Raw genomic sequence first — 57,671 nt, forward strand, 5'->3', positions numbered from 1 at the left:
ACTTTTTTTAAGCTTGCTTGAAGTTTTTCACTGCCACTCTACGATGTTTAGCGGGCAGATTTATAATATAGCATGTTTTCTAGTGGAGATCAAGAGGTTTTTAGTATTACTTAAAATTTTCATGGTGCGGTCGGCGAGACTCGAACTCGCACGGGTCGCCCCGCCACCCCCTCAAGATGGTGTGTCTGCCAATTCCACCACGACCGCAAAATTAAATGGCGGAGAGTGAGGGATTCGAACCCTCGCTACGCTTGCGCATACTAACGGTTTAGCAAACCGTCCCCTTCGGCCTCTTGGGTAACTCTCCACAATATATGGAGCGGGTGATGGGAATCGAACCCACGCGACCAGCTTGGAAGGCTGGAGTTCTACCATTGAACTACACCCGCAAATTTTGGTGCCGGTGAAGGGACTTGAACCCCCACGGTTTCCCTCACGATTTTGAGTCGCGCGCGTCTGCCATTCCGCCACACCGGCATATCTAATCATAAAAAATGGTCGGGAAGACAGGATTCGAACCTGCGACCCCTTGGTCCCAAGCCAAGTACTCTACCAAGCTGAGCTACTTCCCGATTGTATCCTTTTCACTTTGGATGAAAAATGGCGTGCCCTGAGAGATTCGAACTCCCGACCTTTTGATTCGTAGTCAAACGCTCTATCCAGCTGAGCTAAGGGCACATATGGAGCGGACGAAGGGTCTCGAACCCTCGACCTTCGCCTTGGCAAGGCGACGCTCTACCAATTGAGCTACGTCCGCATACTGCTTTGTAGTTGTGTGGTCCCCGAAAGGTGCTCGGAATGTGTTCCAGTAGCACGCTTCCCATCATGGGGATAAAAAAACTGGTGAGCCATGAAGGACTCGAACCTTCGACCCTCTGATTAAAAGTCAGATGCTCTACCAACTGAGCTAATGGCTCTCAACAAGAAAATTGGTGGGGAGAGACGGATTCGAACCGCCGAACCCAGAGGGAGCAGATTTACAGTCTGCCGCGTTTAGCCACTTCGCTATCTCCCCAGCTTCTTCACTTTTTGAGGTATTTCATGGTGCCGGCAATAGGACTTGAACCCACAACCCCCTGATTACAAGTCAGGTGCTCTACCAATTGAGCTATACCGGCATTCTACTTTAGGAATGGCGGAGCTGACGGGACTCGAACCCGCGACCTCCGGTGTGACAGACCGGCGTGAACTCCAACTTCACCACAGCTCCATATTTGGCTGCATCCTACGGATACTCCCATCCTCCTTGAACTCGACGCTTATCCGAGGATGTACAAGGAAGAAAATTGGTTGCACCCTACGGGTACTCCCATCTCACTTGAGCAAGATGTACATTCGACGTAGTTCAAGTGAATAATTTGGTTGCGGGAGCAGGATTTGAACCTGCGACCTTCGGGTTATGAGCCCGACGAGCTACCGAGCTGCTCCATCCCGCGACAGGGACCTTTTCGGTCAGTATTTATGGTGGAGGCTGACGGGATCGAACCGCCGACCCTCTGCTTGTAAGGCAGATGCTCTCCCAGCTGAGCTAAGCCTCCATGATGGTGACCCGTAGGGGATTCGAACCCCTGTATGACAGCGTGAAAGGCTGCTGTGTTAAACCGCTTCACCAACGGGCCATTCATGTTAAATACGTTATGGCGGATGGAGTGGGATTTGAACCCACGAGACGGGTCAACCCCGCCTACACGATTTCCAATCGTGCTCCTTCGGCCACTCGGACATCCATCCATAATGGCTCCTCGGGACGGACTCGAACCGCCGACCGATCGGTTAACAGCCGATTGCTCTACCAACTGAGCTACCGAGGAACAATGTAATCATCAACCGAAGCAATGAAAGGTAATGGTGGAGCTGAACGGGATCGAACCGATGACCTCCTGCTTGCAAGGCAGGCGCTCTCCCAACTGAGCTACAGCCCCATGAGAACAACTTATCACATGAAGGGAAGGGGTGTCTGAGCACCAGCTTGTTTCACCCTCACGGAATTAGAATGTTAGCAGGTTTTTTATTGAATTACAAGACTTAATTTGAATTTGCTTGACTCCATGACATGCCAAATGATAGAAGTGCCTGTTTTATGTCCTGCTCGGACGCAGCTCCCCCTTCATAATTTTCCACCTGTTGTGGAATAGTGATAGAGAAGTCGATACACCAAGGAGGACTGCATGAGCACGTTTTATGAAAAGTATGGCGGGGAAGAAACCATTTCCAAAGTCGTGGACTACTTTTATGACTTAGTTTTAGCCGATGAAACGGTGAACCATTTTTTTCAAAACACGGATATGGAGAAACAACGAAGGCATCAAACAAAGTTCATCAGCTACGCCCTCGGCGGCCCTAACCAATATACCGGACAGGCCATGTCAAAGGTTCACACAGGGATGAATCTGCAGCCCGAGCATTTTGATGCCATCGTCAGGCACTTGCACGCTGCCCTTTCCCACTTTGGTGTCAGCGAAGAAGATATTGACTTCGCGCTAACCAGAGTCGGGTCATTGAAGGACGATATTTTGTACAAATAGATTCGATTCCTCCGGCATTTCGTACCTTCGTCCCTTTTTCCCACGAGTAGTGCTGCGTGTCCTTCGCAGCTAGAATGACGTTTCCCCACCTGAAGAAAGCTGCCTGGATAGCGTCTCCCTCTACCAAAGGCGGCTTCCCCCTGCCATCACAGACATTTCCATATATAGCAAAAATTTTCGGACTTCAAATTCCATTCTGTATTGTCGATATATTCTTTATACTCCCATTCCTCTTATAATGCAGCAAGGTAGGTGTCATTCATGAAAAAGAAAGCAAGCAAACGGGGCTCTGCCCACTCTTTACGCTCCAAGCTCGTCCTGATGTGTTTATTATTGTTAGCCATACCAAGCTTAATCATTGGCATTCAGGGTTATTTATCAGCAAATAACAACCTGAATGAACTCGGTGCGCGCTCCCTCAAAAACAACGTGAATTTTACCATCGAACTGATTGATTCTCTCCAAACCTATGTCGACCAGGGTAAAATCAGCGTGGAAGAAGCCCAAGAGCAAGTGAAGTCGCACATTCTAGGGCCCAAGCAATCCGATGGCACTCGCACGATCAACAAAAGCATCGATGTTGGTGAGAATGGCTACATCTTTGTTTTGAGCGACAAGGGCTCCATGCTGGCCTCCCCCAAGATGGAGGGCAAGGAATCCTGGGATGCCAAAGGACCGGATGGAACACTTTTCACACAAGAAATCATCGGAAAAGCAATCAACGGCGGCGGCTTTACCCAATACCAATGGGCCTCCGCGCATGATCCGAATGTGCTGGCTCCGAAAATCACGTACGCCAAGCAGGATCCACACTGGGGCTGGATCATCTTGTGCCGGGACGTATATGGAGGACTTCAATAAGCCCGCCAAAATGGTTCTGTACAACCTGCTCCTCTTTTTGGGCGTATTCCTCCTCATCGGCATAGCTGTCTCTTGGATGTTCGCCAACCGGATTTCCAAGCCGGTCACGGCCATGGCCGTATCCGTACAGCGCGTGGCAGCAGGAGATCTGACGGCGGAAAAAATTGCGGTGAAAAGCCGCGATGAGATCGGACAGCTCGCCAATGACTTCAATGCGATGACCGACAACCTCCGCGATTTGATCCAGCGAGTAGGTGCGAGTGCAGAGCATGTTGCCGCTACCTCGGAGCAATTGACCGCAAGCGCCGAGCAGACGAGCAAAGCGACGGAACAGATCGCCGTCACGATGCAAGAAGTGGCGAGCGGCTCAGATGAACAGGCTCGTACCGTAGACGATGCCTCCAAAACCGTAACAAGCATGTCGGCTCGCCTGCAACAGATCGCCGCGAATACGGAGCAGGTATCCGCTACTGTCGAAGAAGCATCTCGCATCGTCGCAGGCGGCAATCAAGCGATCGGAACAGCCATCACACAAATGAGCTCCATCAATCATACCGTGACGGGTCTGGCTGCCTCCATCAAGCTGCTCGGTCAGCGCTCCGCCGAGATCAGCAACATCGTAGGGGTCATTACCACCATCGCGGAACAAACCAACCTGCTAGCCTTGAACGCGGCGATCGAGGCGGCGCGCGCAGGTGAGCATGGCCGTGGATTTGCCGTCGTCGCTGATGAGGTTCGCAAGCTCGCCGAACAGTCTGCCCAATCCACGAAACAAATTACCGAACTGATCGCAGCGATCCAGGTCGATACGAATCAAGCAGTCGGCGCCATGGAATCCACAACTACGGAAGTCGCCGCCGGGATCGAAGTGGTCAACGTCGCAGGTCAGTCCTTCCATGAAATTTTGCGCGGAATCCAGGAGGTTGTGCAGCAGATCCAAGAAGTGACAGCTGCCACCTCGCTCATGAACCAAGGAGCCGAGCAGGTCGTCCACTCCATCGACGTCATTGCGCAAACAGCCGCATCGACTGCCTTTGGTACCCAAAACGTCTCTGCAGCAGCCGAAGAACAGCTCGCTTCGATGGAGGAGATCTCTTCTTCTGCAGCCTCCCTGTCCAACATGGCGGAGGACCTGCAAGCACTGGTACAGCAATTTAAAGTGTAATTCTTGAAGGTAAAAAGCAAAAACGCTGCTTTCCAGTCGATGTGACACGGGAAGCAGCGTTTTTTTTATTCCCTCTCCCTTGCACGACATCCATGATTCGCTTATGATCGAACCATGAATGAAAAGAGGAGGTCGAACGTCAATGAGTTCCAGTTCCAGCCCCAATGTAAGCGAAGTCGCATCCCTGATCGGAGAACCGTCCCGCGTAGCCATGCTGCTGAGCCTGTTAGGCGGCAAAGCGCTGCCTGCCAGTGAGCTTGCTCGAGCTGCCCGCATTACTCCCCAAACGGCCAGCGCTCATCTGTCCAAGCTGGTCGAAGGTGGCCTTTTGGTGAACGAGTCTTACGGACGGCACAGATACTACCGGCTCGCGAATGCAGAAGTGGCACATGCTATCGAAGCGCTGCTCGCTATCGCGACTCCCAAGCCCATCCGTTCATTGCGTGAATCGGATCAGGTACGGGCGATGCGTTACGCTCGCACCTGCTATGACCATTTAGCCGGTGAAGTTGGCGTGGCGCTGACGGATCGGCTGCTCGCCTTGCAATTGATCGAAGAGATCGATCAGGACTTTGTGCTGACCGAAGCCGGCAAAGATAAGCTCGGGAAGCTCGGCGTCGATCTCCATTTCAGCCCCAAAAGCCGGCGTCGCTTTGCCCGGCCTTGCCTGGACTGGAGTGAACGCCGGCACCACCTCGCTGGCGTCCTCGGGGCCTCATTGACCAAGCGGCTGTTTGAGCTCGGCTGGATTGAGCGTATGCCTGATTGCCGAGCTGTACGCCTCACACCTGCAGGTGAAACGGGACTGACCGAACAGTTCGGGGTACCGATTCCCCCGCCGAAAGAAGCCGTTCGCTGAGCAGCTCCTCGTCGCAATTGTCAGGTGCTTGTCGCTGGCAATTGCGACTGCTTTTTGGCGGCGAACGTCCAGTTTACGAGAAAAATCCCGATAAAAATGAGCAGCCCTCCTGCATACACATGCCATTTCACGACCTCATCCAGCAGGAGCCAGCCGGAGAGCACCCCAAAAAACGGGGCCAAGAACAAAAATGCGCTGGTCCGCCCGGGATCACCCTGACTCAACAGGTAAAACCACGTGGCAAATTGAACAATGGACGCCATGATGGCCAGCCATAGCACGATGAAAACCGCTGCCGGGGTGATGATCATTTTGGGCGTTTCCAGAGTGATCCCCATCACGAGCAAAACCAATCCTCCAAAGAGCATCTGGTAAGCCGTCATCACCCATACATTGAAATGGACGCCCCACTTTTTCACCAGGATCGTCGCAATCGACCAGGATACGGCTGAGCCTATTCCGAATAGGGTACCCGTCTCCCATTGCAGGTGAAACCCGAGTGTGATAAACACTCCGGCAATTCCGATCAACACTCCCGCCCACTGCGCAAGCCGGTATTTCATTCCGAGGAAGATCGTTCCCCAGACGACCACGAGGAGCGGATTCATGAACGTCAATATCGAAGACTCCCCTGCAGTAATCGTGCGCAAGCTGAGAAAGATGCAGCCCATGACAGCAGCTGTTTGCAAAAAGCCGATCAAACCTACTTTTCCCCATTCACTCACTGTCGCCGGCATCGGCTTTTTCCGCACCCAGAGTGCCATGAGCAGCCCTGCTATGGTAAAGCGAAAGCCAACGAGAAGCAGCGGAGAATAATAGGCTAGCCCCATCTTCCCGACTGCAAAAGACGACCCCATCAGTGACGTTGTGACCACGACCAGAATGGCAAACCCGATTCGATTCATGTTTTCCTCTCCCATCTTCCCTATCCGGTGTTACCCTCATCATACCTGATGGTTATTTCGATGGGAGACGAAGCATGAAAGAAACCTTAACTGGGTAATCGTTTGCCCCACGGCTTAAAGACGGAGAGCAGAAAAATAGCTGCCAATGCCAGAACTTGCAGGATGATCCCGCCCCACAGCATCCCTTGATTTTGTCCCGCCAATGCTCCCGCGGTCCACACGTACATGCCGACCGGACCGAGAACAATGGTGACGACAGAAAGCACTTCCTTCGCGATAATCCAGTGATAGCGCAGGAAGCCCCAATGCGTCAAAGCCGAAAGCAGGATCCCCGTCACCAGCGTGCCGATGGTCGATGCGCGAACCGAGGTTTTGGAAAGAGCATGCATGACGGTATAGCAGGCCTGGAATACATGTGGGTCATCGGTGGTCGCCGCGACAATGCTCAGGACCAGAAAAATGACCGCTCCCCCAGCATGATGGCGGAAAAGATCAGGTGAAGCAGCAGCAGCCACTTCTTTTGCGTCATACTGATATTCCTCATCGATCAAGTTCACCTCCTGTAAATGCTGCCTAAAATCGGCATGCCTAAAGAGGCACGCAGCGAAGCCTACGTGCCGTATTTGCCCGAGTCATTAAAGCTGAAAACGATAGCCGACTCCCCAGATCGTCTCGATATATTGGGGATGAGATGGATCCGTTTCGATTTTTTCCCGCAGCTTGCTCACATGGACGGTCACTGTAGCGTTGTCCCCGTAAGCATCCAAGCCCCATATTTTTTCGAACAGCTCATTCTTGCTAAATACCCAGTTGGGATGGGTCGCCAGGAACAGCAGCAAATCGTACTCCTTGCTTGTCAGCGCTGTTTCTTTTCCGTTTACAAACACTTTCCTCGCCAGCTTATCGATGCGAAGTCCCCGGATTTTGATTTCGTCTGTCGGCAGCTTCCGCGAGTTGTCTGCAAGCAGACGGTCATAGCGGGATAGATGTGCCCTCACCCGGGCGACCAGCTCCCCCAAGCTGAACGGCTTGCTGATGTGATCGTCCGCGCCAAGCCCGAGACCACGGATTTTATCGATATCCTCTTTTTTGGCGGAGACGAGAAGGATGGGAATGTTTTTGGCTTCGCGCACCCTTTTGCAGATTTCGAAGCCATCGACTCCCGGCAGCATCAAATCCAGAATGATGAGGTCCAACTCGTCAGACAACGCCTTTTGCAGCCCGATATCCCCGGTCATCGCCACTTCCACGGCGTATCCGCTCGCTTCCAAATAATCCTTCTCCACTTCTGCAATGACTGGATCATCTTCAATGATCAGGATGCGCCTCATGTTCGTTCCCCTCCTTGCTCGATAGTCGCGGCAATGCAATCTGTAAGACCGTGCCCACTCCCAGCTGGCTTGTCGCCGCGACTGTGCCTCCGTGCCCCTCCACAATCTGCTTCACAATGGCCAGCCCCAATCCACTCCCGCCTGTCGCTGCATTGCGCGAGGGATCTACCCGATAAAAGCGATCAAAAATGTACGGAAGCGCCTGCGGATCAATGCCCGATCCGTTATCCTCGATGCTGATCGTCACCATCTCGCTGTCAAAGGAGAGCCAGGTCCGGATATTCTTTTCGGGTTTGTCCAGGTGCTTCAGACTATTGTCAATCACATTCATGAACACCCTCGCCAGCTTTTCCCGGTCGGCCATGACCAGCAAAGAGGGCATGTGTCCCTCAGAGGAGCAGCTCACCCGGATGTATTCCATCCTCGGATCGAGCCGCAGCTCCTCCACAAACTCTTTGAGGAAAGCTGCCACATCTAGCTCTTCCCAATGAAAAGGGAGCTTCTTTTCATCCAGCCGGGAATACAGGAAGAGCTCGTCGATCAATCGATCCATTTGCTCCGACTTGATCCCGATCATTTTCACGTATTTTTCCCGCTTGGCCTCCGTGTCCGCGATTCCATCCCTCATGGCCTGCACACACGCCTGAATTCCGGTGATCGGCGTCTTCAGATCATGGGAGATGCTGGCGATCAGCTCCTTGCGACTCTCCTCGTACTGAAGCTGCCGGTGGATCGAATCGTGAAGTCGTCCCCGCATTTCTTCGAAGGCGTCCCCCAGCTCTCCCAGCTCATCCTTTCGATTCAACCGGAAGGAACGCTCCAGATTTCCTTCCTTGATGTCTTCTGCCACCCGCTTGAGAGCATGCAAAGGCTTGATGATGCTGCGCGAGACCAGATACGTCAGCACGCCGTTGGTAAGGCCGATGATCACCAGGAGCGACAGAACCATCGACAGGACAAAATATCTCCCGGTGGCAAACCATGGCTTGGGGTCGAACAGAAAATAGGCGGTTCCTGCACTCGAGTCGCTGAATGTCAGATCGACCGACTCGATCGCGTACCCATCCTGCCCGATCCAGCGTTTCTTTTCGCTGCCCAAGGATCCTTGTAAAAGCCGCTCCACTTCGGTCTTTTGAATGGATTCAGACGCGAATGCCACCCGACCGTCTTTCACCAGAACGAGAGCCGATTTCAAAGGCACGAGCTGGCGATCCACGCTTGTCAGGAGGCTTTGATCCAGCAAACGGTCCGGATCGTGCTGCGCCATGAACTTCACCCCAGCAAACACTTCGCTGCGTTCATTAAACATATTCCAGATAGGAGATCTGCCACCCTCATTGCCGAACCGCGCCTGTTCACCAAAAAAGACAGATGCCAGCGTCGATGCCGTCAGGCCAAACAGGACGACTGGCACGATGATCATGGCGATATAGGAAAGCAAGAGTCTCGTCTTGATGGACATAGGCATTCTCCTTATCGTCGAAGAGTCTTCCACATTTTTCCGCATGGTGCTGTACAAAGCATTATACTATACCCCTGCCATCCGCTCACTTCATCTGGCAAGAGGTTACTTCCATGCAGGACGATGCCAGCCTTCGACGTGCTCCACTTTCTTGCCTGTCAGGTCGACGTGTTCCACCTGCGTTTGGGAAAGATCACTCAGGGTAACATCCAGCTTCAAGGTCAGCTGGTGCTCTTTCCCTGCCGCATCGCTCCCTGCCACGTGAATTTCGGCGGATTGTCGCTCAATCCGGTTGTTCCTGTCAATCGTGGCGTTCAGCTTCAGCCGCTCTACACGGATATCCTGCTGCAACTGTGGCAGGCTTGCCGGGAGGTGCTTGCCGGATGCGGCATCCTGCGCATGCTCCGCCATTTTGGTGAAAAACATCGTCGCTGCTTTGTTTGCGAATGCAGGCAGTTCCTGTTCGGCTACCTGCAGGCTGACCTGCTTGCTTCCGTCAGGCATCGTTTCCACGGCCGTGTGCTCCCGAATATTTCCCAGCATGATGTTGCGCACCTGCTCGACGATCACAGGAGGCTCTCCGGAAACGCCTTCAAAACGCTTTTTCCCCCACCCCTTTTGCTCGAAAACGCTGAATGTGTCGCTCTCCGCTTTCTTGAAGATGACTTTACCGTCCTCGCGAAAAACCTGGAAGTCCTCTGTTTGATCGCCAACCAGATCCTCCCACGATCCGGACACGCTAGCCTCCTGCTTCTCACGATCTACCTTTGCCACGCTGGACATGGTGAACAATGGCTTCCCGTTGTCGATCAGATCCAGTTTGACATGTGCGGTCAGGCTGGATTCCGCCTTCATCTGTTTCATCGCCGACTGATAGACAGCCACTCCCGAGTCGTCAGCCTGCACGGGCAAGCCTGCTCCCCACAGCAATACGGCACCTAGTCCCAAACTCGTTCCCAATACCCACCATTTTTTCTTCACTGTCATTCACCGCCTTTTTGAATTGGCGCCTCGTTCTCGCGCTCACAAGATCAAGGATAGCTGCGAGCTCTAAAAGGGCTCTAAAACCATTCTAAAAAAAGTCTAAAGTTTAAAGGGATGCTGCAGGAAATAAGAAAGAGCCAGCCCTCCCTGATCATGGCGACCAAGTCCTGCTGACTCTCTTCGTTTCTTTTGGGAAAGTCTTACAATCCGATATACTTCTCGTACGCTTCGTACACAGCCCGTGTAATGACGGCTGCAGAACGCCCGCCATAGCCGCCTTCCGGAACGACCACGGCGACAGCCAATTTGGGGCGATTTACCGGCGCAAACGAGATGCTGACGCCGTTTGTAATTCGGGCGTGCCTCTTCCAATGCGTCTTTTTCTTACCTGTCTTGGCGTCCGTTGTCGTCACAGGTACGTAAATGTCTTGCTCGGACGTACCCGTTTTGGCAGCCACGGAATAGGGAAGTCCCTCAAATGCCCGAATAGCCGTACCCCCAGGCTGCGTGACCATGACCATTCCGCGCGTCAGGATGTCCCAGTAAGCATCCGGGTGAGGGAATGTGCCGAGGACACGTGGGGTGAACGGCCGGATGACCTTGCCGTCGGGACTCGTGATCTTTTCTACCAATTGCGGCTGCAGGCGGACCCCCTTGTTTGCGAGGGTCGCTGTATACTGGGCCAGCTGCATGGCAGTCGCCCGAATCTGCTGCCCGAACGAGGCTTGGACCATCGCTGCGAGTGGGCCATAATTTTCATTCATCACCAGATAGTCTTCTTTTCCAGTGCTTTCATTCGGCAGATCCACACCTGTTTGAATCCCCAGGCCGAACGCATGATAGTAAGATTGCAGCAAGGATGCAGATGCTCTTCCCTTTCGCTTGGACAGCTCTTCACCGATCCTGGCCATATACGTATTGGAGGATTTCTGGATCGCCTTTTCCGGAGTGAGCATGCCGTACACGTGACCATTGTCATTTTTGATCCGGTCAGATCCCCTGCCGTATTGATACACCCCCGGGTCTTGCCATTGATCGTTCGGCCCGATGATCCCTTCCTGCAAGCCGAGCAAGACTGTGATAGGCTTGATGACGGAACCTGAGGGCACGATAGAGCGAGGGTGCTTGTCATTTTCTGCAATCGCTGCCTCTCCCGTCAATGGACGAGCGTCGTATGGGGCTTCCCTGATGGTTCCGTTTGTCACGGCAAATTGAATCTGCTCGTACAATTTCTGGTCGGGCCCCTCTATCCAAACGTTCGGATCGTATTCAGGGTAGCTGACCATCGCCACGATCCTTCCTGACTTGATTTCCATGGCAACGACATAGGCGCCTTTGGCGTATTTGGCCTCTGGGATCGTAGCACGAAGATTGGGGAGAAACTGCCGCACCGAGTCTCGGATCGCCGATTGGACACGACGGTCGATCGTGAGGGTGAGGTCATTTCCTCTGACCGGCAGGACCTTTTCCATCTGCTTCACCACCGTCTGGTCCGCAGCCACCTCGTACAGCCGGTAGCCATTGATCCCTCTCAGTTCATCCTCATAGGACAGCTCGATCCCATCCAGACCCACAAGCTGAGTGGGCAAATACCGCTCCTTCTCAGCCCGATAGGTACGGATATCCAAGTTTTCCGCGATGTGATACGGCCGGACATACCCCACAGTCTGAACCGCGATCTGACTCGGATCGTATTGCCTGATCGGCTTCGTCACCACCTCGATTCCTTGCAGCTCCCCCCGATTTTCGCCCAATTCTGCAATTTCCCGCTGCGTCAGATCGCTCTTTAGTTCCTTTTCCAGGTATTTCGGCATTTGCCGGGGAATTCTGATGTAGGTCCCATTTTCGTAGGCATACCCCACATCCATCTTCTTCAGGAGTGTGGATCGATCCGTTTGGGTCAATATGGTTACCAGCTTTTCAAGCAAGCGGATGTAATCTTCTTTGTCCATGGATTCCTGCTCGCGAAAAACGACCAGAAACGAGGGCCGGCTCTGTGCGATGACATGTCCGGTGCGATCGTAAATGTTCCCGCGCATCGCTGGAATCGAATCCCTTTTAAACGAACGGACCATCAGCTCACTGGCGTATTGGCCCCCTTGCTGGATTTGCAGCTGTGCCAAGCGCAAAACAATAGCTGCAAACAGGACAAAGACCATGATGTAGATTACTTGCAGCCGATTGATTCGTTTCTTTCTCTCTGGGGGTAATGTCGGTTCGTTCATCTTTTTACTCCTCTAGCACAAGTACTCTATTTTTTCTACTTTGCCCTCGGTATCAAGAAGCATACGATCCTGCAGAAATATGCGTGCGTAGTGGAATGCTCCAATATCAGCAGGCTGGGATGCAGCCGGAATTGTGGAAGGAGGGGCCATTGAAAAATGGAACGGCTGCCTCATGGGACACGCGAGGCAGCCTGTTTATTTACGGAAGCGCCTGGGTAAAAATGCGTTTCACTTTCGAATCGAGCACATGACTCCCGCCTCTCCCGCGAACGTCCTCGACCATCATCACCAGCAAAAGCTTGGGATCGTCTACGGAAAAGGCAGCGTACCAGCCGTTTTCCTGTCCAAGCTCGCCTTTCTTTTGCTTGAGCTCGGCGGTCCCCGTCTTGCCTGCGATTCGGTGACCCGCGACGCGTGCACCACGCCCTGTTCCCTTCGAATCTTCCATGACTTGCAGCAGGTCGTTTTGCACCAGCTTCGCGCTTTCCTTTGACATGACGCCCGTTTTCCAATACGGATCGTGCTTCTCCTCCTGAAACAAGAAGGGGTAGATCATGTTGCCGTCATTCACGAAGGCACTGTAGGCGAGTGCCAGATGCAGCGGTGTCATCGTGACTTCCCCCTGGCCGTAGCCCGAATCCGCGAGTTGAATTTCATTTTTCATTTGTTCGCCATTTGTGAGCGTTGATTTTTCTATGGGAAAAGGGATGGGAATCGATTCATGGAAGCCGAATTCCTTTGCCTTTTGCATGAAGTTGTCCTCCCCGATGGAGAGAGCCGCCTGCGCGAAATAAATATTGTCCGAATAAACAAGTGCTTTCTGCAGATTGACTGGTGCGCGGTGGTCGCTGACGCGAGTGACTTCGTAGTTCCCCCAGGACGAGTCCTTTTGCCAATGCAAGCCGTCGATGTCTTTCTCTTCATCCGGCGTGATGGCCCCCATGTCCAGCCCAATCGCTGCCGTTATCGGCTTAAAGGTGGATCCCGGCGCAAAGCTGTGGGCAAAGCGATTGAGCATCGGTTTTTGGGGATTTCCGTTTAGCTCGTTCCACTTGTCGGTCGACATCCCGAGAACAAAGTCATTGGGATCATAGGCAGGCGAGCTGACCAGAGCGAGAACCTCTCCTGTCTTTGGCTGGATGGCCGCCGCTGCCCCCGCCTCCTTTTTCAGCTCTCCGTAAATTTGTTTTTGCAGCTCTGCGTCGATGGTAAGCTTCAAGGTATCGCCATTTTTTGCAGCGCGTTCCCCGACAATCTTTTTGTCCATGCCATCTGCATTCACGATGGTGATGCGTCCTCCCGCTGATCCCTTCAGACGCTTTTCATACATTTGCTCCAGGCCCGTTTTTCCGATCTTGTCGGAGGAGCGATAGCCCTCCGCCTTTTTCTTCTCGTATTCCTCCGCGCTGATGGAGCCAGTATAGCCAATCAAATGTGCCAAGGCCTCCTTATACGGGTAGTACCTCACTTGCTTCTTTTGCAGCACGATTCCCTTCGTACCTGTAAGCTGAAAAATCCGTTCATCGTCATCAGACAATGTTGCTATACGGATGAATGACGTTTTTTTCGATGACTGTGCCTGCACGGTGGCTGCCACTTCATTAGATGCCAAACGCAGGATGTCACTCACCTGTTTTCGTCCTGCGGGGGTCAGCTGACTCCACTCGGCTGGATTCACCCCGACATCGACAACGACTCGGTCGGTAGCCAAACGTCGTCCTGCACGGTCCAGGATCTCTCCTCGCTTGGGGGGGATGGTAGATGCTCTGACTTTGTCTCCGTCCTGCATATCAGGGAGGAGGAATGACGGATTCCAGGAGATGTACCAGCCCTCCCCTTCGCCCTGCTTCTCTTTGACCAGCGTGGCCTTCCCCGTAAACGAGATCGGGTCGACAAAGGTATCCATGCTGAGTCGATAATGCAGCTTGATCGTACCATCCTCACCTGGCTGGACGGGCCCATTGTACAAAGGTTCGACTGAAATATTGTGTGCTTCAATGCCTTCATAAATATTTTGATAGCGCTGGGTAAACTGCTCTTTTGTAATTTGCTGTTTGGTCTTAGTAGAAAGCTGCTCGTACATATTGGAGAATTGACCGTATTGCCAGCGGGTCGTGAATGTAGAAAATGCAGTCTTTGCTTTTTCTCCTTCTCGCTGGGGGCTGTCTTGCCACATGTTCCAATACACGAAGCCAAACCCTCCCAGGACGACAATGAAGACTGACCAAAACCAAACCCATGTTTTCTTCACAAGGATCGTCTCCCTTCCATTCCCCAAGATAATATAGGCCCAATGGAAAATATATGGAGCAATCCTCACGCGATCGTGAAAGCATCATCAGAAAGAGATGTTAAGATGTTGAAAATTCTGGAAATTTATGAAGGAAGGAGGGAAAACTGCAGTTCCTGGGAGAGGAAGCGAGATACTTCTCGGGACGTAGTCAAAAAACAGCCCGCGGATGGGCGGTAGCTTTCTTCTCCGTCAGTAAAATATGAAGCATTCTGATCTGTACAAAAAAGGAGGCTTCATTGGCTAGCCTCCTTCTTCCATTTCCCACATATAGCCGTAACGAGGTATCGTCGTCACTTTCTCTCCGTATCGACCCAATCGCTTGCGGAGTCGGTAAACCAGCGCATTGATTTCAGCCCTGCCGACATCGGGGATCATTTTGTCTGTGCCGAAAAGCCGCTCCGGCCAGATGAGCACCATGATTTCTTCGTAGCTGACGGCCTGATTCGCCCGCTGGTATAAAAGCATCAAGAGATCCATATCTTTTCCGGTCAAATGCAGCCGTTTTCCATCCAGACGAATTTCCCGCCGCTCCAGATTAATGAGCAGTCCCGGCAGCTCTGCCGAAGGGTTGGGAATGGGGATGGACAATTCACGAGTCGCGTCCAGCTCATTCGCTTCTGCGAAAAAGACCAGCTCGACTGCCCCTTTCGCTAAAACGATATGGTCACCATGCCGCAGAACGTGCGGTGTGTCATGAATCGCAGTCCCGTTCACTTCGGTTCCATGCTTGCTCTGCAAGTCAGCGATCGCAAACTGCTTGCCCATTTTTTGCAGCACCGCATGCTTTCGTGATACGTATAGGCTGGAAAACGGAATATCCGGTTCAAATTGCGTACCTCTGCGTCCGATCGTATACACGTCCTTGGTCAGAAACTTCCGCTTTTGCAGCTGATCCGGATCGCCTTTTTTAATCAATATATAGACACTGTCGTCCAACATGCATCACCTCAAACCAAGTGAGAGCTTCTCACATGTAAAAATACCATCATGCTCATGCAAAATGCTAGATTCCTCGTGAAAATCAGGAGGATCAAACGCAAAACAAAGAACAGTCCCATGGTACACTACTCGTTTGAACCTGTCCATTCTACCACAAACAGGAAGAGGGTAGCGCTGCCCTCTAGTAATGCTTCAGATCCGCTGCCAGCACATACCCATCCACCGGAGAAATATAATACGTCTCCCCGTCGCAATCGAATTGGTAAAAAAGAGCAAACTCCCCGTGAAAATACGCCAGCGTTTTGTTTCCTACATATTTGACGGACTGGAAGGGCTTTTCTGCATACGGATCGTTTTGCAAATAGGCAGCTGCTTCTTGCGTGGTGAGCTGGAATCCTCCCTCGGGCATATCCTCGCGACGCTTTTCATCGAGCAGCCAGTCCCCTCCGCTGTAAACCAATGTGCTGACCTCATAGTAGCCGCTGTTCAAATCGTTTGCGAGCCGCATCGTCTTCACCACAATCCGGTTATCCGTTTGCTCGAGAATGATCGTACGCGCCTTCAGCGTTCCCGGCTGATAGTGGATGAGAAACAATCTCGTCAGTCCCTCTCCACCTTTGTAGTACTGCTCCAGCTGTTCCTGTTCGATGAAGCGGTCTGTCATGTACCGCTGCAGGTTTTCCCGAAACGCTTCAAAAGGCAGCCCCTTATTTTGGGCCTCTTCCAGCTGGCTGAAATAGCGGCGGGAAATCTCCACCAAGCGATTCGCGATCCATTCTGTGGGCTTTTTGTCTTCACCGGGAGAGTACCGTTCGGTTGGTTCAGCAGAGCCGCTTTCCACCGCCTTCGCTTCCGTTCTGTCAGACGAGCGGAACGCTGGCTTCGGGGCAGCTGTCTGTTCCGAACAGCCCGCGATCAGTACGGGTAACACGAAAATAAATAGTGCAGCCAGCTTTCTCATTCGGCATCCCTTCCCTCTGTCAGATTTTGTACAGGAACCGTTGTAAGAATCAAACAACTCTTGCAATGATTTGTGAAAAACTGATATAAGTGGTATGTAAAATCACTCCTAAAAAAACGAGGAATTCGAATGAAGACACGATTTTGGAAGATCTGCCTTTCCGTTTCCATATGCGCAAGCAGCATGATCGGTATGTCGGCGACTTCTGCAGCCGCTGCTCCTTCCACTGCGATTCTTTTGGATGGATATCCACTCGCCTTTCCTACCCCTCCTGTCATCGTAAAAGGTACGACCATGGTGCCTTTCCGCGCCATTTCCGAAGCGATGGGTGTCGATGTGCAATGGGACGGAGCGACTGAAACGATCACAGCCGTTCAAACAAACGGGCAGGACCGCAAAACCGTCAAAATGACCTTGAAAAACCCGCAGATCACCGTAAACGGACAGCCGACTACGCTCGCCGTGGCTCCTTATGAAACCAATGGAAGCACCCTCATTCCCCTGCGCTTTTTCAGCGAGCAATTCGGAGCGCAGGTAAGCTGGAACGATTCGACCAAGACCGTCTCGATTACGTCGCCAGCTCGCGACCTGTACAGTCTCGCCTTTTACGCGATCTCTTCCTTTGCCCAAAAGGATCTGATCTCCCATTTTGACTCGGTCGCGTTTGGCTGGAGCCGAATCGACAAGGATGGCAGCCTGACGCTTACGGGCAACGATTTCTACTGGCCAAAAGCGGCCGGCTCTACCACACCGGAAATGATTATCGACGAAGCCAAATCAGGTGGGACGACTCCCTACCTCATGGTTTTCGCCGGTGATGCCAATCATGAATTGACAACCCTGCTAACTGACAAAAGCTTGCGTGAAAAGGCCATTGCCAATATCCTCGCACTAGCCGAGGAAAAAGGGATGGAAGGAATCGTGCTCGACTTTGAAGGGCTGGGCATGAACGGCCAAGCAGCCGAGATCAAGTACGATTACAACGAGTTTGTCCAGCTCCTCGCCAGCCAATCGCAAAAGCTGGGCATCAAGCTGACTCTGGTGCTCCACCCCCTGAACGGAGCCTATCAGGGCTATGATTATGCCACGCTGGGAGGCTTGGCGGATGATCTCGTCATCATGGCATACGCCTATGAAAACGAGAAGGGGCCCGAGCCGATGAACCGGGTCGACCAAGCCATCAAGCTGGCGCTGGCGCAGGTTCCCAAGGAAAAGCTGATTCTGGGCATCTCCATGGGCAGCGAAAACGAGCAGACCGTGAATCAAAAGATCGGTCTTGCGAAGCGTCACAACCTCAAAGGCTTTGCTTTGTGGAGACTCGGCTTGATCAGCGAGCCAGCGATGACGAACATGCAGGAGGCTGTCCAGCTCCAGTAAAGAAATTGGCCTGATACCAAAAAACTCCCGTCGATCCTCAAGGGTCACGGGAGTTTTCATTCTTGCATGAAAAAGCTGCCTAGTATCCAGCCGATCGTCGGTCCGGACACTGACAGCTTCGCGCATCTATGAACAGCATGATAATCCCGCTTGTTGTACATTTGGATCGATCGCCATGACTTGACATTCGCCATTGGGAACATACAGCTTATATGCGACACCTTTTGGGATGACGATAAACTCGCCGGCTTCGACCCATATATTGCGTTCATGGTACATCATGAGCAGTCTGCCATTGACCACAAACAAAAATTCATCTTTGTCGTCGTGCTGCTGCCAAGCAAATTCTCCTCGCAGCTTTTCCAGTACGATGGCAGATCCATTGATCTCTCCAACGATTTTGGGACCCCAAGATCCTTGTACCTGAGAAAGATGTTGCGTGATGTTTACTTTTTCCATGATGACCCTCTCCTCTTTTGTATACCGTAATGATACGCAAACGAAGAGAGAAGATACATAAAACAGGCCTCACACCTATATGATAGATCTTCTCACAAAGCCATCATAAGATGCAGAAAAGTGGGACAATACGCCCTATCATCAGCGGATTCTTCTCCTGACGAAATCGATCACCACGGACAGATAATGGTCATGCTCATCCTTAATCACACTGTGACTGCTCTTTTCAAAAATGATCAGCTCGCTCTGTGGGATGAGTCGGGCGATCTCCACGGAATCTTCTGCCGGCGTGATCCAGTCGTGCATCGCTCCCATGACCAGAGTCGGTGCCGTAATGGACGGCAGCCGATCTCGCAGATCAAAGGTCTTCAAAAAGCCCCCAAATCCCTCATTCAAGGCTTCGTAGCAGCGATTGGAACGCTCCCTGGCATCGAGTGCTGCTCGCCGTTCCTCTTCATTGGGATTGGCATTGTGAGTGACGGAATACATCGGCGCCATTAGCTCGTAAAACCTTGAGAGCTGCTCCTTGGAAGAAAACGCTCCATCCCATAAAACTTGCGCGATCTCCTTCATCTCCGGCGTCCCTTTTTCTTCTACGATTCTTTTCGCCTTATCCAAAAATTCATAGCTGGGCGAAGTGGTGAGCAGCAGCAGCCCCGCCACATTTTCCGGGTAGCGCAGAGCATACGTCTGCGCTACCATGCCCCCGTAGGAATGGCCATGCAGAACGATTTTTTCCAGTCCCAGATGCTGGCGAAGCGCCTCAATATCCTCTACGTTGTTTTCCAGGGAGTACGACTCCTGAGGTCCCTTTGCGGAGTGTCCACTGCCTCGATTGTCAATGTAGACAAGCTGCATTTCTTCTGCCAGAGGAGTCAGACCGGGCTTGTAGCCTGTATGATCGCCTCCGGGTCCGCCATGCAGGACAAAGCAGACTGGCTTTTGCCGCAGGATCGGGCCATCGGGCACCCATCCCATTCCTTCCACATCAAAGAAAATGCGCGTTCCATTTATGTGTGCGTACATACGCGGTCACTCCTTTTTCTCATGAGTACAGATGGCACCTGACCATTTGTCCGTTCACCGTCGTTTCCTTTGGCACCTCGGTACGGCAAATGTCCATGCACGATTGGCAGCGCGGATGAAAGCGGCACCCGGCAGGAGGATTCGCAGGTGAAGGCAGATCACCTTGCAGAATGATGCGCTCCTTTTTCTCATCCGGGTCGGAAACGGGTATGGCTGATATCAACGCTCGGGTATACGGATGCAGCGGATTTTGAAAGAGGGCTGCCTTGTCGGACAGCTCGACGATCTCGCCCAGATACATCACGGCCACCCGATCGGAGATGTGTTCGACCACGCCCAGATCGTGGGAAATAAAGATGTACGTCATGCCGAATTGCTCCTGAAGGTCCTGGAGAAGATTCAAGATTTGTGATTGAATGGACACGTCCAGTGCAGAGACCGGTTCATCCGCGACGATCAGCTGGGGCCGAAGCATGAGCGCCCTGGCGATCCCGATCCGCTGACGCTGCCCGCCGGAAAATTGATGGGGATAGCGGTCCAGATGAGACACATTCAGACCGACGATGCGGACCGTCTCCTCGATCAAGGACGACCGCTGTTCCTTGGGCACCTGCTGGGCGACCAGCGGCTCCTCCAATATTTTGCGGATCGTCAGCTTTGGATTCAGCGTAGCAAACGGGTCCTGAAACACCATTTGCAGCTGGCTGCGCATGGCACGCATTTCTTTGGCCGTCAGCTTCGTCAGGTCTTTGCCGCGGAACCAGATTTCTCCGGATGTCGGCTTCAAGAGTCGCAAAAGGCAGCGCCCTGTCGTCGATTTCCCGCAGCCGGACTCGCCGACGATGCTCAAGGTCTCTCCTTCGTGAACCGTCAGACTGATGCCGTTGACAGCCTGCACGTACTCCGCTGACCCAAACCAGCCTTTCTTGGAAGCGAAGTGCTTCTTGAGCCCTTTTACTTCCAGGAGTGTCTTGTTCAATGGAGGTCCCTCCCCTCTGCTGCCCCACTCGCGTCGTGCAGCCAGCATCGGCATGCAGAGCCATCCGGCATGTTCAAAAGCTCTGGACGCCGCTGATGACAGATCGGCATCGCCTCACTGCACCGTGGAGCAAAGCGGCACCCTGCCGGCCATTCTCCTGGCGAAGGGACATTTCCCGCAATGGCATACAGCCGCTTGCCGCCGCGCGAATGCTGGGGAACAGAGCGGATCAGCCCCTGCGTGTAAGGGTGTTTGGGATGACGCAGCAAGGTACGGACATCTGCCGATTCGATGACTTGCCCGGCGTACATCACCAGCACGCGGTCGCACATCTCCGCCACTACCCCCAAGTCATGGGTGATGAGCATCACGGACATGCCTGTTTCTTCCCGCATCTCGCGAATCAGTCCGAGCATCTGCGCCTGAATCGTCACATCCAGCGCTGTCGTCGGTTCATCCGCTATGAGCAGCTGTGGGCGACAAGCCATCGCCATGGCGATCATCACGCGCTGCCTCATTCCACCGGAAAGACGATGCGGGTATTCCCCGTAAATCTCTTGAGCCCGCGGAATTCCGACCTGCTCGATCAGCCGGGTGGCACGACGCTTGCGTTCCTCTTGCCCCAGAGAGGTATGGAGCTGCAGGACTTCTCCGATTTGTCTGCCGATGGTGAGGACCGGGTTCAGAGAGGTCATCGGCTCTTGAAAGATCATCGCCAAACGATTGCCGCGAATCGTTCGCATTTCTTTTTCTTCCAGCTGGAGGATATCCTTCCCTTCGAACAGGACACGGCCCGCGACCACTTTCCCGTTCTTTCCGAGCAGCCGCATAATCGACAAGGACGTCACGCTCTTCCCACAGCCCGATTCTCCCACAATGCCCAGTGTTTCCCCTTTTTGCACCGTAAAGTCGATGCCATCCACGACCGTCACCGCCTTTTTGCGGCCCAGAAACTCTGTAGTCAATCCTTTTACCTCCAGCACGGGCGGTTGGCGATTCATCAGGTACCTCCGATCCGCAAGTTCGCTTGCATATTTATGGTATACTTCTGCTCATATCCAGAAGAGCAAATATTCTGAAAGGGTAGGGTGAGCTTACGATGAACATGGACAATATTGAGGCATTCCTGTACGCGTTTCAGCTTGGCAGCTTCAACAAGGCGGCAGAAGCGCTCTATTTGACTCAGCCTTCCATCACGGCCAGAATTCAGACTCTGGAGCGGGAGCTGGAAGGCCCTCTGTTTCACCGGGACGGCAAGCAAATCGCTCTGACCGAACGAGGCAAGCAATTCCTCCCCTATGCCCAAAAAATCCTGCACGCCTACCAGGAAATATCCTCCACCCTGCGCGAGCAGCCCCAGGCGGAAAAAAGCCTGACGATCGGGTGTACTTTGTTGATGTCGACTCATATTCTACCGGAAATTCTCCCGATCTATCGCAAGAAATACCCGGGAGTCAACATCCGTATTCTTGTAGGGTCCTCTGCTTATATCATGGACAAGGTGTTGAAAAAGGAAGCCGATTTCGGACTGGTTCGCACCGTTTCCCATCCGTTGATCGAATCCTTCCACCTGCACACCGATACGCTCCATCTGGTCGTTCCCCCGCATCACCCGTTTCGCGAGATCCCCCGCTCGAAATTGACGTGGGAGATGGTAGGCCAGGAGCCGCACATCGTTCTCGCTCACGGTACGATCGAATGGCTTATGGTCCAGCGCCATTACCATCGGAATCAGATCAACCCGCACATCATGATGGAGGTGGACAATTTTGAAGCGGCCAAGAAGATGGTCATGCGCGGAGTCGGCATCAGCTTCCTTCCCGAGCTGTGCATCGCCGAAGAGCTGGCCAACAGACTCCTGTATCAGATTTCGCCGCAGCCATCCGCTCAGCTAACGCGCAAGATCGACATCATCTGCCTGCGCGATGGCAACCGTGATCTGGTAGAATTTTTCATCCATGCAGTCAGGGCATTGGATCGAAAAACGCCTCTGGTCAAAACGGTTTAGGTGGACTTTGGATCGAAAATGTCGCGCAGAGCATCTCCCAAAATATTGACGGTAAACACGACAATCGTGATGGATATCCCAGGGAAGGTCGCCAGCCACCAGGCGTCGTGAATGTATTCCTTTCCTTCGCTGAGCATCGTTCCCCACTCGGGAGTAGGCGGTTGTGCTCCTAATCCGATAAAGCTGAGGGCTGCTGTATCGAGGATCGCGATCCCGATCTGCAGCGTGGTATAGACGAGCAAAGGGCTCATGATGTTCGGCATGATTTGATAGAGCAAGATTCTTGCGTGGGAGGTTCCGACAGCCCGGCTCGCTTCCACGTATCCGGATGATTTGACGGACAAGGTGGCACCGCGAGTCAGCCTGGCGTACTTGGGAATGCCCGCGATTCCTACTGCGATCATCGCGTTGGTCAGGCTAGGCCCGAGAATGGCTACGATCGCCATCGCCATGATGATATTCGGAATGGCCAGCAAAATATCCATGACTCTCATCAGGACCTGATCGACGACACCTCCGACGAAGCCGCTGGTCACTCCGATGAACGTTCCTGTAAAAAACGTGATCGAGACGGCCATGACAGCGACCATCAGCGTGACTCTCGCTCCATGCAGCAGTCTGGACAAGACGTCTCTCCCGATCGAATCGGTACCCAGGACATGCTCGGCGGTTGGCTCAGACAGCAGGGACTCATAGAACGGTTGGGTCGGATCGTGAGGAGCCAGCCATGGACCGACGATCCCCACCGCGATGACGACCAGCAAAATCCCCAGACTGTACCTCGCCTTTGGATTTCGCCACAGCTTTTCCAAAAAGCTGTCTTCTCGGATCCACGTCATCTTGCTCGCTTCCTTTTGCGAAGGAACCGGCGGAGGGGCAGGCAGAACGGGACTTGCTTGATTCATGGCTACGTTCCCTCCTTCATCTTTCCGACTTCAATGCGCGGATCGATCACACTGTACAAGACGTCGACCAAGATGTTGATCAGGACAAAGATGACCCCGATGAACAAGATGATCCCTTGGACCAGCGGGAAATCACGGGAAGCAATCGCACTGATCGCAAGCGACCCGAGACCCGGCCAGTCAAAGACTCGCTCGATGATGACGGTGCCCCCCAAAAGCGAGGCAATCTGAAGACCGACGATCGTCACGACGGGAATCATCGCATTGCGAAACGCATGGATGAACAGGACGGCGCCTTCTCCCAGCCCTTTGGCCCTCGCTGTGCGGATGTAATCAAACGAAAGCACCTCGACCATTCCTGCTCTCGTCAATCGGCTGATGACGGTAGAGGCCAGCACCCCGAGGGTAACGGCCGGCAAGAAGAGGTCCATCAGGCCTGTACCTCCCGCGATGGGGAACCATCCGAGCTTGACGGTGAACAGCATGATCAAAAGGATTCCCAGCCAAAAGCTCGGGATCGATACTCCTAGCGTAGCCAGACTCATCGCGGAAAAGTCCAGCAGCGTGTCTTTGAACCTGGCCGCGAGAATCCCCATCGTAATTCCGATCAATATCGCGAGCAGCATTCCGCTGGCAGCCAGTTTTACGGTAGCGGGAAAGCGCTCCATGATTTCCGTGAGGACGGGGCGCCCGGTCTTGAAGGACGTCCCCAAATCCCCTTGGAGCACATTGGATACGTAATGAACGTACTGCGTCAAGAGCGGTTGATTCAGCCCCAGCTGTTCTCGCAGCGCCGTGACTTGTTCGGCTGTCGCATTTTCCCCCAGCATGATGCGAATCGGATCGCCCGGAATCAGATGAATCAGCGCGAAGGAAAAGATGGAGATTCCCAATAGCACAATCAATCCGGAGCCCAGTCGCTGCAGGATAAACTGTCTCATTATTGATTCACCCAGCTGTCTTGATACATCAGGCCGCGCAGTGGATGCATGCGCACTCCTTCCACCGGCTTGCGCACGATGTTGAATTGCTTCTCCGTATAGAGCGGCACCCACCACGCTTGCTCCACGACGTATTTTTGAATTTCCTTGTAAACCTCTTTGCGAGCTGCGCTGTCCACCGTTGTTCTTCCTTTTACGAGGAGACCGTCCAGCTTGTCGTCGTGGACGGCGCTGAAGTTCAGACCGTTAGCGATTTGGCTGGAGTGCAGGAACAGGTAAAGGACGTCCGGATCATTCAGCGTGTATCCCATCAAGGTCATATCGAAATTGCCTTTCGTTGCCGTGTCAACCAGCGCGCCCCACTCGAGCGTGACGATTTTCACTTCTACTCCGATGTCCTTCAGCATCGCCTGGATCAGCTGAGCCGCTTGCGCCCACGTGCCTGTTTGTGCCAGGATTTCCAGTGTCAGCGGCTTGCCGTCCTTTTCATAGATGCCCTGCCCATTCTTTTGGTAGCCGGCCTTTTCGAGCAAGGCTTTCGCTTCGTCCACCTTGTAGGCATAGCCGTAGTCCTTTACCGCTTCATCGTAGCCAAACAGGGAAGGCGGAAGCGGTCCGTACGCAACGACGCCCTCTCCCTGGATAACCGCCTTCATGATCGCCTCTTTGTTGATCGCTTTGTTCAGGGCCTGCCTGACTTCCAACTGCTGGAATACCGGCTTTCTCGTATTCATCATGATGAACAGGCCGAGACCGTTGCGGAGCATTTCCTTTACCTCGTACTTGGGATTATCCTTGTACTTCTTCACGTCCTTGGCATCGATTTTCGAAGCGATATCGATCGAACCGCTCTCCAGTGCGGCGAGCATGGTCTGATTTTCGTTGATAAACTTGTAGATGAGCTTGTCTGGATAGACGGGCCCTTGGTTCTTGGCGATCGGGTCTGCCCACGTGAAATCTTCATTGCGGACAAAGGTGATCGACTGTCCGTTCTCCCAGCTTTCAAACTTCCAGGGACCGACCCCCACAGGCTGACGTCCGTATTTGTCTCCCGCCTTTTTGATCGCTTCCATGGAAAGCGGCTGCAGCCAGCCCGGGTCACTCAAGTACTGAAGCAGAGGAGCAAAAGGCTGCTTGAGCTTCAAGACGAGTGTCTTGTCATCCGGCGCTTCTACGGAGGCTACCTCCGACAGATTGCTCCCTGCCACTTTTGCCGCCGTCTCGGGATTGAGCGCGCGCTGGTAAGTATCCGCAAAGGACTTTGCCGTCAAAGGGCTTCCATCCTGAAACTTGACCCCGGAGCGAATGACGAAGCTCCACGTCTTTCCATCCTCGGAGACCGTCCAGCTCTCTGCCAAATACGGCTTGAATTCGAGCGTTTCCGGGTCTTGGGTGACCAGGCCGCCGCCAAGATTCCCCGCGATTTGGTTGGCGACGGCCATCCCTGTCTTTTGAATGTCCAGTTGATCAGGCTCGTCCTTCAATCCGATGGTGATGGTCCCGCCTTTTTTCGGCTGTGTGCTGGAGGCAGCCGGCTGTTCTCCCGAAGGTGCTGCAGACCCGCCTGGTGCTGTCGTAGAGGTCGTGGTCGTATTGCCACATCCCGCCACCAATGTAGCTGCCAGCGATACCAACGCGACTACTTTTTTGATCGATACGGTCGTTCCCATATCATCGCCCCCTTGCTTGTGTGAAAAATGGTTTATGAATACAGTATCATTTTTCTGAAAATATTGATTATTGGACATTTCTATATGGTATAGAGGATTTGAAAAAACAAAAAAAGGCATGATCAGCAAAGTGATCACGCCTTATTTGTTTTTGGATTTAATGCAAGACATTCAGCAAAAACGTCAACGTCCCCACACTGATCACGGTCGTAACCAGTACACTGCTGGATACGAACTGCGGCCGCATGTTGAATTGAATCGCATAAATCGCCGTTGTCGCGGCAGAAGGCATGGCAGCCAGGATGACCAGCACATTGCGCAGCAGCGGGTCGATCGGAAAGAACAGGCAAATCAGATACGCCAAGAGCGGAGACGCGATGAGCCGTATGACACTGGCAACGCTAAGCTCCTGCCATTCAAAGGTCGAGGAGGACACATTGGCCAGCTGCATCCCGAGAATCAGCATGATGACGGGAATCGCTGCCTGCGCGACCAGATCGATCGCCTGGTAATAGCTCTCCGGGATGACGATCTGAAATTGCTGGAACAGGATCGCTACAACCACCGCGTAGTTGGAGGGCTGCTTGAATACCGCCTTGATCGCCGTACCCACGCCTCCCTTGCCCCGCGACGCAAAGTATACGCCGAATACTCCCATGATGATGGAGTGAAAAACCATGATTTGCACGGCATACGTAAACCCGGCGTCGCCAAACGCAAACAGAATGATCGGCGTCCCGTAGTTCCCGCTATTCATGAATGCAGTCGACAGCATCATGGCGCTCTCCTGCTGCTTGTCGTACTGGAACAGCTTGGCGGACAGCAGAGTGAGAAGAATCAGTGCTGCCAGCAGGAGCATCGAGATGACCACGATGTAAAAGAGCTGAAGATCCAAAGCCGTCTTGTAAAAGGTGCGGAACACCAGAGCAGTCGTCAGGATGTAAATCGCCAAAGTCGAGATCGGCTTGAGATCGAGCTTGAAGATGCGCTGAAGAATGTATCCCGAAAGGAAAATCAGCAAGACCGGCAGAATGACTTGAAGAAAAATCATGCGCGATACCCACTTTCCGAATCAAATGAATGCTAAGAACAGTATATCAGAGGCAAACGGAAAAAAACTCGCCCTGATTGGCGAGTTTTTCGCTGCTGTCCCTTTTCTCGCTTGCGAGTTCACCTTAGCTCTCTGGAATAAACAGCTGCGGAACCGTATACAGCGCAGGTGAACCGCCTGTATGCAAAAACAGAATATGGTCGTCCTTGGCGAACCTCCCTTCGCGAATCAGACCGATCAATCCTGCCATAGCTTTTCCCGTATAGACCGGATCAAGCAGGATGCCTTCTGTCTGCGCGACGAGCTTGACGGCTTCCACCATTTCCGCCGTTGGAACGGCGTAGCCCGGACCTACGTAACGGTCTTCGCACACAACCGACTCAGCACGAATCTCGCCCTGCAAGCCTACCATCCCTGCGGTGCTGCGCAGCAGATCCAGTACCTTGGATTCCTGGGCCGCCCGGTCGCGGCTCACGTTTACGCCGATTACCTTCGTGTTTGATTGGCGAGCCATGAATCCTGCCAACAGGCCGGCCTGGGTACCCCCGCTCCCCGTCGCCGTGACGACGTAATCGTAGGCAGTACCTGTCTCCCAGGCCTGCTGCTCGATTTCTTCCGCACAAGCCATGTACCCCAGCGAGCCGAGTTCATTGGAGCCGCCTACGGGAATCAGATAGGCTTTCCGTCCCTTGCTTGCCAGCTCCTGCGCCAGCTTTTCCATGACAAGCTGCATGTCGCCATCTGCAGGAATCACTTCGATTTTTTCAGCTCCCAATAGGTGAAACAGCAAATGATTGCCGCTCGCCTGCGGATGGTAGCCATCTGCAGGCTCAGTCAGCACCAACTGGCATTTCAGCCCCTCGCGGACAGCAGCAGCCAATGTCAAACGGCAGTGATTGGACTGGACAGCTCCGCATGTGATGAGCGTATCGGCTCCCTGCCTCAGCGCATCCGCCACGAGATACTCCAGCTTCCGGGTCTTGTTGCCTCCCACAGTCAGCCCCAGCTGATCATCACGTTTGATGAAAATCGCAGGTCCTCCAAGATGCGATGAGAGTCGTTCCAATTTTTCGATGGGGGACTGCCCTGTCGTGTAGCGTCTGCGCTCGTAGCGGATTGGGTTCATGATATTCTCCTCTTTTCCATGCAAATAGTCTCTCTATAGTATACTCCTCTCCAGTAGGGAATCCTCCGTCTGCTGCCTTCTCTAGGGTTCGCCTGACAGTTTGCCGATAGATGGTGAGAAGACGGTTTAGCTCAATGGAATTCGGGTATAGGTTACTTCAGGGTTTTCTACGGATCAATGAAAAGGTGTTGTGCATGAGCAAGAGAAAAACGTATACTCTCCGATTTATACTGGAACTGCTGGTTGTGTTTTCCGTCATCATCACTTTCTTGATTGGTGTCATTTCCTCTATTCGCGTCAATACATCCTCACTTGCCGCCAACTATCTGGAAAACAACTTTCACTACGCAAAAAAGCTTTCGAGTAATACCACGGAAGTGTTGTCCAGTATGCAAAACACATTGAATGCACTCGCTGTTCGCAGCGCTAGACAGACCGTCACTCATACAGATCTGCAAGACTGGTTTGCCGCGAACAAGCAATTTTTCCACTCCATTTTTATTGCGGATACCACGGGCACCATCCTTCAGATGGCACCATCGATCAAGGGCATTGAGTCGGGGACGCACCTTACTTCCCCTGCTGCAAAGGAAGCCCTATTCCTGAAAAAGCCTGTGATTTCCAAGCCGTACATCGGCGTCACCGGCAGACTCATTGTGTTGATATCGGCACCGATCGTCAATCCACAGGGAGAGTACAAAGGCTTCGTGGCTGGATCAATCTTCCTGGAAGAACCAAATGTTTTGAGCCGGATGCTCAGTCAGCATTTTTACGGAGATGGGTCCTATATGTATGTCGTTGACAGGGACGGCCGTTTGATCTTCCATCCGGACAAAGCACGACTGGGAGAATCCGTCGCGATGAACCCTGCCATCCAGAAAGCATTGGCTGGAGAGAGCGGATATGCCGAAATCGTCAATAGCAGAGGGACCTCCTTTTTTGCTGGCTACACCTATGAGCATATCACCGGCTGGGGGATTGTTTCGCAAACACCGACCTCCCGGCTGGATGTATCCAATCAGCAGCTTCTTCAAAATCTGCTCGCGACCGCATTGCCTTTTTTGCTCATCAACATCATCATTGTCTGGCTGTTTGCCAAACACATCAGCACCTCGCTGTCTAATCTGGCACTGTTCTCAGGGGACTCGGTTAAATCAGCCAGCCCTGATGGCATTCCGACGACTACCTCCAAAATTTATGAAGTACAAAAATTGTATCAGAGCACGAGACTGGCCATGCGCCAAGTAAACAAACGCATGCTCAAGCTGCAGACGGAAGTCAGAATTGATGAATTGACCAGACTCTTCAATCGAAGGATGTTCAATAGCACCCTTTCGGATCGGATCAAGAACAAGACCCCCTTTTCATTGATCATGCTCGATATCGATCATTTCAAAAAGATAAATGACACGTACGGACATGTCATGGGAGACGAAGTACTGAAGCTCGTGGCACAGACCATGCTCGAGCAAACTCGGGAGGAGGATCTCTGCTTTCGCTATGGCGGCGAAGAATTTGCCGTCCTGATCCACGATGAAAGCCAGCAATTGGCCTACCACATTGCCGAGCGTATCCGCCTTTCTGTCGCAGCGCTGGAAATTCCTACGCATACCAAAATTACGCTCTCGCTTGGCATCGCGAATTTCCCTCTGCACGGGTGCAACCCCATTCAGCTCGTTGCCTGTGCGGATCTGGCTCTCTATCATTCCAAGGAACAGGGGAGAAACCAAACGACCTTGCATCCGTCGGACAAGTCCGAAGGCATGCAAGGATGAGCGGTTTTTAAAAAAAGAGACTCGGGCATCATCAGCCCAGTCTCTCTCCCATCTTTTCTATTGAACATTGACGGAATTTTTACACAAAGACATTCATATAGCAGCAGCTTATCTGATTCTCTCTTTTTTGCGAGTCTCTTTGCCCGTCTCATGCCTTCTTTCCCATTGCACCAGTCCATCTGTTTTCTTTTTGTACGAACAGGCCCCCGATACTCGATCCCATATTTTGCTCTGGCATCCGGAACAGCGGTACCGTCTGCGCTGCACTTCGACGAATATGACCTCCGCTCCGACCAGCGCTTGAAAGTACTGTATTTTTTTCTCTGTCTTATGAAATTTTTTGTTTCCACAATTCGGGCATTGGTGAGGAGGTATAGTCTGTATTATAGCGTTATCCATTCAGAAGCCACCTCTCTGTGTTGGAGTGTCATAGATCATTTCTAACATAAATCATTTTTTAACATATACCCACTCCTTCTCCACCTTAAACCTGTCTTTGCGCTAAAAAGGCCGAGAATCGGCAGTTTATTTCATCCTGCTTCCTTCCCGGCCATTTGATTCCTACAGGTTTTCCGCGCTCTTCAGGGCATGCTCCCAGCTTGGGAAATAAAAGAGAGCGTTCCTCATTAATTCGGGGTCTGATTGCTTCACGTGTTTTTTACTGACCGATCCTCCATTGCTCTGGATCGTTCTGATTCTGGTAATGACTTCATCCGCGTCAAAAGTAGCTTCCATTATCCAATCACTCCTTTTAGACTTCGTATTCACCCCTATTTTGGACAACGATGATTTGGCCTATACAAAGTGTTCGCGCTTTTCGTAACGTCCTATCCAAATTACTAACTTTAGTTAGCTTACAGGCGTGCCAAATTATGCTATTTTACTTGAGTGTTAACAATTGGTTCCTAGTTCGAAAGTAATAGCTGAATGCCAGTTTCAGGATTATAATAGAACCCAGTGAAAGAAGCTCTGCTCCTAGTGGGTAAACGAGCACGGGAGGCAAGACATGACAACGCTGAAAAAGATTGGAATGTTCAAGCAATTATCGAATATAGAGCTGTCCAAACTCCTAGGAAAATTGGAGCTGCATCCCGTAACAGTAGGTACGGTCTTGTTTCGCCAGGGCGACCCCGGTGATCGTCTGTACGTCATCAAGAGCGGAAAGCTCGAGCTCTTCGTGGAGGGCAGAACCCCCCAAATGATCACGGTTCTGAGCGAGGGTGACACGCTCGGGGAAATGGCGATGCTGACAGGAGAGAGGCGATCAGCGACAGCGATTGCTGCTACAGACGCGGAGCTGTACATCATCGATCGTGAGACGTTTCACCACCTCGTTGAAGAACAACCCTCCATATCCACTTATTTCATTCACCTTTTGTCCCGCCGCCTGACTACAACCAATGAACAGCTGATGACGACCAAGGAAATGACGTTTCAGGCTACGGCAAAGGAACTGGATGCCTTCCCTCCCCAACTCGTTCACCTTTTACTATCCTGCGCCCCTTTTCCCAGAGTCAGTGGTAAATGGTTAGTGAATCAGTTTGGCATCGAGCTGGAAGCTGTCCTCCTGCAGCTGCCGAACCTCACGCGATTTATTGAAAAGAGAAAGGATTCACCCGGCTGGTACACGCTCACATCCGAGACTTGCCAAGTGCTGACTGAAATCGCAACGATGCGCTTGGGACATGAAGAAAGACGCAAGCGAATGACGGACATGCTCTCTTTCTACGAGGCCGAAGAGCAATGGGAGGCAGCTGTTGAGCTCCTGGCGCAGTCTGGACGATGGCCGGAAGCCCTGGAGGTCGTCGATCGAATCCGATCGCAAGGCGGGGATTGCCAAAAGAGCCTGCATGCGCTGCTCCATTCCTGTCCGCCAGCGCTCCTCGTCAGCAGCTTTGCGCGTCTCGCCAACTGGATAACCCATGCAACCCCAGAAGAAGGGCTTGCCCTTTTGGATCATGCCTGGAGCGAATACGGCGAGCACTATTCAAATGAACAATGGATCGCGACGTACGAGTGGGCATCGCAGCTGCATGCCAAGCTGGACCGGCACCAGCAAGCGATGGAATACCTGACGCTGGCTGAGGCTAAAAAAGCGAGCACCGGAATCATCGGGCTGGAAAAGGGGCCAGGCTCTCATCTCGTCCAGCAGCAGCTGACCAGGGGGCACATTCGCAGGTTGGTCGGCAGTGCGGGCGGCCTTTTTCAACGAAGCCGCAAGGGAAGCTGGCTTGCCGCATTCCTCGTAGCCGCTAGCCTGGCAATCTTTCATTACATAGAGCCTCTGGGCGGCTTGTCGCACTCCGCAATGGATTTCATCGGTATCGGTATCGCTGCTGTCATTCTCTGGATCGTCAACATCATTCCCGATTACATCGTGTCACTTGGAATGGTCATGGCGTGGGTGCTAGGTGGTCTGGTGACACCTGAGGTTGCCCTGTCGGGATTTGCTTCTACGACATGGCTCTACATGATCTTTATCATGGCGTTCATCGCAGCCATTACTCGCTCCGGCATCTTGTACCGCGTTTCCCTGAACGCGCTCAAGCGTTTCCCCCGCCATTACAGGGGGCAGCTATGGGGAGTAGTCGCTGGCGGTATTCTGCTGAATCCGCTCATCCCTTCCTCCTCTGCGAAAGTAACCTTGGGAGTCCCACTCGCCCGTACCCTGTCCGAGTCTATGGGTTTTGGCAGCAATAGCCGTGGTGCAGCGGGCTTGGGCCTGGCTTCGATGATCTTTTACGGCTTTACGGCGCCTTTCGTCTTGACCGGCTCCTACACGAACATGATGGCGTACGGGCTCGCTTCCATCGCTCAGCCGATCAATTGGCTGCAATGGTTTTTCTATGCTTTGCCGTCCTTCATCGTCTTTTCCGGCGTGATGCTGATGATCCTCCACGTCATGTTCCGTGACGTTCGCCAGGTCCGTCCGATCTCTGACGAAGTGCTGGAGGAACAGCTGCGATTGCTTGGTCCGTGGTCGAGAGGTGAGCGTATCGCGGTCATCACGACGCTCGGCAGCATCTCGCTCTTGATCCTGCAGCCTCTTCACGGAATCGACAGCGCCTGGGTCATGCTCGCTGGATTTGCGGTGCTGGTCATCACTGGGGCACTTGATCGACAGACGGTTTCCACCGGGATCGATTGGACCTTTCTCCTCTTTCTCGGCGTCGCCTTCAGCTTCGCAGCCGCTACACAGGCATTGGGGATCGCCGACGCGCTCTCCGCTTTTCTCGGAGATCAGCTCGGCATATTCTTGTCCAGTCCTGCCTTGCTCTTGACGGTCGTCATTGTTGTGTCGTTTCTGGTCACGCTAGTCATCCGGGACGACCCTGCCGTGATCCTGCTGGTGACAGCATTGCTGCCGCTAGCCGAAAAGGCAGGCATTCACCCGTGGATTTTTGTCTTCGTTATCTTGCTGGCAACAGATCCGTTCTTTTTTCCTTATCAGTCTCCTACCTATCTGACGGCTTATTACAGTTCCGATGGCAAGTCGTTCACTCACCGGCAGGGTCAAATCATCGCCCTCGCCTATGCTTTTGCCATTATCCTTGCCGTTTCGGTAAGCGTACCCTACTGGACTTGGCTCGGCCTCATCTCCTGATTTCTATTTCTTTTTGGTTTTGTGAATCGCGCCACATTATTTCCGGAGAAAAATCGGTACACTTGGAGCATCAAGCTACTATGGGATGACAGATGCTCCGATGAGAAAGCATCCTCTTCATCCATTCAGGAGGAATCCAGTAACTCGTGAATCATTTCAGCGCTTTCGACATCCTTTTTATCGCACACCTGATTGGAGATTTTTTGCTGCAGACCGAGTGGATGGCCAAATACAAGGCCCAGAGGTGGCTTCCGTTATTGACCCATTGCCTCGTGTATACTCTCTCTGTCACTTTGCTCGCTTTCCTGTTTGTGCCGGGAGGACTCTCTGTCTGGGCGAGCCTGCTCATTTTTCTCTCCCATGTCATTTTGGACCGTCGAACCTTCGTTTATTTTTGGTATCGCAAGGTCATGCAGGTCACGGATGACCGAAGCAAATGGCTGATGATCATCACCGACCAGGTATTCCATCTCATCATTCTGGGGGTGGCTTTGACGATCAGCTGAAAAGAAAAGGAGTTGTCCCCCCCTCATGAAAAGAACGAATTTTCTTCATCATTTCCCCTTTTTTCAGGACGCACCAGCAAATCGCCGACATGACAGGAACGGTCCGCGAAACGGTGACGAAAGTATTGCTCGAGCTGCAAAATCAACTATTGATTGAAGTAAAGAAAAAGAAAATCTATATCTGCAATCTGGCAGAATTTGAACGGTTGGTAGAAGCCTAAATGAAAAAAACCATGTGGAAGCTCTCGCTATTCGGAAATTTATTCGTCATCCTTTTCTGCGCAGCTCTCTTTTTCGGAGATGCCCTGCACAAGCAAAATGACGCCATCTACGACTACGACATGCAAAAAAGCATGACTCACGCTCCCCACGAAGATATCATCGTCATCGATATCGACCAGGAATCCCTGGATTTGATCGGGACGTTCCCGTGGTCACGCGACACGTACATTCCGCTGCTGGAAGCGTTGACAGAAGCCAAAGTCGTCGGATTCGACATCACCTTTAACACCAAAAGCGAGGATCCCGGTATCGATGAAGCTTTTGCCGCGGAGCTCGCCAAGCATGACAATGTCATCATTCCCTCTGTCGTGGAGATGGAAAGCTTTTTCCGCTCAGAGACTACCGTCACCAAAGGACAGCTCATCAAAGGACAATCGCTTATCAAATCCATTCCCGAAATTGCTGCTGCAGCCAAAACCGCCCATATCAATGCCGCACTCGATGAGGACGGGGTGATTCGGCGCACCTGGCTCATGCTCGATACGCCCGAGGGAAAAATCCCCTCGCTTGCCTATCAGATCGCCGATATGTACGGGACGGATGTGAAGCACTACCTGAACGATCATCCCCAGGCAGAGCTGTCTATCAAATTTGACGGTTCATCCAAAGATTTTATGAGCATCCCGTTTTACCAGGTGCTGAACGGAGAGGTGCCCCCGGAAACATTCAAGGATCGCATTGTTCTGATCGGGATGGCTGCCGCGGGAGACGATGCCCGTCCGACGCCGGTCGATAACCATATGTATCTGGTGTACGCCCATGCCAATATCGTCAATCAGCTGCTTCATAACGAGTCGATCACGGTCTTTGGCGATCTGCTGGTGCTGACCCTGATGCTCATCGTATTCCTGTTGACCATCTGGTTTACCTGGCGATTGAAGCCAATGTACTCCATCAGTCTGGTCGCGATCGTCGCATTCATTCTTTTCTACGGTCAATGGCTCTTGTTTGAAACCAGGCTTGTCTATCTGACGGTGGTAATGCCGCTGGTCACCTTGTTCACCACCTTTTTTGTGAACATCGCGGCCAAGACGTACATGGAAACGAGGCAAAAGCAATTCATTACCCGTCAATTCGGACGTTACATCTCCCCTGAGCTCGTTCGGCAAATCGCCAAAGGGGAAGTAGAGCTGAAGCTGGGGGGGGTAAACAAGGAGCTGTCCATCCTGTTTCTGGACATTCGCGGCTTCACTCCTCTCTCGGAAAAGCTTCGTCCGGAAGAAATCGTCGACTTTTTAAACATGATGTTCGACATGATCACCACGCAAGTCCTAAAGAATCGGGGAACCATAGACAAGTTTATCGGCGATGCAGCCATGGTGCTCTTTAACGCCCCCCTGGATGTTCCCCATCACGAGTACTGCGCCGTGAAAACCGCCTATGACATCCAAACAGGCATGGAGCAGGTGCGAAAAGACATTTGGGAAAAGCATCAGATAGAAGTGAGCATCGGCATCGGGATCAACACAGGTGAGGTGGTCGTCGGGAACATCGGCTCATACCTGCGTGTGGATTATACCGCCATCGGTGATCACGTGAATACCGCAGCTCGGATCGAATCCAACGCTGCGTCCAATCAGATCCTGGTTTCCGAAGCGACGTACGAGCGCACCAGAGAGTATTTCGCCTATCAATTCATCGGAGAGAAATGGATGAAAGGAAAAGCGGCTGGCGTCAAGCTGTACGAAGTGACTGGATTTAAACAATCACCGGACGGGTAAATACGTCCGCGAGACCCAGACAGTGGAGGGATTTTGGAAGTGTACATGTTTATGAAAGGGCGAGAAACAAGATGGCACAGCCTCGTTTTGTTTGTCATCATTGGCTGTTTGCTTGTTGGGTGGGTCAGAACGGCAGCCGCGGCAGAAACCTCACGTGTGGCTAAAGTAGATTCCGTCATTGGCTCTGTCCAGATAAAGAAGGCAGGCGGCACCAAGGCCTACAAGGCATTTAAAAGCATGAGCCTGAACCAAGGCGATCTCATCACGACTGGCGCAAAGTCCAGCATCGTATTGACCATGGATCAAGGCTCTGAAGTGACCATTAGTGAAAATGCATCCGTCTACCTTTCAGAGCTGCAGGATGCCGTCAATGGCAAAAAGACGACTCTCAAAGCATGGTCTGGCTCCGTGTATATCAAAGTCAAACCGCTTGCGAAAAAAGAAGACAGCTTTCAAGTATCTACGCCGACCGCTGTCATGGGCGTGCGAGGGACGCAGTTTTTCACCAGCATCAATCCCCTGACGGGAAGTTCCAGCGTATTCGTAGGCTCTGGAATTGTCGCTACCGATTCTCTCGATCATCGTGACACCCGCCCTGTTTATCCGGGGATGATGGGCACCGTCTTTGCGCCGTTTCCCGGACAGGCTGGGCCCACGCCCGATTCAATGGTTTCCGTTGTGCTGCCGGATGATATTCTCTCCTCCATGTCTTCCTCTGTCATCGAGGCATTTATTCGAAACAAGCAGATGATGGATGAGGAAAATGACCAGTTCCTCCAGGGCCTGAATCAAAATCGGTCACCGGAAGCATCCGAGTCTCTGCAACTGCAATCCCCAGATGATTTGAGCAAGTATCGGCAAAACATGGAAAACTTCCTCAACGCGCTGATCGCAAAAGCGGTTGAAGCGGACAAGGTTTCACTAGATCAGCTTTCGGAGCTGATCAAACAGGCGAATGACGGGCTACCCAGAAAAATTGATCTGGATCATGTTCCCGGTCTCGAATTGACACCCCTGCAGGAAGCAGAACGTCGAAAGTATTTGGAAGCACTGGAAATGCAAAAGAAGCAAGCCGAGTTAATGGAAAAGCAGAAACAAGTGATAAACGCCAACAATGCCAGCGTGATCGACAAAATTCAGGCAGAGATGAACAGATTGAACCAGCTCAATCAAGAGGAGAATCAGAAGAAGAAACAAGAGGCTATCGATCGATTGCTGAATAAAATACCTGTCTCTCCAGGGTCCTCGACCGGATCTTCTGGAGGTTCTGGGTCCGGTGGAAGTTCCGGCGGCGGCTCTGGATCAGGTGGTGGCTCTGGTGGCGATGACAAGGAAGACGCCACCATCGAGACCATTCAGCCTCTTTCTCTTGAGGCCCAACTTTTGAAATCCTATACGCTGCCTGCTGCAGTACAGGCGACCATGAGCACAGGAAGCAAATCGACAGTTCCCGTCAGCTGGAACAAGAAAGCTGACACGAGCCTCACAGGGGTCTTTGCTTTCGAAGGAACCGTGAAAGGCTATGCTGCAAAGGTGCAAGCGACCCTCAAAGTCGTCGCTCCGCTCGGTTCTCCCGTTCCGATTGTCCAGCAGCGACTCCTTTTTGAAAAAGGAATCGAGCTCGACTTTGGTTCCATGAATGTACCGAGCCAGGCAACAGCTATGCTGCAGCCGATCTCCCCTTCACTGCCAGCGGATCGCACACTCTTTGCCGCTGGGCCCATCATCGATTTCGAATTTAGCGGAGTAGAGATCAAGGAGCCTGTCACCCTCACTTTCCCTGTTGATGAAAAAGCCGATCAGGGACAAGTCGGAATCTTTCACTGGAATGGCACGGACGATTGGGAATACGTCCCGACCACCGTTTCCTCTGGCGTAGCGTCAGCGACAGTTAACCATTTCTCTGCCTACGGCGTGCTGCAAGCGCCCCAAGTCGCCCATGTAGTTGCCGCTCCTGTAGCAGGTCTCGTCGATAACGGCACCGCGATCTCCTTATCCTCCGAAACGCCAGGGGCCACGATCTACGTCAAGCGCGGAGGCAGCTTTCACAAATATGCCGCTGGTGACAGCCTGACCGTCCCAGGCGATGGAGAGACGATCGAGGCCTACGCGACAAAGCGCAACATGCGCGACAGCGAGACCGTCCGCTATGCATACAGTACGGCTCAAGCCAGTGTCATCGACAGCCAGCACGTCAGCGTCCAATTTTCCCAGCCGGTACCTGTTCCGTCTTATGACATCAGCATTCCCGGACTGCCGATCGCTGCGATCGAGCACCGTGGAAACAGTGGATTGACCATCACGTTGGGTGTGGATACGGCAGAGATGCCGATTCAGTCTTATACGGTTACATTTTACGAGGACGCCCGTTATGTCGCGCAGACCAATTCGTTTCAATTAGGCAAGATGCCGCCTCCACCACCTCCGCCGCCAGCGGTGGACGATATCGAAATTGAAAAAGAGATCTTTATGTCGAGCGGAGAATTCAATTGGGATCTGATCGAAGACGCTTCTGATTATCGGATTTACCTGAATCATGAGCAGATTGAAGAGCCATACCTTTATCACGATACGGAAGTGAGGAAGAGCATCCTTTCCATTTATAGCCTGAAGCCAGGAAAAGACTATTTCCTCAAGGTCCAGGCGTTGGACGCTCAAGGGAAAATTATCGCAGAAGGAACGTCGGATTTCAGCACGGAGCCGCTTCCAGGGCTTTCTGTCCGCGAGGTAGAAGGCAGGACAACGTCAGACTCAATAACTGTCACGTGGGAACCAGTAAACTTCGATCACTTCTATCGCTTTTATCTTAATAATGATGAGATAGACATCGATGAAAGATCGTTTGAGACGGATAGTGAAATTGCATACACTTTCTCCGGACTAACTCCCGGAACTGAGTACACTCTTTATGTAAAGGAATGGGCACCAGGCGGCGATTACCCAATCGCCCAAGGAGAAACCACACTCAAGACCTTGTCAGAAGAACCGCATGAACCTTCAGCCGAGATCAATGTCAGTATCGAGGAACAAGGACCTGACTCTGCTAGCATTACGTGGGAGTGGCAATCAGAATTAACCGAAGGCAACTATTCCATTTACGTAGATGGTGAACTGGTAAAAACCGTGGCCCTCGATGTTCATGAATATACCCTTCAAAACCTGACATCAGGTAATTATCTTGTAGAAATAAAAGCTTTTCCGAGCGACTCCACAGAAGATGATGAGCCTCTCGCAAGTGGGGAGATTACGGTAAGTATTGAGCTGCCCCCACTCTTATAAAAGGCTACCTTCTGTATATGAATGAGTAAAACAAAGGAGCATACGGATATGAAACAACTCAAACATACCATCCGGATGGCGTCCCTCATGATCGGGCTGTTGGCAGTGCCTGCCGCTGCGGCGACTCCTGCGCTGGCCGAGGTTTCACGGCAGCCGGACAAGCCTGCACCCTCGTTTGTGACGATGGCTGGAAACGGCTATTTCGGTGAAGATAACGGCGCCGCTCAGTCCGCATCGTTTCGGACCCCGATGGGCATCGTCTTGCATCCGGACGGTTCCGTCTACATCGCTGACACCAAAAGCCACCTGATCCGCAAGCTTTTCCAAGGAAATATCTCGACCTACGCGGGTTTTACCTTCTCCAAGGATCCTAGCGGGCTCCCAATCGGAACGCTCTTTGACGGCAGCGCGAACCTTTCCGTGTTTCAGGAGCCACAGGGACTTGCACTGGATTCACAAGGCAATCTGTACGTCGCGGATTCAGGCAACCACTCGATCCGCAAAATTGACGCACAAGGAGTGCGTACCATCGGGGGAGACGGTGTCATGGGCTCCCGAGACGGAAATACCGGGAAGGATGCCCGCTTCCACTCCCCCGCTGATCTTGCAGTTGCTGCAGACGGTACGGTCTACGTCTCCGACACCTTGAACCACGTCATTCGAAAGATTGCCGTCGATGGAACCGTGACGACCTTAAACAGCCCGTCCGAACGAGTCGTCGAATTATCCCCAGGGGATGTGGAGACAGCCGGAGATTTTCAAGACGGCCCCCTGGAAACGGCAAAATTCAATGAACCCAGCGGAATCTGCCTGGATGCCAAAGGCAATCTGTACGTCAGTGATACCGGCAACCAGCGCATCCGTTACATTGATTTGCAGCAAAAGACTGTCACCACCGTAGCTGGGCAAACCAGTAATACCTACGCACCAGGCAACCTCTACATGGATGGAGGGAATACAGATGGGGATGCAGCCACCGCCCAGTTTCAGTTTCCGCGAGGCATAGCCCTGACAGCGGAAGGCGGCCTGGTCGTTGCCGACAGTTTGAATCACGCTGTCCGTTATTTGCACGATGGCAAGGTCACGACACTTACTTCTGCATCGTCACCGCCATTGCAGCTCCCCGTAGATGTAGCGGTAGATCCTGATGGAGCGATATGGATAGTCGATGCCTTTGGTAATGCCATTATGCAGATGCAAGCCAATCAAAAAGACGCCGGAAAATAATCCGGCGTCCCTGGAGAGAAACCTCTTACGACTGAGGGTTTCTCTCTTTTTATTAAGCATTCAACCCTTCGGACGAAACACCAATGCCATGATAAACCCAAAGACGATCGCTGCCGAAATTCCTGCGCTCGTCACTTCGAAAATTCCGGTGATAATGCCTACCAGACCATTCTGCTCCGCCTCCGCCATGGCTCCGTGAACCAGGGCGTTGCCGAAGCTGGTAATGGGGACAGTCGCACCCGCTCCAGCAAAATTGATCAACGGTTCGTACAAGCCGACACCGTCCAATACGGCTCCGGCCACGACGAGAGATGACATCGTATGAGCCGGCGTCAGTTTCACCACATCCATGAGGAACTGTCCGATCAGGCATATGGTTCCTCCTACGAGAAATGCCCAGAAAAACGTCATGCTCCCCCTCCTTACAGCTGCTGAGCTTCAATCGCTACGGCGTGGGCAATGCAAGGGATGCTCTCCCCCTGTTGGTAGGAAATGGGTGAAAGCAGCGCTCCCGTGGCAACCACCAAGATTCGCTTCCATTCCCTTTCCTTCATTTTGCGCATCAGGTGTCCATACGTGACTGTGGCACAGCAGCCGCATCCGCTGCCACCCGACCACACATTGGGATTATCTCCGTAAATGAGCATGCCGCAGTCTACATATCGTTCCAGAGGGATATGGATGTTGTGTTTGGGAAGCAGCTCAGACAGGATACCGTGGCCAACTTTCCCCAAATCCCCTGTCACCACAAGGTCGTAGTGATCGGAGGGGAGCTGAAGATCCCGAAAATGCGTTTCCAAGGTGGCCAATGCTGCCGGAGCCATGGCAGCGCCCATGTTAAACGGGTCGGACATGCCCATGTCCACGATTCTGCCGATCGTAGCCGCCTGAATGCGAGGTCCGACTCCCTGGTTGGCGACTACCGCTGCGCCCGCTCCCGTCACGGTCCATTGGGCGGTTGGGGGCTTTTGGGAACCGTACTCCGTCGGATATCGATACTGTTTTTCGGCAGCCGCATTGTGGCTGCTTGTCGCGGCCAGGACGTAATCGGCGGACTGGCTGTCTACCAGCTGAGCGGCCATGGCCAAGCCCTCCATCGAAGTGGAGCAAGCGCCGAAGATCCCGAGAAAAGGAATCGCAAGTGTACGGGCGGAAAAATTGGAGGAAATGCTCTGATTCATGAGATCCCCAGCCAGCATGAAGTGAATCTGTTCTTTGGTGAGACCGGCTTTTTCGATCGCTTTGTCGCAGGCTTCCTCCAGTAAAACCCGTTCCGCCTTCTCCCAGCTATCCTGCCCGATCATGAGGTGGCCGTGCAGCGTATCAAAATCATCGGCTAGCGGTCCTTGTGCCTCAAACGGACCGCCTATCGCCGAAGTGCCGGCTATCACCGGCTTGGTGGAGAACACCCATGATTGGTGACCCTGGCGCATGCGTCATCCTCCCATTTTTATCAGTGTTTTGATCAGTCCAATGACAAAAGCGGAAGCCACGCCAAACATGATGACCGATCCTGCCAGCTTAAACATGTTGCCCCCCACTCCGAGGACGTATCCCTCGCTGCGATGATCGATCGCTGCCGAAGCGATGGAATTGGCGAAGCCCGTCACCGGGACACTCGTTCCTGCCCCTGCCCATTGCGCGATTCGATCGTACAGCCCCAGTCCAGTCAACAGCGCTGATATCAAAATCAGCACAGCCACGGTTGGGTTGCCTGCCGTTTTTTCCGTAAAGTCGAAATACCGAATGAACATCTCTTGAAGCGCTTGCCCGATCAGACAGATGACTCCCCCGACGAGGAAGGCTCTGGTAAAATTTCGCAGGAGCGGGCGGGGAGGCTCGTGTTGCTTCGCTAATTGCTGGTATTCCTGCTGCACCAACGTCAGCATTTTCTTCTTCTGGTCAGCCATCTGAATCACTCCCGTCAGCGTATCAACAACGGCTTTATCTGGTCGATCACGTCTTGAAGTTCCTCGGAGTCATACCGATAAATCCGTTTCATTCGCTTGTCTTTCGTTTCCAAAGCGAACAGCTCGAGATCGGCCTGGCATTTTTTCAAAGTGGCATAGGTCAGCTTCATTTCCGTCGGCTGGGGTGCTTGGATCTTATCATCATACAGGTCTAGGTAGAGCTGGCCTCCCTTGTCGACTTGTCCCAAAAAGACGTTCTCCAGCGCGACCCCTGCTTTCTCCAGCTCAGCCCGCACCCATCTGCGATTTAAGCCAAGTGTGGACAATGGCTCGTCCATGATTGCGCCATCCATGATCACAGCCTGCGGTTCTTCTGCAGGAGAAACGGTCAGCTCAAGGTGCTGTGGGGTAAGGGGTTGATGCTGGGACTTGAGCAGCACGCTCAGCTCTCCGCTCGTTTCCATCAAGGCAAATTCCACATCAGCCACGCGAAATACGTTTTTCATCCGAAGATGCTCAAGCAAGTCCTCCGCAGTCAGTCGCTCGCTTTTCAGATTGTCTTCCAGAATCTTGCCGTCCTTGATCAGGATGGTGGCATTGCCCTCCACCACATTGCGAATGCCCTTGCTTTTCAGAGACAGCCATTCCAGCAAGACGGGAAACAAGGCGAAAATGGTAAGGGATATCAAGCTGTGATAAACGGGACCGTCCATCTCCATCGCCATAAATCCGGCGATTGAACCGATGGTAATCCCGACAATGTATTCAATGTATGTAAGCTGCCGGATCTGTCTTTTTCCAATCAGCTTCGTCAATATGAACAAATAGATAATGGCCCCTATGGACCTCAGCGCAATGTTTAACCAATCAGGCATGTTCCATGTACCTCCAAATTCCTGCAGGGACAAAGAAGAGGAGAGTCCCCCTCTTCCTGCACCTGGTTGGAAGCAATTAGAATCCTTTATATTGTGGTTCTTCGTTTTCCAACTCAGTCACACGCTGCTCCAGAGTGGAGAGAATGGACTTCGTTTGTTCAGCCGCTTGTGTATACAGTTGTTTTGCCTGCTGGTTTTGCGTATTGAGTGCAAACGTTTCCAGATTCGCCTGTGCTCCTTTTAAGCTTGCCAGCGTTTGTTTCACTTGGGATGCTACGGTCATTTGTATCACCTCCTGCCATCTTTTAGATTCAACAATATGATCGATTTTATCCTCACCCGATCCACTGACAGCTGATGAACATTAAGGAAAACCATCCAATTATCACCATAAAAAAAGCTGTCCCCCAGCCGAAATCGACCGAGGGACAGCCTGTTGCTTACAAAACGAAGAACAAAAAACGCAGCACATCCATATAATCGTTGGTCTCAAATGAGACTGTTTTATGGCCCGTCTGTTTGGCGCCAGGATAAAAGGAGCCGCTGTAGGCGTGGTAGTGCTCACGGAACGCGATCTCGACGTGGAACGACTCCGGCAGTTGGACGAGGTATTTGGACAGGTCGTCTGCCAAGACAGCTTTCACTTGTTCCTGTATCTTTTGGAGGGCCAGATTCGGATGAATGGAAATCGACGCGCTGCCGACCCCTTCGCTCACAGGCACGGTTTTGATGTGGGAATTGAGCTTTTGCGCATCCTCGCAGATCATCTTGTCTCCGGTAGCCAGGAGGACGGGAACTCCCGTATAGGCTGCCGTGTACGCATTGATGGTCAGCTCACTGGCGATTTCTCCGTTGATCTTGACGTACTCATTTCGCATGTTCATGGTGTGCGCGAGCGGATTTCCGTTTTTGCCGCCAGCCGAATGATAGCCGATGAAAAACACCCCATCAAAGCTCGAGTCCAGTCCAGCCATCATGATATACGGGTTCTTCGCCCAACCGCGCAGGATTTTCACTTGCTCAGGCAGCTTCGACGGATCGAGGTTTCTCGCGGTACTGTGGGCATCTTTCACTAAAATCTCTTCGACTCCCGCTGCGAGGGCAGCTTCGCAAGCAGCACGGACCTCTCTGGTCATTTGCTCGGTGAAATACTTGCTGAAAGACTTTTCGATGTCTGCTTCGTCCCAGTTGACGATACCGGTCACGCCTTCGATGTCGGCGCTGATAAACAGCTTCATACGGATACCCCCCTTTGTTTGTACGCAAGCGATTCCTGAACAAATCGAGTGAACAGCCCTAGGAACATCGGGTGCCGATTGGTCATGGCCTCCGGATGCCATTGGACTCCCAGCAAGAAGCGGTCCTCTGTGCTCTCTACTGCCTCTACGATGCCATCCTCCGAAAAGGCTGTGGTTACGAGATTTTTCCCGAGAGCTTTGACGGATTGATGGTGAAAGGAATTCGTGAAAATCCGATCCGTCCCAAAAATCTCATGGAGCTTCGTGCCCCCGGTGATTTGCACGGAATGATAAAATTCGTCCGCTGCTGTGTGCTCCGGATAATGCCCTAAAGCGCCTGGGACCTGACTGTAAATGTCCTGATAGAGGGTCCCTTCCAGGGCGACATTGATCAGTTGAATGCCTCGGCAGATCCCAAAGATCGGCATGTTTTTCTCATAAGCGCCTTTGAACAGCGCGAGCTCATACTCATCCCGGACCGAGGACATCGAGTGCAGCTGCTTCACCGGATTCTCGCCAAAGAAATAAGGCGCGATGTCGTTCCCTCCTGTAAAGAGAATCCCGTCTACCATGTCTACGTACGCGTCATAGTTCGTTTCCCCGGCAATGATCGGAATGTTGACTGGCAGCCCTCCTGCCGCATAGATCGAATCGATATAATTTTTGTTCACCGAGCTGTACTTGGACTGCTCGGACAGAAAGGTGGTCACTCCAATAATCGGTTTCATCGTTGGTTCTCCCTCACGAGGCGGGCCTGAAAAGCAAATGCTCCCAGGCCCATCCTCAATCAAATGGTTATTCTACGTGCGCGTACTCAAAAATGGTATGGCCGATGTAGTTTTTCAGAACTCCTTTGACATTTGGCTTCGCGAGGAACTGATCCTCGTAAAAGCGCAGCGGCATCAACGGCATTTCCTCGACCAGGATTTTTTCCGCTTTCACAAAGTTCTCCATCCGTTTTGCCTGATCGGAGATTTTTCGGTTTTCCTCCAGCAAGCTATCGTATTCCTTGCTGCTCCAGCGCATGTCATCCGCCGTGTTGACACTTTCAAAGATATCGAGGTTGGTCATCGGGTCCGGATAGTCGCCTGTCCAACCATCGGAGGCGATGTTGAAGTTACCGTTCTCGATTTCGTCCCAATACACTTTCGATTCAAACGTTTCAATGTTTACGTCTACACCCAGGTTTTGTTTCCACATGCTTTGCAGCGCTTGCGCGATATCTTTATCCGTTTGGCTTGCCATGACGATCATGGTGATGGGCGGAATTCCTTTGCCATCCGGGTAGCCTGCCTCTGCCAGCAGCTTCTTCGCTTCGTCGACGTTTTCGGTAAACAGGTCGCCGGCTACCGCGCGATAGTCCTTGTCTTTTTGCACGCCATCCGGGATTCCGTACGGCACCATGCCAAACGCAGGTTTTTCGACCGATTGGATGATGCCCTTGATGATTTGCTCACGGTTGATCGCCATGCTGAATGCCTTGCGAACCTTTGCATCGTCGAACGGCTTTTGGGACGTGTTGAAATCAAAGTACTGCATGCCGATCCGGGGAATCGAGAAAAACTCCGGCGTACTCGCGAATTGCTTCATTCCCTCTGGAGTCATGTTGTCAGAGACCTGGATTTCATTGTTGGTGTAGGCTGCGAGCTCTGCTTCACTGGATTCGATGAACACGATTTCCAGCGTCTCGAGCTTCACCTTGTCGGCTTCCAGGTAGTTCGGATTTTTCTTCAGCACGTATTTTTCTTTTGGACGAAGTTCGGTCAGCATGAACGGTCCTGTCGTCAAATACGTCTCGGGAGACTTGGTCCAGCCTTCTTTTTCCGCGACATCTTTCCGTACCGGATAGTACGCCGTTACGCACAGCAGCTCCAGGAAGTAGGGAGTCGGATTTTCCAGCGTGACTTGGAGCGTATGGTCATCCACCGCTTTTACACCCACATCATCCGCACTTGCTTTTTTCTCGTTGTACGCTTTTCCGTTTTTGAGATAGTACAGGTAGAAAGAGGCGCCTGAAGCCACTTCCGGATTGAGCACGCGCTTCCAGGAGTACTCAAAGTCTTGAGCCGTCACTGGCTTGCCGTCAGACCACTTCGCATTTTTGTTGATCTTGAAGGTGTACTTGGTTCCAGTCGAGTCCAGCTCATAGCTTTCCGCCAAGGATGGAACAGGCTTTTTCCCGGATTCATCGATTTTATAAAGGCCTCTAAACAAGTTTTGCAGCACAATGGAGGAACGCGCGTACACGTTCAACGTTGGATCCATTTCCTCCGGTTCCTTGCTTAATGCATACACGATCTTTTGCTCGACTGCCGGCTTTTCCCCTTCGGCTTTTGGTGCGGTCGTCTGACCCTGACTTTGCTGCCCCTGCGGTGCTGTGGTGGAGCTGCTGCAGCCCGCTGCCACGGATGTGATCGCCAAGAGCGCCGCAAGCACCACGCCCATCCTCTTTTTCATACTCGTCCCCCCATTTATGCAATTTATATGAGCTGTTCAAAAAGAAACAGCATTCATATCTTCCGGATTGGCTGCTGGCGGTCAATCGATCAAATGGCAGGCAACGCCGTGTCCATTCCCCATATCCCGCAAGCTGGGCTTTTCCTCTGCACACCTCTTCATCGCGTATGGGCAGCGCGTTCGAAACGCACAGCCGCTTGGCGGATTCAAAGGACTCGGCACATCGCCCTGCAGATGAATCCGTTCACTTCGCTCCGCCGTATCCGGATCGGCAATCGGCACGGCAGACAGCAAGGCTCGTGTGTAGGGATGCTGCATGTTGGTATAGAGCTCGTTCACTTCCGCGTACTCCACCAGACTTCCCAGGTACATGACGCCGACTTTGTGAGAGATGTGTCTGACCATCGACAAGTCGTGGGAGACGAACAAATACGTCAGGCCAAAGCGCTCCTGGAGCTCCTCGAGCATATTGACCACCTGTGCCTGGATAGATACGTCCAGCGCGGAAATCGGCTCATCGCAGACGATGAACTCGGGCTCCACCGCCAAAGCCCTGGCTATCCCGATCCGCTGGCGCTGTCCGCCAGAAAATTCATGCGGATAACGGTTGAGGTGATCCGCTTTGAGCCCGACCAGCTCGATCAGCTCCTTGACCCGATCCTGCCGATCCTTGCCCTGATAGATGTTATGTACCACGAGCGGATCCCCCACGATCTCCGCGATGGTCATACGGGGGTCGAGTGATGCATACGGGTCTTGAAAGATCATTTGCATTTTCTTGCGGTAAGGCAGCATCTCTTTGTGGTTCAGCCCGGCTATGGACTGTCCGTTGTACAAAATGTCCCCGGCAGTCGGTTCATACAGCTTTAGCAGCGTTCGGCCGATGGTCGATTTCCCGCAGCCGGATTCCCCAACCAGCCCGAAGGTTTCCCCTTTCCTAATCGTAAAGCTGATGTCGTCCACTGCTTTTAAAAGTGTCGAATGACGGCCCAGAAAGCTTTTTTGCACTTCAAAGTACTTCTTTACATTCCGTGCCTCTACCAGTACATCCGATGCCTCTCCCATTAGCTGACCCCCTCTTTCGCATGCGGCTGTGCCTTCGGATGCATGAGCCAGCACGCTGCCTGATGTGTTTCCGTCAAAGCAACCTGCGGAGGGGGAAGCTTCTCACAGATTTTCATGGCGTACGGACATCTCGTGGTAAACGCACACCCTGCCGGAGGCTTCAGCAAATCGGGCGGACTGCCCGGGATCGAAATGAGCTTTTGCTTTTCTCCCTCCGTAAACTGCGGAATCGAACGGAGCAGCCCCCACGTATACGGATGCTTGGGCTCGTAGAAAATTTCCCGTGTCGTCCCCTGCTCGACGATCATCCCGCCGTACATGACGACGATGCGGTTGCACATATTGGCGATCACCCCGAGATCATGGGTGATCATCACGATGGAAACATTCAGCTTGCTGCGCAAATCACGCATCAGATCGAGAATCTGCGCCTGAATCGTCACATCCAGCGCCGTCGTCGGTTCGTCGGCAATCAGCAGCTTGGGTGAACAGGAAAGTGCGATCGCGATCATGACCCGCTGTCTCATCCCCCCGGAAAATTCGTGCGGGTACTGCTTTAGCCTGCTTTCCGGACTCGGGATCTCCACCAATTTCAAAATCTCGATCGCTCTCGCCCGCGCCTCTTCCTTGGAAAGTTTTTGATGGATTCGGAGCGGCTCCATGATCTGCTCGCCGATCGTAAAGAGAGGATTGAGGGACGTCATCGGGTCCTGAAAGATCATGCCGATGTCATTCCCCAGCATTTTTCGCATCGCCTTTTGATCCGTATTCACGAGCTCTATCCCATCAAACAGGACGCTGTCCGCTTCGAGCTTGGCATTTTGCGGGAGCAGCTTTAACAGCGACAGCATGGACACGCTTTTTCCCGAGCCGGACTCTCCTACGATGCCGATCGACTCCCCCTTGTTCACGTGAAAGGAGATCCCCCGGACAGCCTGTACCTGTCCCGCTTCGATATGAAACGTCGTCTTCAGATTCTGCACATCGAGTAATTTCACGCTTATACACCCGCCTCTATTTCTTTAGCCTCGGATCCAGCGCATCCCGCAGTCCATCCCCGATAAAGTTCAGCGCAAACATCGTGATGCTGATGGCGATCGCCGGGAAAAGCATTTGATACGGCTGGGTAAACAAGGTAGGAACCGCATCATTGACGAGTGTGCCCCAGCTCGCCATCGGCACCTGGATGCCGATTCCCAAAAAGCTGAGGAAGGCTTCCGTGAAGATGGCAGACGGAACGAGGAAGGTCACTGTCACGATGATCGGTCCCATGCTATTCGGAATGAGATGCTTGAACAAAATCCGCATGTTGGACGATCCGGTGGCCCTCGCAGCCAATATGTACTCCTGATGCTTGAGAGTGATGACCTGAGAACGCACCATGCGCGCGGTTCCGATCCAGTAGGTCAGCGACATGGCGATTAGGATGCTTTCGATCGTATTGCCTAAAAACATCATTAAAAGGATAATGTAGAGCAATTCCGGAACCCCGATCATGATATCGACGATGCGCATCATCACCATGTCCACTTTGCCGCCAAAGTAGCCGGATATCCCGCCGTAAATGACACCGATCACCAGATTGATGGCTGCAACAGCCACGCCGATGGTCAAGCTGATTCTCGCCCCGTACATGGCCCGGACAAAAATATCGCGCCCGAATTTGTCAGTGCCAAACCAATGCTCTGCTGATGGCCCCTGATTTTGGTTAGCGATGTCCTGTCCATCGTAGGTGTACTGGGAGAAGATCGGCCCCAGAATCGCGGCGATGGCGATGACGACAATGATGAACAGTCCGAGCATCGCCAGCGGGTCTTTGCGGAACCGGCTCCAGGCGTCCTGCCAATACGACTTGCTGGGCCGCGCGATGCTCTCGCTCTGTCTCTCGGAATCATCCAGCCTCTCAAAGTCCTCATCAGGGAGATTCGCCCAAGCCCGGTCCATATCGGATAAAGGAACAGCTCCCTCGCTCCTTTTCGCTGCAGTATTCATCCTGGCTTCACCTACTCCTCAATTTTTACCCGCCGGTCGATAATGGCGTACAGAATGTCGACGATAAAGTTCGCGATGATGATGAACAGCCCGAGAAAGACCGTCAGGCCCAGGATCACGGAATAGTCGCGGTCGCTGATCCCCGTCACGAAATCCCTGCCGATGCCCGGAATGGAAAACACCCGCTCCACGATGAAGCTGCCGGTTAGCAGCGCGGCCACGAGAGGCCCCAGATACGTCACGATTGGAATCATGGCATTTTTGAGTGCATGCTTGAAAATGACGCGGTATTCGGGAACACCTTTGGCTCTGGCCGTCAGGATGTAGTCCTGGCGCATCACCTCCAGCATGCTGGATCTCATCAGGCGGGCAATGTAAGCAATGGGGCCGAATGCGAGCCCGATCACCGGGAGGATGTAATGCTTCCAGCTGGACAACCCGTAGGTGGGCAGCAGTTTGAGGACGACGGCGAATAAGAACAGCATGAGTACCGTCATGACGAAGTTGGGGATGGAAATGCCGATGGTGGCCACGATCATGGAGAGCCAGTCTGCCCATTTCCCTCTTTTAATGGCAGAGGTGATGCCGAGCAGCATGCCGATAATGAGTGCGATGATGATGGCAATCAGGCCGACCTTTGCGGAGACGGGGAAGCCTTGAGAGATGAGTTCGTTAACCGTGACGTCCGATTGCTTGAAGGAGAAGCCCAAGTCCCCTTGCAAAATGCTCTTCAGATAGTTCACGTACTGAACGCTCAGCGGTTCATTCAACCCGAATTTTTCCTCCATCTTTTCCATGACGCTTTTGGGTACTTTCCTCTCCTCTGCCGGGCTGAAAGGGCCACCCGGTACGGCATGCATCAGGAAAAAGGTGATGGTGACAAGGACAAACATCGTTAGGATGCTGGCAAAGAACCGTTTGACGATATAAGCCGCCATCTCGAACTGAACCTCCTTTTTACGCGTTATGAATGATTCCTGACTTTCACTTCCTCCGCCAATTGCTGCAGATCAATCCGGTAAATGGGACGCGGCCTCCCCCTCTGGCTCATCGATTCGCTGCCGATGGCTTCGGCGATTCCCTTTTCCTTCATCTTCTGAACCATGCGGGCTGCATTCCGCTCCCCGGTATTCATGCCGACACTGATTTCCCGCGTCGTCACCTCGTTTTTCTGAATGAGCTGCAGCCAGGAAAACAGCTTGCGCATCGAAGTGGAGACGAAATCTCCCCGCTGCTCGTCGATGAGGGAGTAGTCCAGCGTATTTCGGGTGCCGAGCGGACCGAGGACTTTCATTTGATCATTAATCAAATAGGCACTGTTCCCGGGGTTGCGGACGGCAAAGTCGAGGGCGCGGTTCGCATTGTACAGAGCTCGCTCGACCGTGTCTCCCATGCCGATCCCCAAATTGATCGTACCCAGCTCCCCGCTTCCGTTTTTCAGGACAGGAAAGCTCTGGAAGTCCTTGGTCACTTTCTCCACGATTCCGCGCGTCGTATACAGCGTGTATTCGCCAGGGTCAGCACTCGTCGCACTAGCAAACAGGCGCTTGCTAAAATCCGCAATCCTCTTTTCGTATCTTTCCAGAGCTTTGCCGAGATCCGGTTTGCTCTCAGCCGCAGGTTCGATCTTGAATTGCAGGACGGTGATTTGCGCCTGCTGTTTCTTTTGTTCCTTGGCCATCCAGAGCGCTTTGTCGATCGTATTGCGGATGAGCTGCTTGGTGCTCTTAATGAAGAAGACAGGAAGATGATTGGATTTCAGCGCCTGGTATACGGAATGAATGCTCGTCGCCACTACTTGGGCATTTCCCTCCTGCCACAACGCCATATGATGCTCGTACAGCTCCTCGGAGTTTTGGAAGCCGTCCATATTTTTGTAATGCCATTTCACGTGGGACGCGTCGATTTCGTCGAAAGCTTCCTGCAAATTCTTCATGGGCACACCGTCAAAGCTGATGACAGGAAAGAAATGATAATGGCGGTAAATCTGCAAAATCACTCTGTACAACTCGGCTCCATCAAACGGAATGAACACGGAGCATGCATGCGAGGGGATCAGATCCTGTGTAATCAGAAATGGAACATCCCCGCTGAAAAAGTACACGTCGAATACTTCCATGCTATTTTGCAAAAGCTCACGCACATTTTTTTCTGAATCGTAGATGAGCTTGGTCGGCTCGATGTGCGGGAATTCCTCCAATACCTCACAGATATCGTCAACTAAGAGCCTAGGTCCAATGACTGCGAATGACAGATGCAACGAATCACCTTCTATTTGTCTTTAATTTGTCTGTTATTCGTAAAAATATATATCTTTACTACTAAACTCCAAGTAATACAGGGTTAAAACGCAATTGAGGACACTAAATTCGTTCTCTAATATGTCTGTAATTCAACATAAGCTAATGTTATTCACAAAAGTCTAAATTGTCAATTAATAATAAAAATTCAATTTTAGTTCATGTCTGCTTTTCTCTGTTGACCTCTAAGCTTTAACGGAAAATGGCTTCTCTAGCCTAAAGGCCTATAACCACGAAAATCGTTATGCAAGACACATAAAAAAGAAAGCCCAATCAGGCTGGGCTTTCACAACTCCCGCTTCTTCACTCCAGGCCCGCTATTGAACGAAATGACAAGAAACCAGCTGCCCCGTTTCCACTTCTTGCAGGGAAGGGGGCTCTTGCATGCAACGATCCGCTTTTATGGGGCACCGGGTATGGAAATGACAGCCCTGCGGAGGATTTCTTGGATTGGGTACATCGCCAGACAACAAAATACGTTGCCTCTTACTCTTTAATTTAGGTTCTGCCAGCGGGACAGACGAAAGCAATGCTTTCGTGTAAGGGTGCTGCGGGTTGTTGAAAATTTGTTCTCTCTCGCCCATTTCGACGATCTTTCCCAAATACATGACCGCCACTCTGTCGCTGATATGCTCGATCACGCTCAAGTCATGAGAGATGAAGATATAGGTCAAAGCAAACTGCTCTTGCAATTCTTCCAGCAAGTTTAAGATTTGGGATTGTATCGATACATCCAGCGCGGAGACAGGCTCGTCACATACGATGAGCTTGGGATGAAGAGCCAGTGCCCGTGCGATTCCGATCCGCTGCCGTTGTCCGCCCGAAAACTCATGGGGAAACCGATTCAAATGATCGGGGCGCAGCCCAACTACGCGCAATAACGAAACCACGCGATCCTCTATTTCGCTCTTATGGATCGTCCGATTGATGCGAAACGGTTCACTTACAATTTGTTTGATCGTATGCTTTGGATTCAAGGAGCTGTACGGGTCTTGAAAGATCACTTGCATATCCTTGCGTATGGCCCGTAACGCTTTTTGATTTTGCTTAAGGATGTTGATATTGTTGAAAACAACCTGACCTGACGTAGGTTCCGTCAACCGAAGCAAGCACATCCCGGTAGTGCTTTTCCCGCACCCTGATTCTCCTACGATGCTGAATGTTTCTCCTTTTTTAACGGTGAAGCTTACCCCATCCACCGCTTTTACGGAATCCGTCTCTTGACCGAAAATCCCGCCTTTCATGGAGAAATGCTTTCGCAAGTCTTTTACGACGAGCAGGTCCTCTGATTCTACGCAGTGTGCCAACAGCGAACCCTCCTTCCATGTCCCCGCTCCTCCAGCTGAGGCTCTTTTTCCTTGCAGAGATCTGTTGCAGACTCGCATCTGGGATGGAAACGGCAGCCGGTTGGCATATCTCGAATGTCAGGTACTGTTCCTTCGATGACATGCAGCTTTTCCTTCGCTACCCCTAGTCGTGGGGCAGACTGCATCAATCCGATGGTGTACGGATGCATGGGCTGCTCAAACAAGTCCTCAACCGATGCCTCTTCGATGACCTGCCCCGCATACATGACAATCACGCGTTGACAGGTTTCTGCCACAACGCCCAGGTCATGGGTGATGAGCATGACCGCCATCTGATACTGGGACTGGATCTCTGATAGTAAGTTCAGAACCTGGGCTTGAATGGTGACATCCAATGCCGTCGTGGGCTCATCCGCAATCAACATCTTCGGGTTGCACGCCAATGCCATCGCGATCATCACCCTTTGCCGCATCCCCCCCGACAGCTCATGCGGATAGGATTTGAACTTTCCAGCCGGATCAGGGATTCCCACTTGAGATAACAGCTCTAAGACACGCTCTTTTCTTTCGTTGGGCTGCAAGGCTGTATGGATCTTCAATACCTCTGATAATTGGTTGCCAATCGTAAAGGAAGGATTTAGGGAGGTCATCGGCTCTTGAAAAATCATGGCGATATCCTTGCCTCTCACCTGATCGATTTCCTTGCGAGAGAGTCCTGCCAGATCCTTTCCGCCAAAAATCACCTTCCCTGATGCAATCTGAATCGCTCGGGGGAGCAGACCCATGATCGATAAGGCGGTCATGCTTTTGCCGCACCCGCTTTCTCCAACGATGGCGAGCGTTTCACCCTGTTTTACTTCGAAATTCACATTATCCAAAATCGCTTGAAAATGTCCGTCATGGTCCTTACCGACTCGCAATTCCCGAATTTCCAGGATAGACTCCATGGTTCCCCCTCCTATTTCCGCTGGTGCTTGAGATGTGGATCTATGGCATCGCGCATCGCGTCCCCGATCAGATTGAAGGCGATGGACAGGATCATCAGAGCAATGCCTGGATAGAGTGATAAACCGGGTGAAAGGGTGATGAATTGAAAGCCTTCCTGGATCATGTTCCCCCATGTCGGTGTCGGCGGCTTAACACCCATCCCGAGAAAGCTGAGACTCGCTTCAATACGGATGACGGATGCCATGTTCAGCGTGGATACCACCAGCAGCGGGCCTAAAATGTTCGGGAGGATATGCATGAAAATGATGCGAAAGCTACTTCCCCCCATAGAGATCGTCGCTTTAATAAATTCCTTTTCTTTTATTTCCAATGTGGATCCGCGAGCGATACGTGCACAACCTGGAATCAATCCAATACTGATGACGAGAATCATGGTCGATAAGTTGGAACTTAATGCTACCAACACCATCATCCCCAATAAGATGAGGGGAATCGTCATGATGGATTCAAGGATGCGCATGAGTATGTCATCGATCCATCCGCCTTTGTAACCGGCGATCATGCCGATGCTAAAACCGATGATCCCGCTGATGGCAACGCCGATAAACCCGACGATCAGTGACGTTTGCGATCCAATAAGGATGCGGCTAAACACATCCCTGCCGTACGAATCAGTCCCGAGGAAATGGTCTGCAGAGGGACCCTGCAGCCGTTGCGCTGTGTTTTGTTCCAGCGGATCATAAGGAACGATGAGAGGAGCTGCGAGTGCGATGACGATAAAGAGGAGCAAAACGATGAAAGCAACCAATCCCATTTTGTTTTTGGCAAAAGCAGCCCATGTGGATAATTCGGCGGCAGCCTTACTGGTTTTCGCAGGATTCTGAATGGCAGCAATGCTCTTTCCGACTGCAGGACCTTCCATGTGATCGTCTCCTCTCCTTAACTTGGCCGGATCTTTGGATTAACGAGTGAATAGCTCACATCGACCACCAAATTCACGCCGACAACCAAGATGGTAAATAGTACGAGACACCCTTGCAAAGTCGGAAAGTCACGAGCAACGATCGCACCTACCGCCATACTTCCCAAGCCTGGCCGACTGTAAATGGTTTCGGTCAAAATGGCTCCGCTCAGCAATGCAGTAATATCTAACCCAATTACGGTAATGACGGGAATGAGCGAATTCCGCAGCACGTGCTTATAAATCACCAATTTCTCCGAAGCGCCCTTGGATCTGGCAGTTCGGACGTAATCTTGATTGATTTCATCCAGCATGCTGGAGCGGACAAATCTCATCAGGATCGCACCGAGGATCACCCCCAGTGTCAAAGAAGGCAAAACCAGATGATAGAGATTCTCCATGAAGGTTTCTCCTGCACCCATGGACGGAAACAGTTCAATTTTTAGCGAGAAGACAACCATGAATAAGATCGCCAGAAAAAAAGGAGGAAAGGAAATGCCGATCATGGCAATAAATCGGATTGCATTATCCATTGTTGTATTTTGCTTGATTGCGGAGAGAATTCCGAGGGGGATCCCGATCACGCATCCGACGATCAATCCGCCGATCGCCAGCCTCATGGTATGCGGAAAGATGCTTTGGATCATTTCACTTACGGGTTTCCCCGTCGAGATCGATTCACCAAAATCCCCCCGAAAAATTCCAGCCAGATAGTTTACATACTGCTGCCATACCGGTACGTTTAGCCCCATCTGTTCCCGCAGCTTTGCCAGCACCTCTTCACTTGCCCCTTCTCCTAAAATAGCCAATGCTGGATCCCCAGGAAGGATACGCAACGAAAAGAAGATGATGCTGAGGGTGATAAACATGGTTGGAAGCGCTATCAATATCCTGCGTATGATATACTTGGCCATCTCGATCCTCCTTACTGACGATTGGTATTGCTGGTTATAAAAGCAGGACAGCAGCGAGTCCTGCCCGGCCGCTAAGGAACCAGATCGGTATTCTCAGTGACTAGATAGATCGTAGTAGGGATGGCTGTCATATCATAACCGAGCTGCACTTCTTTTCTCCTCACAAGGGGAATATAGGTTTCTGCCAACGGCACCATTACATATTCATCCTTAATCTGCTGTTGGATTTGCACATAGATGCTTTTTGCTTTTTCGGGGTCCATCTCTACCCGGGCTTGATCGATTAATGCGTCCGATTTTTCATAGTGGGCCAAGTTGGCGTACCCAGTCGGTTTTCCGATAATGGAAGCACCGTGGAAATAGGGTGTCAGCAGAAAATCTGCATGCGGTCTCGCCGGAAAGCCTTGAAGGATCAACCCGTTAAGGTTTTTGCGGTTATTTGCGGAGTTGGTATTGGAATCCACGACGGTCATGGGCAGTTCGATGCCTGATGTCCGCAGCTGCTCCTGAACCCATGTCATTTTATTGAGAGAGGTAGGACTGCTGCTCGCATTATTTTGCGGCAGTGTGATTCCATTGGGGTATCCAGCCTCAGCCAGCAATTTTTTCGACAGCTCCGGATTGTATTCGTAAATTCCGATGTCGGCATGACCAAATAGGTTGCTGGTGATCGTCGATGTCGGCACTTTCGCCAAATCAAGGCCCATCACCTGTTCCACAAAGCCTTTTGAATTGATGGCATGGGCAATCGCTTTTCTGACGCGGATGTCGTCATACGGCTTCATCGAGGTGTTTAGATGGAGAAACCAAAAGAGCGGATGACGGGAATAATCCAGAACGACATCTTTGTTTTTTCTTCGATTGTTCATCCAGAGCTCATCGCCGATGCCGATTGTCATATGAATGTCGCCTTTATCCATGGCGACGTCAACTGTAGGCTGTTCTTTCATCGCATAGATCTCTACATGGTTCAACTTGGGCTCGCCGCGGAAATAGTCTGGATTTTTTTCCAAGACTACTTTCTCACGGATCCTATGCTCTTTAAAAATAAATGGACCCGTTCCGACAGGCTTGAACTTGTAATCCTTGCCTGCTGCCTCGACCGCTTCTTTTTTTACAATTTTCCCAGGACCGTTCCCATTGGCTACGAGCCGGAGCAAAAAGGTGGGGTCAGCCTGCTTCAAATGAAAGACAACCGTATAATCATCGGGCGTTTCAATCTTGGCAATGCTTCTCGTATGCAGGGAGGCAGGAGAAG

General features: G+C 52.2%; 51 protein-coding genes and 17 tRNA genes (1 of these 68 running past the window's edge). 13 read left to right on the forward strand and 55 right to left on the reverse strand.

Features of this window, described 5'->3' with window-relative positions; genetic code table 11:
* Positions 1-122: 122 nt before the first annotated feature.
* From JNE38_RS25155 to JNE38_RS25235, 17 genes are all read right to left on the reverse strand, one after another.
* Positions 123-207 (reverse strand) — tRNA-Leu (locus JNE38_RS25155).
* Between the two features lie 9 nt (positions 208-216).
* Positions 217-307, reverse strand: a tRNA-Ser gene (locus JNE38_RS25160).
* Positions 308-315: 8 nt separating this feature from the next.
* Positions 316-389: transfer RNA gene (locus JNE38_RS25165), tRNA-Gly, on the reverse strand.
* A gap of 6 nt (positions 390-395) precedes the next feature.
* A tRNA-Leu gene (locus JNE38_RS25170) sits at positions 396-477 on the reverse strand.
* An 18-nt stretch (positions 478-495) separates the two neighbouring features.
* Positions 496-572 (reverse strand) — tRNA-Pro (locus JNE38_RS25175).
* 29 nt (positions 573-601) lie between these two features.
* Positions 602-678: transfer RNA gene (locus JNE38_RS25180), tRNA-Arg, on the reverse strand.
* Between the two features lie 3 nt (positions 679-681).
* Positions 682-757 (reverse strand) — tRNA-Gly (locus JNE38_RS25185).
* Between the two features lie 84 nt (positions 758-841).
* A tRNA-Lys gene (locus JNE38_RS25190) sits at positions 842-917 on the reverse strand.
* A 13-nt stretch (positions 918-930) separates the two neighbouring features.
* Positions 931-1,015, reverse strand: a tRNA-Tyr gene (locus tag JNE38_RS25195).
* A gap of 27 nt (positions 1,016-1,042) precedes the next feature.
* Positions 1,043-1,118: transfer RNA gene (locus tag JNE38_RS25200), tRNA-Thr, on the reverse strand.
* Between the two features lie 15 nt (positions 1,119-1,133).
* Positions 1,134-1,210: transfer RNA gene (locus JNE38_RS25205), tRNA-Asp, on the reverse strand.
* Positions 1,211-1,359: 149 nt separating this feature from the next.
* Positions 1,360-1,436, reverse strand: a tRNA-Met gene (locus tag JNE38_RS25210).
* Between the two features lie 26 nt (positions 1,437-1,462).
* A tRNA-Val gene (locus JNE38_RS25215) sits at positions 1,463-1,538 on the reverse strand.
* A 4-nt stretch (positions 1,539-1,542) separates the two neighbouring features.
* Positions 1,543-1,619: transfer RNA gene (locus JNE38_RS25220), tRNA-Glu, on the reverse strand.
* Between the two features lie 19 nt (positions 1,620-1,638).
* Positions 1,639-1,731, reverse strand: a tRNA-Ser gene (locus JNE38_RS25225).
* Between the two features lie 4 nt (positions 1,732-1,735).
* Positions 1,736-1,811: transfer RNA gene (locus JNE38_RS25230), tRNA-Asn, on the reverse strand.
* Positions 1,812-1,846: 35 nt separating this feature from the next.
* Positions 1,847-1,922 (reverse strand) — tRNA-Ala (locus JNE38_RS25235).
* A 246-nt stretch (positions 1,923-2,168) separates the two neighbouring features.
* On the opposite strand from JNE38_RS25235, the gene JNE38_RS25240 reads away from it, so the two are divergent.
* The 4 genes from JNE38_RS25240 (at position 2,169) to JNE38_RS25250 (ending at position 5,410) form a co-directional block, all read left to right on the forward strand.
* Positions 2,169-2,525: a group I truncated hemoglobin gene (locus JNE38_RS25240; protein ID WP_203353819.1), complete on the forward strand. Its 357-nt coding sequence runs from the start codon at positions 2,169-2,171 to the stop codon at positions 2,523-2,525.
* Between the two features lie 261 nt (positions 2,526-2,786).
* Entirely contained in the window at positions 2,787-3,386 is a 600-nt protein-coding gene (locus tag JNE38_RS30835; protein ID WP_238933461.1) for a cache domain-containing protein, read from the forward strand.
* On the forward strand, positions 3,370-4,551 hold the full coding sequence (locus JNE38_RS25245) for a methyl-accepting chemotaxis protein (RefSeq protein WP_238933462.1): 1,182 nt from the start codon (positions 3,370-3,372) through the stop codon (positions 4,549-4,551). The genes JNE38_RS30835 and JNE38_RS25245 overlap by 17 nt, the downstream gene beginning before the upstream one ends.
* A 142-nt stretch (positions 4,552-4,693) precedes the next feature.
* The gene (locus tag JNE38_RS25250; RefSeq protein WP_203353820.1) at positions 4,694-5,410 is read left to right on the forward strand and encodes an ArsR/SmtB family transcription factor; all 717 of its coding nucleotides are present in this window, start codon (positions 4,694-4,696) and stop codon (positions 5,408-5,410) included.
* A gap of 20 nt (positions 5,411-5,430) precedes the next feature.
* Here JNE38_RS25250 and JNE38_RS25255 read toward each other — a convergent pair whose 3' ends face one another.
* The 9 genes from JNE38_RS25255 to JNE38_RS25295 all read right to left on the reverse strand — a co-directional run bounded on the left by JNE38_RS25255 (position 5,431) and on the right by JNE38_RS25295 (position 16,510).
* Entirely contained in the window at positions 5,431-6,315 is an 885-nt protein-coding gene (locus JNE38_RS25255; protein WP_203353821.1) for a DMT family transporter, read from the reverse strand.
* Between the two features lie 86 nt (positions 6,316-6,401).
* Entirely contained in the window at positions 6,402-6,866 is a 465-nt protein-coding gene (locus JNE38_RS25260) for a SirB2 family protein (RefSeq protein ID WP_238933463.1), read from the reverse strand.
* A gap of 84 nt (positions 6,867-6,950) precedes the next feature.
* Positions 6,951-7,646, reverse strand: coding sequence for a response regulator transcription factor (locus JNE38_RS25265; protein ID WP_203353822.1), 696 nt, complete (start codon positions 7,644-7,646; stop codon positions 6,951-6,953).
* Entirely contained in the window at positions 7,624-9,108 is a 1,485-nt protein-coding gene (locus JNE38_RS25270) for a sensor histidine kinase (RefSeq protein ID WP_203353823.1), read from the reverse strand. The genes JNE38_RS25265 and JNE38_RS25270 overlap by 23 nt, the downstream gene beginning before the upstream one ends.
* Before the next feature lie 105 nt (positions 9,109-9,213).
* Positions 9,214-10,089: a hypothetical protein gene (locus JNE38_RS25275; RefSeq protein WP_203353824.1), complete on the reverse strand. Its 876-nt coding sequence runs from the start codon at positions 10,087-10,089 to the stop codon at positions 9,214-9,216.
* Between the two features lie 203 nt (positions 10,090-10,292).
* Positions 10,293-12,317 (reverse strand): peptidoglycan D,D-transpeptidase FtsI family protein, encoded by a 2,025-nt coding sequence (locus JNE38_RS25280; RefSeq protein WP_203353825.1) that lies wholly within the window; start codon positions 12,315-12,317, stop codon positions 10,293-10,295.
* 199 nt (positions 12,318-12,516) lie between these two features.
* Entirely contained in the window at positions 12,517-14,568 is a 2,052-nt protein-coding gene (locus JNE38_RS25285) for a penicillin-binding transpeptidase domain-containing protein (RefSeq protein WP_203353826.1), read from the reverse strand.
* 282 nt (positions 14,569-14,850) lie between these two features.
* Positions 14,851-15,549: an FHA domain-containing protein gene (locus JNE38_RS25290; RefSeq protein ID WP_203353827.1), complete on the reverse strand. Its 699-nt coding sequence runs from the start codon at positions 15,547-15,549 to the stop codon at positions 14,851-14,853.
* Positions 15,550-15,730: 181 nt separating this feature from the next.
* A complete protein-coding gene (locus JNE38_RS25295; protein WP_203353828.1) occupies positions 15,731-16,510 on the reverse strand; it encodes a hypothetical protein in 780 nt (259 codons plus the stop codon).
* A gap of 129 nt (positions 16,511-16,639) precedes the next feature.
* Here JNE38_RS25295 and JNE38_RS25300 point away from each other — a divergent pair, with 129 nt between their 5' ends.
* Entirely contained in the window at positions 16,640-17,887 is a 1,248-nt protein-coding gene (locus JNE38_RS25300; RefSeq protein WP_203353829.1) for a stalk domain-containing protein, read from the forward strand.
* A gap of 126 nt (positions 17,888-18,013) precedes the next feature.
* Here the strand turns inward: JNE38_RS25300 and JNE38_RS25305 are convergent, their stop codons facing one another.
* The 4 genes from JNE38_RS25305 to JNE38_RS25320 form a co-directional block, all read right to left on the reverse strand.
* Entirely contained in the window at positions 18,014-18,346 is a 333-nt protein-coding gene (locus JNE38_RS25305) for a cupin domain-containing protein (protein WP_203353830.1), read from the reverse strand.
* 141 nt (positions 18,347-18,487) lie between these two features.
* A complete protein-coding gene (locus tag JNE38_RS25310) occupies positions 18,488-19,372 on the reverse strand; it encodes an alpha/beta fold hydrolase (protein WP_203353831.1) in 885 nt (294 codons plus the stop codon).
* A 19-nt stretch (positions 19,373-19,391) separates the two neighbouring features.
* Positions 19,392-20,351 carry an ABC transporter ATP-binding protein gene (locus JNE38_RS25315; RefSeq protein ID WP_238933464.1) on the reverse strand — a complete coding sequence of 320 codons (960 nt, stop codon included), beginning with the start codon at positions 20,349-20,351 and terminating at the stop codon, positions 19,392-19,394.
* Positions 20,348-21,352, reverse strand: coding sequence for an ABC transporter ATP-binding protein (locus JNE38_RS25320; RefSeq protein ID WP_203353832.1), 1,005 nt, complete (start codon positions 21,350-21,352; stop codon positions 20,348-20,350). Before JNE38_RS25320 ends, JNE38_RS25315 begins: the two co-directional genes overlap by 4 nt.
* Before the next feature lie 98 nt (positions 21,353-21,450).
* Between JNE38_RS25320 and JNE38_RS25325 the strand changes: the two genes are divergently transcribed.
* A complete protein-coding gene (locus tag JNE38_RS25325) occupies positions 21,451-22,359 on the forward strand; it encodes a LysR family transcriptional regulator (RefSeq protein ID WP_203353833.1) in 909 nt (302 codons plus the stop codon).
* Here JNE38_RS25325 and JNE38_RS25330 read toward each other — a convergent pair.
* From JNE38_RS25330 to JNE38_RS25350, 5 genes are all read right to left on the reverse strand, one after another.
* Positions 22,356-23,264, reverse strand: a complete 909-nt coding sequence (locus JNE38_RS25330) for an ABC transporter permease (protein ID WP_343071360.1) — start codon at positions 23,262-23,264, stop codon at positions 22,356-22,358. The genes JNE38_RS25325 and JNE38_RS25330 overlap by 4 nt on opposite strands.
* Before the next feature lie 2 nt (positions 23,265-23,266).
* Positions 23,267-24,205, reverse strand: a complete 939-nt coding sequence (gene nikB / locus JNE38_RS25335; RefSeq protein WP_203353834.1) for a nickel ABC transporter permease — start codon at positions 24,203-24,205, stop codon at positions 23,267-23,269.
* The gene (locus tag JNE38_RS25340; RefSeq protein WP_203353835.1) at positions 24,205-25,875 is read right to left on the reverse strand and encodes an ABC transporter substrate-binding protein; all 1,671 of its coding nucleotides are present in this window, start codon (positions 25,873-25,875) and stop codon (positions 24,205-24,207) included. The genes nikB and JNE38_RS25340 overlap by 1 nt, the downstream gene beginning before the upstream one ends.
* A 157-nt stretch (positions 25,876-26,032) precedes the next feature.
* Positions 26,033-26,926, reverse strand: a complete 894-nt coding sequence (locus JNE38_RS25345; protein ID WP_203353836.1) for an AEC family transporter — start codon at positions 26,924-26,926, stop codon at positions 26,033-26,035.
* Between the two features lie 124 nt (positions 26,927-27,050).
* Positions 27,051-28,052: a D-cysteate sulfo-lyase gene (locus JNE38_RS25350; protein ID WP_203353837.1), complete on the reverse strand. Its 1,002-nt coding sequence runs from the start codon at positions 28,050-28,052 to the stop codon at positions 27,051-27,053.
* A gap of 194 nt (positions 28,053-28,246) precedes the next feature.
* On the opposite strand from JNE38_RS25350, the gene JNE38_RS25355 reads away from it, so the two are divergent.
* Entirely contained in the window at positions 28,247-29,827 is a 1,581-nt protein-coding gene (locus JNE38_RS25355) for a sensor domain-containing diguanylate cyclase (RefSeq protein ID WP_203353838.1), read from the forward strand.
* A 108-nt stretch (positions 29,828-29,935) separates the two neighbouring features.
* Here the strand turns inward: JNE38_RS25355 and JNE38_RS25360 are convergent, their stop codons facing one another.
* A complete protein-coding gene (locus JNE38_RS25360) occupies positions 29,936-30,226 on the reverse strand; it encodes a transposase family protein (RefSeq protein ID WP_203353839.1) in 291 nt (96 codons plus the stop codon).
* Between the two features lie 162 nt (positions 30,227-30,388).
* Positions 30,389-30,562 (reverse strand): hypothetical protein, encoded by a 174-nt coding sequence (locus JNE38_RS25365; RefSeq protein WP_203353840.1) that lies wholly within the window; start codon positions 30,560-30,562, stop codon positions 30,389-30,391.
* 271 nt (positions 30,563-30,833) lie between these two features.
* Between JNE38_RS25365 and JNE38_RS25370 the strand changes: the two genes are divergently transcribed.
* The 6 genes from JNE38_RS25370 to JNE38_RS25395 all read left to right on the forward strand — a co-directional run bounded on the left by JNE38_RS25370 (position 30,834) and on the right by JNE38_RS25395 (position 40,446).
* Entirely contained in the window at positions 30,834-33,431 is a 2,598-nt protein-coding gene (locus JNE38_RS25370; protein ID WP_203353841.1) for an SLC13 family permease, read from the forward strand.
* Positions 33,432-33,577: 146 nt separating this feature from the next.
* Positions 33,578-33,937 carry a DUF3307 domain-containing protein gene (locus JNE38_RS25375; protein WP_203353842.1) on the forward strand — a complete coding sequence of 120 codons (360 nt, stop codon included), beginning with the start codon at positions 33,578-33,580 and terminating at the stop codon, positions 33,935-33,937.
* Positions 33,938-34,017: 80 nt separating this feature from the next.
* On the forward strand, positions 34,018-34,158 hold the full coding sequence (locus JNE38_RS25380) for a helix-turn-helix domain-containing protein (protein ID WP_275296730.1): 141 nt from the start codon (positions 34,018-34,020) through the stop codon (positions 34,156-34,158).
* Complete coding sequence (locus JNE38_RS25385) at positions 34,159-35,940, forward strand: CHASE2 domain-containing protein (protein ID WP_203353844.1); 1,782 nt, start codon at positions 34,159-34,161, stop codon at positions 35,938-35,940.
* 45 nt (positions 35,941-35,985) lie between these two features.
* A complete protein-coding gene (locus JNE38_RS25390) occupies positions 35,986-39,219 on the forward strand; it encodes an Ig-like domain-containing protein (protein WP_238933753.1) in 3,234 nt (1,077 codons plus the stop codon).
* Between the two features lie 48 nt (positions 39,220-39,267).
* The gene (locus JNE38_RS25395; RefSeq protein ID WP_203353846.1) at positions 39,268-40,446 is read left to right on the forward strand and encodes an NHL repeat-containing protein; all 1,179 of its coding nucleotides are present in this window, start codon (positions 39,268-39,270) and stop codon (positions 40,444-40,446) included.
* Between the two features lie 60 nt (positions 40,447-40,506).
* Here JNE38_RS25395 and spoVAE read toward each other — a convergent pair whose 3' ends face one another.
* The 18 genes from spoVAE to JNE38_RS25485 all read right to left on the reverse strand — a co-directional run.
* Entirely contained in the window at positions 40,507-40,857 is a 351-nt protein-coding gene (gene spoVAE, locus JNE38_RS25400) for a stage V sporulation protein AE (RefSeq protein ID WP_203353847.1), read from the reverse strand.
* A gap of 11 nt (positions 40,858-40,868) precedes the next feature.
* Positions 40,869-41,879 carry a stage V sporulation protein AD gene (gene spoVAD / locus JNE38_RS25405; protein ID WP_203353848.1) on the reverse strand — a complete coding sequence of 337 codons (1,011 nt, stop codon included), beginning with the start codon at positions 41,877-41,879 and terminating at the stop codon, positions 40,869-40,871.
* 3 nt (positions 41,880-41,882) lie between these two features.
* Positions 41,883-42,356 (reverse strand): stage V sporulation protein AC, encoded by a 474-nt coding sequence (gene spoVAC, locus JNE38_RS25410; RefSeq protein ID WP_203353849.1) that lies wholly within the window; start codon positions 42,354-42,356, stop codon positions 41,883-41,885.
* A 14-nt stretch (positions 42,357-42,370) separates the two neighbouring features.
* The gene (locus JNE38_RS25415) at positions 42,371-43,231 is read right to left on the reverse strand and encodes a DUF421 domain-containing protein (protein ID WP_203353850.1); all 861 of its coding nucleotides are present in this window, start codon (positions 43,229-43,231) and stop codon (positions 42,371-42,373) included.
* Between the two features lie 76 nt (positions 43,232-43,307).
* The gene (locus JNE38_RS25420; RefSeq protein WP_203353851.1) at positions 43,308-43,514 is read right to left on the reverse strand and encodes a DUF1657 domain-containing protein; all 207 of its coding nucleotides are present in this window, start codon (positions 43,512-43,514) and stop codon (positions 43,308-43,310) included.
* Positions 43,515-43,671: 157 nt separating this feature from the next.
* On the reverse strand, positions 43,672-44,469 hold the full coding sequence (locus tag JNE38_RS25425; protein ID WP_203353852.1) for a M55 family metallopeptidase: 798 nt from the start codon (positions 44,467-44,469) through the stop codon (positions 43,672-43,674).
* The gene (locus tag JNE38_RS25430; RefSeq protein ID WP_203353853.1) at positions 44,466-45,197 is read right to left on the reverse strand and encodes a gamma-glutamyl-gamma-aminobutyrate hydrolase family protein; all 732 of its coding nucleotides are present in this window, start codon (positions 45,195-45,197) and stop codon (positions 44,466-44,468) included. Before JNE38_RS25430 ends, JNE38_RS25425 begins: the two co-directional genes overlap by 4 nt.
* A gap of 67 nt (positions 45,198-45,264) precedes the next feature.
* Positions 45,265-46,926, reverse strand: a complete 1,662-nt coding sequence (locus JNE38_RS25435; RefSeq protein WP_203353854.1) for a peptide ABC transporter substrate-binding protein — start codon at positions 46,924-46,926, stop codon at positions 45,265-45,267.
* Between the two features lie 81 nt (positions 46,927-47,007).
* Positions 47,008-47,991, reverse strand: a complete 984-nt coding sequence (locus JNE38_RS25440; RefSeq protein ID WP_203353855.1) for an ABC transporter ATP-binding protein — start codon at positions 47,989-47,991, stop codon at positions 47,008-47,010.
* Positions 47,991-48,995, reverse strand: a complete 1,005-nt coding sequence (locus tag JNE38_RS25445; protein WP_203357741.1) for an ABC transporter ATP-binding protein — start codon at positions 48,993-48,995, stop codon at positions 47,991-47,993. Before JNE38_RS25445 ends, JNE38_RS25440 begins: the two co-directional genes overlap by 1 nt.
* Positions 48,996-49,005: 10 nt before the next feature.
* Positions 49,006-49,983, reverse strand: a complete 978-nt coding sequence (locus JNE38_RS25450; RefSeq protein ID WP_343071364.1) for an ABC transporter permease — start codon at positions 49,981-49,983, stop codon at positions 49,006-49,008.
* An 11-nt stretch (positions 49,984-49,994) separates the two neighbouring features.
* Positions 49,995-50,921, reverse strand: a complete 927-nt coding sequence (locus tag JNE38_RS25455; protein WP_203353856.1) for an ABC transporter permease — start codon at positions 50,919-50,921, stop codon at positions 49,995-49,997.
* Positions 50,922-50,947: 26 nt separating this feature from the next.
* On the reverse strand, positions 50,948-52,243 hold the full coding sequence (locus JNE38_RS25460) for a hypothetical protein (protein ID WP_203353857.1): 1,296 nt from the start codon (positions 52,241-52,243) through the stop codon (positions 50,948-50,950).
* A 357-nt stretch (positions 52,244-52,600) separates the two neighbouring features.
* Positions 52,601-53,527 (reverse strand): ABC transporter ATP-binding protein, encoded by a 927-nt coding sequence (locus JNE38_RS25465; RefSeq protein ID WP_238933754.1) that lies wholly within the window; start codon positions 53,525-53,527, stop codon positions 52,601-52,603.
* A gap of 47 nt (positions 53,528-53,574) precedes the next feature.
* On the reverse strand, positions 53,575-54,537 hold the full coding sequence (locus JNE38_RS25470) for an ABC transporter ATP-binding protein (protein ID WP_203353859.1): 963 nt from the start codon (positions 54,535-54,537) through the stop codon (positions 53,575-53,577).
* An 11-nt stretch (positions 54,538-54,548) separates the two neighbouring features.
* The gene (locus JNE38_RS25475; RefSeq protein WP_203353860.1) at positions 54,549-55,460 is read right to left on the reverse strand and encodes an ABC transporter permease; all 912 of its coding nucleotides are present in this window, start codon (positions 55,458-55,460) and stop codon (positions 54,549-54,551) included.
* Between the two features lie 17 nt (positions 55,461-55,477).
* Positions 55,478-56,413 (reverse strand): ABC transporter permease, encoded by a 936-nt coding sequence (locus JNE38_RS25480; RefSeq protein ID WP_203353861.1) that lies wholly within the window; start codon positions 56,411-56,413, stop codon positions 55,478-55,480.
* 71 nt (positions 56,414-56,484) lie between these two features.
* A protein-coding gene (locus tag JNE38_RS25485; protein ID WP_203353862.1) for an ABC transporter substrate-binding protein crosses the window boundary here: on the reverse strand, positions 56,485-57,671 show its 3' portion. Its footprint extends 433 nt past the window's final position; only the last 1,187 of its 1,620 coding nucleotides appear in the window; its start codon lies off the right edge, out of view — the gene reads right to left on this strand; its stop codon occupies positions 56,485-56,487.

Origin of the sequence: Brevibacillus choshinensis, from assembly GCF_016811915.1 — a bacterium.
Lineage (GTDB): Bacteria > Bacillota > Bacilli > Brevibacillales > Brevibacillaceae > Brevibacillus > Brevibacillus choshinensis_A.

What these genes read in the sequence shown, in the direction of transcription:
- JNE38_RS25270 (WP_203353823.1), bottom strand. Translation starts at nt 9,108, where the DNA reads ATGTCCATCAAGACGAGACTCTTGCTTTCCTATATCGCCATGATCATC.
- JNE38_RS25240 (WP_203353819.1), top strand. Translation starts at nt 2,169, where the DNA reads ATGAGCACGTTTTATGAAAAGTATGGCGGGGAAGAAACCATTTCCAAA.
- JNE38_RS25310 (WP_203353831.1), bottom strand. Translation starts at nt 19,372, where the DNA reads ATGTACGCACACATAAATGGAACGCGCATTTTCTTTGATGTGGAAGGA.
- JNE38_RS25365 (WP_203353840.1), bottom strand. Translation starts at nt 30,562, where the DNA reads ATGGAAGCTACTTTTGACGCGGATGAAGTCATTACCAGAATCAGAACG.
- JNE38_RS25305 (WP_203353830.1), bottom strand. Translation starts at nt 18,346, where the DNA reads ATGGAAAAAGTAAACATCACGCAACATCTTTCTCAGGTACAAGGATCT.
- JNE38_RS25465 (WP_238933754.1), bottom strand. Translation starts at nt 53,527, where the DNA reads ATGAAAGGCGGGATTTTCGGTCAAGAGACGGATTCCGTAAAAGCGGTG.
- JNE38_RS25265 (WP_203353822.1), bottom strand. Translation starts at nt 7,646, where the DNA reads ATGAGGCGCATCCTGATCATTGAAGATGATCCAGTCATTGCAGAAGTG.
- JNE38_RS25450 (WP_343071364.1), bottom strand. Translation starts at nt 49,983, where the DNA reads ATGAATACTGCAGCGAAAAGGAGCGAGGGAGCTGTTCCTTTATCCGAT.
- JNE38_RS25415 (WP_203353850.1), bottom strand. Translation starts at nt 43,231, where the DNA reads ATGCCTGATTGGTTAAACATTGCGCTGAGGTCCATAGGGGCCATTATC.
- spoVAD (WP_203353848.1), bottom strand. Translation starts at nt 41,879, where the DNA reads ATGCGCCAGGGTCACCAATCATGGGTGTTCTCCACCAAGCCGGTGATA.
- JNE38_RS25435 (WP_203353854.1), bottom strand. Translation starts at nt 46,926, where the DNA reads ATGAAAAAGAGGATGGGCGTGGTGCTTGCGGCGCTCTTGGCGATCACA.
- spoVAC (WP_203353849.1), bottom strand. Translation starts at nt 42,356, where the DNA reads ATGGCTGACCAGAAGAAGAAAATGCTGACGTTGGTGCAGCAGGAATAC.
- JNE38_RS25430 (WP_203353853.1), bottom strand. Translation starts at nt 45,197, where the DNA reads ATGAAACCGATTATTGGAGTGACCACCTTTCTGTCCGAGCAGTCCAAG.
- JNE38_RS25255 (WP_203353821.1), bottom strand. Translation starts at nt 6,315, where the DNA reads ATGAATCGAATCGGGTTTGCCATTCTGGTCGTGGTCACAACGTCACTG.
- JNE38_RS25425 (WP_203353852.1), bottom strand. Translation starts at nt 44,469, where the DNA reads ATGAAGCTGTTTATCAGCGCCGACATCGAAGGCGTGACCGGTATCGTC.
- JNE38_RS25370 (WP_203353841.1), top strand. Translation starts at nt 30,834, where the DNA reads ATGACAACGCTGAAAAAGATTGGAATGTTCAAGCAATTATCGAATATA.
- JNE38_RS25340 (WP_203353835.1), bottom strand. Translation starts at nt 25,875, where the DNA reads ATGGGAACGACCGTATCGATCAAAAAAGTAGTCGCGTTGGTATCGCTG.
- spoVAE (WP_203353847.1), bottom strand. Translation starts at nt 40,857, where the DNA reads ATGACGTTTTTCTGGGCATTTCTCGTAGGAGGAACCATATGCCTGATC.
- JNE38_RS25395 (WP_203353846.1), top strand. Translation starts at nt 39,268, where the DNA reads ATGAAACAACTCAAACATACCATCCGGATGGCGTCCCTCATGATCGGG.
- JNE38_RS25325 (WP_203353833.1), top strand. Translation starts at nt 21,451, where the DNA reads ATGAACATGGACAATATTGAGGCATTCCTGTACGCGTTTCAGCTTGGC.
- JNE38_RS25390 (WP_238933753.1), top strand. Translation starts at nt 35,986, where the DNA reads ATGTTTATGAAAGGGCGAGAAACAAGATGGCACAGCCTCGTTTTGTTT.
- JNE38_RS25300 (WP_203353829.1), top strand. Translation starts at nt 16,640, where the DNA reads ATGAAGACACGATTTTGGAAGATCTGCCTTTCCGTTTCCATATGCGCA.
- JNE38_RS25385 (WP_203353844.1), top strand. Translation starts at nt 34,159, where the DNA reads ATGAAAAAAACCATGTGGAAGCTCTCGCTATTCGGAAATTTATTCGTC.
- JNE38_RS25360 (WP_203353839.1), bottom strand. Translation starts at nt 30,226, where the DNA reads ATGGATAACGCTATAATACAGACTATACCTCCTCACCAATGCCCGAAT.
- JNE38_RS30835 (WP_238933461.1), top strand. Translation starts at nt 2,787, where the DNA reads ATGAAAAAGAAAGCAAGCAAACGGGGCTCTGCCCACTCTTTACGCTCC.
- JNE38_RS25330 (WP_343071360.1), bottom strand. Translation starts at nt 23,264, where the DNA reads ATGAATCAAGCAAGTCCCGTTCTGCCTGCCCCTCCGCCGGTTCCTTCG.
- JNE38_RS25280 (WP_203353825.1), bottom strand. Translation starts at nt 12,317, where the DNA reads ATGAACGAACCGACATTACCCCCAGAGAGAAAGAAACGAATCAATCGG.
- JNE38_RS25475 (WP_203353860.1), bottom strand. Translation starts at nt 55,460, where the DNA reads ATGGAAGGTCCTGCAGTCGGAAAGAGCATTGCTGCCATTCAGAATCCT.
- JNE38_RS25440 (WP_203353855.1), bottom strand. Translation starts at nt 47,991, where the DNA reads ATGGGAGAGGCATCGGATGTACTGGTAGAGGCACGGAATGTAAAGAAG.
- JNE38_RS25420 (WP_203353851.1), bottom strand. Translation starts at nt 43,514, where the DNA reads ATGACCGTAGCATCCCAAGTGAAACAAACGCTGGCAAGCTTAAAAGGA.
- JNE38_RS25480 (WP_203353861.1), bottom strand. Translation starts at nt 56,413, where the DNA reads ATGGCCAAGTATATCATACGCAGGATATTGATAGCGCTTCCAACCATG.
- JNE38_RS25320 (WP_203353832.1), bottom strand. Translation starts at nt 21,352, where the DNA reads ATGAATCGCCAACCGCCCGTGCTGGAGGTAAAAGGATTGACTACAGAG.
- JNE38_RS25455 (WP_203353856.1), bottom strand. Translation starts at nt 50,921, where the DNA reads ATGGCGGCTTATATCGTCAAACGGTTCTTTGCCAGCATCCTAACGATG.
- JNE38_RS25470 (WP_203353859.1), bottom strand. Translation starts at nt 54,537, where the DNA reads ATGGAGTCTATCCTGGAAATTCGGGAATTGCGAGTCGGTAAGGACCAT.
- JNE38_RS25350 (WP_203353837.1), bottom strand. Translation starts at nt 28,052, where the DNA reads ATGAACCCAATCCGCTACGAGCGCAGACGCTACACGACAGGGCAGTCC.
- JNE38_RS25290 (WP_203353827.1), bottom strand. Translation starts at nt 15,549, where the DNA reads ATGTTGGACGACAGTGTCTATATATTGATTAAAAAAGGCGATCCGGAT.
- nikB (WP_203353834.1), bottom strand. Translation starts at nt 24,205, where the DNA reads ATGAGACAGTTTATCCTGCAGCGACTGGGCTCCGGATTGATTGTGCTA.
- JNE38_RS25295 (WP_203353828.1), bottom strand. Translation starts at nt 16,510, where the DNA reads ATGAGAAAGCTGGCTGCACTATTTATTTTCGTGTTACCCGTACTGATC.
- JNE38_RS25345 (WP_203353836.1), bottom strand. Translation starts at nt 26,926, where the DNA reads ATGATTTTTCTTCAAGTCATTCTGCCGGTCTTGCTGATTTTCCTTTCG.
- JNE38_RS25250 (WP_203353820.1), top strand. Translation starts at nt 4,694, where the DNA reads ATGAGTTCCAGTTCCAGCCCCAATGTAAGCGAAGTCGCATCCCTGATC.
- JNE38_RS25245 (WP_238933462.1), top strand. Translation starts at nt 3,370, where the DNA reads ATGGAGGACTTCAATAAGCCCGCCAAAATGGTTCTGTACAACCTGCTC.
- JNE38_RS25355 (WP_203353838.1), top strand. Translation starts at nt 28,247, where the DNA reads ATGAGCAAGAGAAAAACGTATACTCTCCGATTTATACTGGAACTGCTG.